Annotated in this window: 49 protein-coding genes (2 of these 49 only partly in view); 37 read left to right on the forward strand and 12 right to left on the reverse strand. The window is 69.5% G+C overall.

The features are described 5' to 3' along the window. From OV427_RS36485 to OV427_RS36500, 4 genes are all read left to right on the forward strand, one after another. Positions 1-368, forward strand: the 3' portion of a protein-coding gene (locus tag OV427_RS36485) for an SOS response-associated peptidase (protein WP_267860841.1). The gene continues 307 nt to the left of window position 1, outside the view; 368 of the gene's 675 nt are visible here — the last part of the coding sequence; its start codon lies off the left edge, out of view; its stop codon occupies positions 366-368. Between the two features lie 137 nt (positions 369-505). Next, entirely contained in the window at positions 506-1,912 is a 1,407-nt protein-coding gene (locus OV427_RS36490; protein WP_267860842.1) for a neprosin family prolyl endopeptidase, read from the forward strand. 220 nt (positions 1,913-2,132) lie between these two features. Further along, positions 2,133-3,062 (forward strand): zinc metalloprotease, encoded by a 930-nt coding sequence (locus OV427_RS36495; RefSeq protein ID WP_267860843.1) that lies wholly within the window; start codon positions 2,133-2,135, stop codon positions 3,060-3,062. Between the two features lie 226 nt (positions 3,063-3,288). Continuing rightward, positions 3,289-4,164, forward strand: coding sequence for a nucleoside hydrolase (locus OV427_RS36500; protein WP_267860844.1), 876 nt, complete (start codon positions 3,289-3,291; stop codon positions 4,162-4,164). Positions 4,165-4,174: 10 nt separating this feature from the next. Here OV427_RS36500 and OV427_RS36505 read toward each other — a convergent pair whose 3' ends face one another. Further along, entirely contained in the window at positions 4,175-5,209 is a 1,035-nt protein-coding gene (locus tag OV427_RS36505; RefSeq protein ID WP_267860845.1) for an AraC family transcriptional regulator, read from the reverse strand. Positions 5,210-5,344: 135 nt separating this feature from the next. On the opposite strand from OV427_RS36505, the gene OV427_RS36510 reads away from it, so the two are divergent. Further along, complete coding sequence (locus OV427_RS36510; protein WP_267860846.1) at positions 5,345-6,733, forward strand: cytochrome P450; 1,389 nt, start codon at positions 5,345-5,347, stop codon at positions 6,731-6,733. A 17-nt stretch (positions 6,734-6,750) separates the two neighbouring features. On the opposite strand, the gene OV427_RS36515 is transcribed toward OV427_RS36510, so the two are convergent. Together OV427_RS36515 and OV427_RS36520 are read right to left on the reverse strand one after the other, a co-directional pair. Continuing rightward, positions 6,751-7,992 carry an extracellular solute-binding protein gene (locus OV427_RS36515; RefSeq protein WP_267860847.1) on the reverse strand — a complete coding sequence of 414 codons (1,242 nt, stop codon included), beginning with the start codon at positions 7,990-7,992 and terminating at the stop codon, positions 6,751-6,753. 134 nt (positions 7,993-8,126) lie between these two features. Beyond that, on the reverse strand, positions 8,127-9,644 hold the full coding sequence (locus OV427_RS36520; protein WP_267860848.1) for an Hsp70 family protein: 1,518 nt from the start codon (positions 9,642-9,644) through the stop codon (positions 8,127-8,129). A gap of 233 nt (positions 9,645-9,877) precedes the next feature. Here OV427_RS36520 and OV427_RS36525 point away from each other — a divergent pair, with 233 nt between their 5' ends. Both OV427_RS36525 and OV427_RS36530 read left to right on the forward strand, forming a co-directional pair. Further along, positions 9,878-10,561, forward strand: a complete 684-nt coding sequence (locus OV427_RS36525) for an AzlC family ABC transporter permease (protein WP_267860849.1) — start codon at positions 9,878-9,880, stop codon at positions 10,559-10,561. Beyond that, the gene (locus OV427_RS36530) at positions 10,558-10,866 is read left to right on the forward strand and encodes an AzlD domain-containing protein (protein WP_267860850.1); all 309 of its coding nucleotides are present in this window, start codon (positions 10,558-10,560) and stop codon (positions 10,864-10,866) included. Before OV427_RS36525 ends, OV427_RS36530 begins: the two co-directional genes overlap by 4 nt. A gap of 52 nt (positions 10,867-10,918) precedes the next feature. On the opposite strand, the gene OV427_RS36535 is transcribed toward OV427_RS36530, so the two are convergent. Continuing rightward, a complete protein-coding gene (locus OV427_RS36535; protein ID WP_267860851.1) occupies positions 10,919-12,424 on the reverse strand; it encodes a sigma-54-dependent transcriptional regulator in 1,506 nt (501 codons plus the stop codon). A 218-nt stretch (positions 12,425-12,642) separates the two neighbouring features. On the opposite strand from OV427_RS36535, the gene OV427_RS36540 reads away from it, so the two are divergent. From OV427_RS36540 to OV427_RS36600, 13 genes are all read left to right on the forward strand, one after another. Further along, positions 12,643-13,392, forward strand: a complete 750-nt coding sequence (locus tag OV427_RS36540; protein WP_324290075.1) for an OmpA family protein — start codon at positions 12,643-12,645, stop codon at positions 13,390-13,392. Positions 13,393-13,416: 24 nt separating this feature from the next. Further along, positions 13,417-13,851 (forward strand): chemotaxis protein CheW, encoded by a 435-nt coding sequence (locus tag OV427_RS36545; protein ID WP_163998732.1) that lies wholly within the window; start codon positions 13,417-13,419, stop codon positions 13,849-13,851. 3 nt (positions 13,852-13,854) lie between these two features. After that, positions 13,855-14,220, forward strand: coding sequence for a protein CrdC (locus OV427_RS36550; protein ID WP_267860853.1), 366 nt, complete (start codon positions 13,855-13,857; stop codon positions 14,218-14,220). After that, entirely contained in the window at positions 14,217-16,007 is a 1,791-nt protein-coding gene (locus OV427_RS36555; RefSeq protein ID WP_267860854.1) for a methyl-accepting chemotaxis protein, read from the forward strand. The genes OV427_RS36550 and OV427_RS36555 overlap by 4 nt, the downstream gene beginning before the upstream one ends. Before the next feature lie 7 nt (positions 16,008-16,014). Next, positions 16,015-17,832: a methyl-accepting chemotaxis protein gene (locus OV427_RS36560; RefSeq protein ID WP_267860855.1), complete on the forward strand. Its 1,818-nt coding sequence runs from the start codon at positions 16,015-16,017 to the stop codon at positions 17,830-17,832. Further along, the gene (locus OV427_RS36565; protein ID WP_267860856.1) at positions 17,829-20,231 is read left to right on the forward strand and encodes a hybrid sensor histidine kinase/response regulator; all 2,403 of its coding nucleotides are present in this window, start codon (positions 17,829-17,831) and stop codon (positions 20,229-20,231) included. Before OV427_RS36560 ends, OV427_RS36565 begins: the two co-directional genes overlap by 4 nt. Positions 20,232-20,313: 82 nt before the next feature. Continuing rightward, positions 20,314-21,372: a chemotaxis-specific protein-glutamate methyltransferase CheB gene (gene cheB / locus OV427_RS36570; RefSeq protein WP_267860857.1), complete on the forward strand. Its 1,059-nt coding sequence runs from the start codon at positions 20,314-20,316 to the stop codon at positions 21,370-21,372. Between the two features lie 67 nt (positions 21,373-21,439). Beyond that, on the forward strand, positions 21,440-22,702 hold the full coding sequence (locus OV427_RS36575; protein WP_420718379.1) for a CheR family methyltransferase: 1,263 nt from the start codon (positions 21,440-21,442) through the stop codon (positions 22,700-22,702). An 84-nt stretch (positions 22,703-22,786) separates the two neighbouring features. Then, positions 22,787-23,632, forward strand: coding sequence for a tetratricopeptide repeat protein (locus OV427_RS36580; RefSeq protein ID WP_267860859.1), 846 nt, complete (start codon positions 22,787-22,789; stop codon positions 23,630-23,632). After that, positions 23,629-23,763 carry a hypothetical protein gene (locus OV427_RS36585; RefSeq protein WP_267860860.1) on the forward strand — a complete coding sequence of 45 codons (135 nt, stop codon included), beginning with the start codon at positions 23,629-23,631 and terminating at the stop codon, positions 23,761-23,763. Before OV427_RS36580 ends, OV427_RS36585 begins: the two co-directional genes overlap by 4 nt. Positions 23,764-23,835: 72 nt before the next feature. Further along, positions 23,836-24,774, forward strand: coding sequence for a 5'-nucleotidase (locus OV427_RS36590; protein ID WP_267863527.1), 939 nt, complete (start codon positions 23,836-23,838; stop codon positions 24,772-24,774). A gap of 111 nt (positions 24,775-24,885) precedes the next feature. Beyond that, positions 24,886-25,185, forward strand: a complete 300-nt coding sequence (gene rpmE / locus OV427_RS36595; RefSeq protein ID WP_163998739.1) for a 50S ribosomal protein L31 — start codon at positions 24,886-24,888, stop codon at positions 25,183-25,185. A gap of 216 nt (positions 25,186-25,401) precedes the next feature. Beyond that, a complete protein-coding gene (locus OV427_RS36600; RefSeq protein WP_267860861.1) occupies positions 25,402-26,286 on the forward strand; it encodes a DNA-methyltransferase in 885 nt (294 codons plus the stop codon). An 82-nt stretch (positions 26,287-26,368) separates the two neighbouring features. Here OV427_RS36600 and OV427_RS36605 read toward each other — a convergent pair whose 3' ends face one another. After that, the gene (locus OV427_RS36605; RefSeq protein WP_267860862.1) at positions 26,369-28,123 is read right to left on the reverse strand and encodes a M1 family metallopeptidase; all 1,755 of its coding nucleotides are present in this window, start codon (positions 28,121-28,123) and stop codon (positions 26,369-26,371) included. A 137-nt stretch (positions 28,124-28,260) separates the two neighbouring features. Here OV427_RS36605 and OV427_RS36610 point away from each other — a divergent pair, with 137 nt between their 5' ends. From OV427_RS36610 to OV427_RS36630, 5 genes are all read left to right on the forward strand, one after another. Next, positions 28,261-30,639 carry a 3-hydroxyacyl-CoA dehydrogenase/enoyl-CoA hydratase family protein gene (locus OV427_RS36610; protein ID WP_267860863.1) on the forward strand — a complete coding sequence of 793 codons (2,379 nt, stop codon included), beginning with the start codon at positions 28,261-28,263 and terminating at the stop codon, positions 30,637-30,639. Positions 30,640-30,718: 79 nt separating this feature from the next. After that, on the forward strand, positions 30,719-31,891 hold the full coding sequence (locus OV427_RS36615; protein WP_267860864.1) for a thiolase family protein: 1,173 nt from the start codon (positions 30,719-30,721) through the stop codon (positions 31,889-31,891). 188 nt (positions 31,892-32,079) lie between these two features. Next, positions 32,080-33,375, forward strand: coding sequence for an aminotransferase class I/II-fold pyridoxal phosphate-dependent enzyme (locus OV427_RS36620; RefSeq protein ID WP_267860865.1), 1,296 nt, complete (start codon positions 32,080-32,082; stop codon positions 33,373-33,375). A gap of 54 nt (positions 33,376-33,429) precedes the next feature. Continuing rightward, positions 33,430-35,871 carry a sterol desaturase family protein gene (locus OV427_RS36625; RefSeq protein WP_267860866.1) on the forward strand — a complete coding sequence of 814 codons (2,442 nt, stop codon included), beginning with the start codon at positions 33,430-33,432 and terminating at the stop codon, positions 35,869-35,871. 8 nt (positions 35,872-35,879) lie between these two features. Continuing rightward, positions 35,880-37,121, forward strand: a complete 1,242-nt coding sequence (locus OV427_RS36630) for a GNAT family N-acetyltransferase (protein ID WP_267860867.1) — start codon at positions 35,880-35,882, stop codon at positions 37,119-37,121. On the opposite strand, the gene OV427_RS36635 is transcribed toward OV427_RS36630, so the two are convergent. After that, a complete protein-coding gene (locus OV427_RS36635) occupies positions 37,034-38,872 on the reverse strand; it encodes a MutS-related protein (protein WP_267860868.1) in 1,839 nt (612 codons plus the stop codon). The genes OV427_RS36630 and OV427_RS36635 overlap by 88 nt on opposite strands. Before the next feature lie 245 nt (positions 38,873-39,117). On the opposite strand from OV427_RS36635, the gene OV427_RS36640 reads away from it, so the two are divergent. Further along, positions 39,118-41,319, forward strand: coding sequence for a M4 family metallopeptidase (locus OV427_RS36640; protein ID WP_267860869.1), 2,202 nt, complete (start codon positions 39,118-39,120; stop codon positions 41,317-41,319). Between the two features lie 76 nt (positions 41,320-41,395). Here the strand turns inward: OV427_RS36640 and OV427_RS36645 are convergent, their stop codons facing one another. Together OV427_RS36645 and OV427_RS36650 are read right to left on the reverse strand one after the other, a co-directional pair. Continuing rightward, positions 41,396-42,031, reverse strand: a complete 636-nt coding sequence (locus OV427_RS36645; protein ID WP_267860870.1) for a hypothetical protein — start codon at positions 42,029-42,031, stop codon at positions 41,396-41,398. A 201-nt stretch (positions 42,032-42,232) separates the two neighbouring features. Continuing rightward, on the reverse strand, positions 42,233-43,072 hold the full coding sequence (locus tag OV427_RS36650) for an SAM-dependent methyltransferase (RefSeq protein WP_267860871.1): 840 nt from the start codon (positions 43,070-43,072) through the stop codon (positions 42,233-42,235). A gap of 88 nt (positions 43,073-43,160) precedes the next feature. Here OV427_RS36650 and OV427_RS36655 point away from each other — a divergent pair, with 88 nt between their 5' ends. The 3 genes from OV427_RS36655 to OV427_RS36665 are packed head-to-tail and all read left to right on the forward strand — an operon-like array spanning position 43,161 to position 45,119. After that, positions 43,161-44,132 carry a hypothetical protein gene (locus OV427_RS36655; protein WP_267860872.1) on the forward strand — a complete coding sequence of 324 codons (972 nt, stop codon included), beginning with the start codon at positions 43,161-43,163 and terminating at the stop codon, positions 44,130-44,132. Beyond that, entirely contained in the window at positions 44,129-44,845 is a 717-nt protein-coding gene (locus OV427_RS36660; RefSeq protein WP_267860873.1) for a class I SAM-dependent methyltransferase, read from the forward strand. The genes OV427_RS36655 and OV427_RS36660 overlap by 4 nt, the downstream gene beginning before the upstream one ends. Positions 44,846-44,879: 34 nt before the next feature. Beyond that, the gene (locus OV427_RS36665) at positions 44,880-45,119 is read left to right on the forward strand and encodes an Os1348 family NHLP clan protein (protein WP_267860874.1); all 240 of its coding nucleotides are present in this window, start codon (positions 44,880-44,882) and stop codon (positions 45,117-45,119) included. 11 nt (positions 45,120-45,130) lie between these two features. Here OV427_RS36665 and OV427_RS36670 read toward each other — a convergent pair whose 3' ends face one another. Beyond that, complete coding sequence (locus OV427_RS36670) at positions 45,131-46,351, reverse strand: cytochrome P450 (protein ID WP_267860875.1); 1,221 nt, start codon at positions 46,349-46,351, stop codon at positions 45,131-45,133. Between the two features lie 104 nt (positions 46,352-46,455). On the opposite strand from OV427_RS36670, the gene OV427_RS36675 reads away from it, so the two are divergent. Further along, complete coding sequence (locus OV427_RS36675) at positions 46,456-48,042, forward strand: S41 family peptidase (protein WP_267860876.1); 1,587 nt, start codon at positions 46,456-46,458, stop codon at positions 48,040-48,042. A gap of 188 nt (positions 48,043-48,230) precedes the next feature. Here OV427_RS36675 and OV427_RS36680 read toward each other — a convergent pair whose 3' ends face one another. From OV427_RS36680 to OV427_RS36690, 3 genes are all read right to left on the reverse strand, one after another. Further along, a complete protein-coding gene (locus OV427_RS36680) occupies positions 48,231-48,554 on the reverse strand; it encodes a Mu transposase domain-containing protein (protein WP_267860877.1) in 324 nt (107 codons plus the stop codon). Positions 48,555-48,596: 42 nt separating this feature from the next. Next, complete coding sequence (locus OV427_RS36685; protein ID WP_267860878.1) at positions 48,597-48,911, reverse strand: DDE-type integrase/transposase/recombinase; 315 nt, start codon at positions 48,909-48,911, stop codon at positions 48,597-48,599. 69 nt (positions 48,912-48,980) lie between these two features. Further along, a complete protein-coding gene (locus tag OV427_RS36690; RefSeq protein ID WP_267860879.1) occupies positions 48,981-49,268 on the reverse strand; it encodes a hypothetical protein in 288 nt (95 codons plus the stop codon). Between the two features lie 468 nt (positions 49,269-49,736). Here OV427_RS36690 and OV427_RS36695 point away from each other — a divergent pair, with 468 nt between their 5' ends. The 7 genes from OV427_RS36695 to OV427_RS36725 all read left to right on the forward strand — a co-directional run. Further along, positions 49,737-52,145 carry a hypothetical protein gene (locus tag OV427_RS36695; protein ID WP_267860880.1) on the forward strand — a complete coding sequence of 803 codons (2,409 nt, stop codon included), beginning with the start codon at positions 49,737-49,739 and terminating at the stop codon, positions 52,143-52,145. A gap of 22 nt (positions 52,146-52,167) precedes the next feature. Beyond that, entirely contained in the window at positions 52,168-53,349 is a 1,182-nt protein-coding gene (locus OV427_RS36700; RefSeq protein WP_267860881.1) for a caspase family protein, read from the forward strand. Further along, on the forward strand, positions 53,346-54,563 hold the full coding sequence (locus tag OV427_RS36705) for a caspase family protein (RefSeq protein WP_267860882.1): 1,218 nt from the start codon (positions 53,346-53,348) through the stop codon (positions 54,561-54,563). The genes OV427_RS36700 and OV427_RS36705 overlap by 4 nt, the downstream gene beginning before the upstream one ends. A gap of 211 nt (positions 54,564-54,774) precedes the next feature. After that, on the forward strand, positions 54,775-55,005 hold the full coding sequence (locus OV427_RS36710) for a hypothetical protein (protein ID WP_267860883.1): 231 nt from the start codon (positions 54,775-54,777) through the stop codon (positions 55,003-55,005). A 320-nt stretch (positions 55,006-55,325) separates the two neighbouring features. After that, on the forward strand, positions 55,326-55,481 hold the full coding sequence (locus tag OV427_RS36715) for a hypothetical protein (RefSeq protein WP_267860884.1): 156 nt from the start codon (positions 55,326-55,328) through the stop codon (positions 55,479-55,481). Beyond that, a complete protein-coding gene (locus OV427_RS36720) occupies positions 55,478-55,960 on the forward strand; it encodes a hypothetical protein (RefSeq protein ID WP_267860885.1) in 483 nt (160 codons plus the stop codon). Before OV427_RS36715 ends, OV427_RS36720 begins: the two co-directional genes overlap by 4 nt. A gap of 75 nt (positions 55,961-56,035) precedes the next feature. Beyond that, on the forward strand, positions 56,036-57,089 hold the 5' portion of the coding sequence (locus OV427_RS36725) for a hypothetical protein (RefSeq protein ID WP_267860886.1). 74 nt of this gene lie beyond the right edge of the window; only the first 1,054 of its 1,128 coding nucleotides appear in the window; the start codon lies at positions 56,036-56,038; its stop codon lies beyond the right edge, outside the window.

Raw genomic sequence — 57,089 nt, forward strand, 5'->3', positions numbered from 1 at the left:
TCGAGTGGAAGCAATCCACCAAACCGAAGACGCCGTTCCACTTCCACCGCAAGGACGGCAGGGCCCTGGCCCTGGCCGGCCTGTGGGAGGAGTGGACGGCGCCCGACACCGGCGAGGTGCTCAACACCTGCACCATCATCACCACCGGCCCCAATGCGCTGATGGCGCCCATCCATGACCGGATGCCTGTCATCCTCTCGCCCCAATCGCAGGAGGTGTGGCTGCGCCCGGAGCCGCAGGACGCCGCCGTGCTGCTGCCCCTGCTGGTGCCCTTCTCCGAGGACACCCTGGACGTGTACGAGGTGGACCGCGTGGTCAACTCGCCCGCCAACGACACGCCCGCATGTGTGGAGCGCGTCGCCGCCTGAGTCGCACCTCAGGCGCTGTCGCCTCCTGAACGCTCTCGGAAGTCTTTGTCAGACCTTCAGGCTAAGTCGGCTTTGGCGCGATATTCAGACATCGCGTCGATGGCAGATTCAACCCGTTGTCTGTCGAGAGGCATTCCATGAAGAAGGCGAAGCAGACCCGTCGTCCCGAGCAGCGCTGGCTGGTGCGGCTCGGAATCGTCTCGGTGGTGGGGCTGGGCCTCGTGGGCTGCGCCGGGGAAGAGGCGGAGGCCGCGGCTGCTCCGGAGTCCTCGTCCGCGAGCTTCGGGCTGGTGGAGCGCGTGCGCGACGGCAAGGAGCTGGCGCGGATGGAGAAGTACCTCGAGTCGCTCTACGACGCGAAGGACGTGGTGCACCACTTCCGGAGCCGGGGGGGCGACGACATCGACTGCGTCCCGTTGCACCTGCAGCCCGCGCTGCGGCAGCCCGGCATGGAGAACCACCGCATCCAGCTGGCGCCGAGCACCCTGCCGTCGCCGGACCCGACGGCCATCGCCGCGGACCCGGCGTCGCCCGGGCGCGACACGCGGCCCACGACGCTCGAGGCGGGCCTCTCCGGCCCCGGTGACGTGGACGCGGCGGGCAACATGCGCCGCTGCCCCGAGGGCACCGTGCCCATCGTCAAGCTCAAGCTGGAGACGCTGAAGCGCTTCGAGACACTGGACGAGTTCCGCCGCAAGGTGCCCAACCACCTCGCTGGCCGGCTCCCCGAGGACACCGGCAAGCCCCGCGGCTTCGAGGGCATCGAGCCGCCGCGCAACGGCCCCACCGCGCAGCACCAGTACGCCCACGCGCACCAGTGGGTGGACAACATGGGCGCCGAGAGCATCTTCAACGTCTGGAACCCGTACACCGAGCTGACCAGCGAGTTCAGCCTGTCTCAGATGTGGGTCGTCCGCGGCTCGGGCGCCTCGCTGGAGACGGTGGAGGCCGGCTGGCAGAAGTACCGGGACTTGTACGGCGACGACAACTCGCGCCTGTTCATCTACTTCACGCCGGACAACTACGGCAGCGGCGGTTGCTACAACCTGAGCTGCGGCGCGTTCGTCCAGGTCAACAACACCGTCCCCATCGGCGGGGCCTTCAGCAACTACAGCACCTCCGGCGGCACGCAGTACGAGTTCAAGCTGCTCTGGTACAAGGACGGCACCGCGGGCGCATGGTGGCTGAAGTACGGCGACATCTGGGTGGGCTACTACCCGCGCACCCGCTTCGACACCAACGGCCTGGCGAACAACGCCTGGTCCATCGACTTCGGTGGCGAAATCATCGACAACCGGAACCTCAACCTGCACACGTCCACGGACATGGGCAGCGGCGCGTATCCCGCCTCGTGGTTCCAGTACGCGGCCTACCAGAAGAACCTGCTCTACGTGAACACGAGCAACGTCTACTCGGACCCGTCCGGGCTCACCGCGTACCGCGACGACGCGTACTGCTACGACATCTCGCTGGGCAATGACCCGGGCAACTGGGGCCGCTACTTCTTCTTCGGCGGCACTGGCTACAACGCCAACTGCATGTAGCCACCCCTCGCGGTGGGAAGCGGGTGGGCGCTGCGAGCCCACCCGCTTCACCCGCACGGCCGGGACTCGCGGTGCGGCAGCCCCGGAATCTCGGAAAGATGTTCAGTGGGTTGGGAAAAAAGACGTGCGGGTGGAAACCTCGGAGCCCCAATAACCGATAATCTCCTCCAGCGGTGGGCCGCGGTCGGCGCTCCGTCTTTTCCGCCTTGGAGGCGTATCAATGAAGGGTCTCTCCCGATTCGGTGTGCTGAGTGCATGTTTCCTCGCGACGGCTTGTGTTTCCAAGGAGGAGCCGACGCCGGCACCCGAGAGCGCGGAGTCCACCGAGCAGCAGGGCCTGTCGCACCGCGCCAGTGCCGACGGCTCCCGCTGCGGCACGCGCCCGCTGACGGACGCGGAGGCGCAGCAGGTCAAGCAGCACCTGGCGAAGTTCTCCGGGAGCGCGGAGAAGAAGCCGGGTGGCGGCGGCGGCGCCTCGGTGACGGGTGGCACCATCAACGTCTACTGGCACGTCATCAACCAGGGTACCGGCGTCAACAACGGTGACCTGACGGCGCAGATGATCAACGACCAGATCACGGTGCTCAACAACGCGTACAGCGCCTGGGGCTGGCAGTTCAACCTGGTCGCGACGACGCGCACGACCAACAGCAGCTGGTTCAACACCTGCGACGTCGTCTCGGTGGAGACGGCGATGAAGACGGCGCTCCGCCAGGGCACCGCGGACGACCTGAACCTCTACACCTGCAACCCGGGCGGCGGCCTGCTGGGCTGGGCGACCTTCCCCAACTGGTACGCCGGCGCGCCGAAGGATGACGGCGTGGTGATGCTGCACTCGTCGGTGCCGGGCGGCTCGGCGGCGCCCTACAACCTGGGCGACACGGCGACGCACGAGATTGGCCACTGGATGGGCCTGTGGCACACGTTCCAGGGTGGCTGCGCCAAGACGGGCGACGAGGTCTCCGACACGCCGGCCGAGCGCAGCGCCGCGTACGGCTGCCCCGCCGGCCGCGACACGTGCAACGGCACGGGCGTGGACCCCATCAACAACTTCATGGACTACACGGACGACTCCTGCATGGACCGCTTCACGACGGGCCAGGACACGCGCATGGACCAGATGTTCAGCGCGTACCGCTACAACAAGTAGTCGCGGGCTGAGCCGAGCCACACCTGACGCCACCGGGGCCCTCGAGTCCCGGTGGCGTCTGTCTTTACGCGGGGCGGGCACGGGCGGCAGGCCCGGTCCCGTCAGGAGGAGGGGGCCCGCGCGTCTGGGACGCTCGAACGCCCTGGCGAGACTCTCGGGGAGGCGCCACGCTGGTGCCCTCGCGAGGGACTCCGCGCCCCGGGCCCTGCCTGGTGACGGAATCAAGATGCTGGACCTTCTCTTCGACATGGAGACGAGCGACCCGGACGACGCGCTCACGCTCTGCCTGCTGGCCACGCATCCGGACGTGGCGCTGCGCGCGGTGACGGTGACGCCCGGCTCGCGGGCCCAGGTGGGGCTGGTGCGCCACCTGCTCTCCCGCGCGGGCCGGGGCGACGTGCCGGTGGGCGCGCGCAACCCGGGCGCGGAGCGCGACAGCGTCTCCGGCTTCCACGGGGCGTGGCTCGGGCAGGTGGCCTCCGCGGAGCCGGATGCGCTGGCGCACGAGGTGCTGGCCCTCACGTTGGCGAAGCATCCGGACGCGGCGCTGCTCACGGGGGCGCCGCTGCAGAACCTGCGGCTGCTGCTCAACGAGCATCCCGAAGCGCGGCTGGTGCGCTGGGTGGCCCAGGGCGGCTTCGCGGGGGACAATGTGGTGCCGCCGGAGCACCGGCTCCCGAAGTTCGCCGGCCTGCGCACCTGCCCCACCTTCAACTTCAACGGAGACCCGAAGGGGGCGCTGCTCGCGCTGTCCTCGGAGCGCATCGGCTCGAGGGACCTCGTGTCGAAGAACGTCACCCACGGCGTGGCGTACGACGTCGCCTTCCACGAACGGATGCGCCCCCACCGGGACGCGACGGCGGGCCTGGCGCTCGTGTTCGAGGCGATGGAGCACTACCTGCGCGAGCGGCCGGCGGGGAAGCTGCTGCATGACCCCATCGCGGCGTGCGCGGCCATCGACCGGGACATCGTCACCTGGGCCCCGGTGGAGGTGGTGCGCGAGCGCGGCGAGTGGGGCTCGGAGCCCGCGCCTGGCTCGAAGACGTCCATCTCGGTGGCCGTGGACCGGGAGCGCTTCTTCCAGACCTTCGTGCGCGCCTGAGGCCGGGCTTTCAGGACACCGGCCGGGCCACATGGGCCTTCTGCCAGGCCAGCGGCGTCTCACCGCTCCAGCGCCGGAACGCGCGGGTGAAGGCGCTGGCGTCACTGAAGCCGAGCAGGAAGGCAATCTCGAACTGGGCCAGTTGTCCGTCGCGCAGGAGCTGGAAGGCGCGCTCCCTACGCACGGCGTCCTCGAGGCTGGCGAAGGAGGCGCCCTCTTCCCGCAGGCGGCGCTGGAGGGTGCGCTCGCTCACCGCGAGGCGGGTGGCCACCTCCGCCGGGCCCTGCTCTCCCGTGCGGGGCTGGGCGGCGAGCACCTCGCTGACGCGCTCCGTCCACGTGCGGCGCTCGGCGGCGTGGGCGTCGGCCAGCGCGGCCTCGGCGCGAGCATGGAGGAGGTTGCCCAGGTCGATGTCGGCGTGCCGGATGGGCAGCGAGGGGATGGGCTCATCCGCCTCCATGACGTAGGCGCTCGCGTCGTACTCGACGGGGACACCGAGGAAGTCCTCCACCGCCGGAGAGGCGCCATGGCGCGGGTGCGCGAAGCGGACCCGGCGGGGACTCCAGTGCGTTCCCGTGAGGGCGCGGCCGGTGGCCACCAGGCTCAGCAGCAGCCCTTCGGGCGGGTGCCGCAGCTTCACCGCCCAGGCGTCTTCGGGGTGCAGCCGCAGCTCCGCGCGCATTCCCGAGGGCGTGGCCGTGGTGGACCACCCGGTGCGCGGGTCCAGCAGGGTGTTGACGCGGCAGTAGCGCACCATGGCCGTGCGCAGGTCCGGGCTGTTGACGAGCACGTAGCCCACGAGGCCGAAGTGGGTGGGCTCCAGGGACTCCGCCAGCCGCACGCCGAGCGGCCAGGCACCTCCCACGGAGACGAGCAACTCCCAGACGCGGCGCAGGGCCTCGTAGGAGACGCGGGTGTCCGGGGCAGCCAGCCGCTCCTCCGTCTCGCCGGTGGCCTCGAGCAGGCGCGCGCGCGGAATGTCGAGCGACTCCCCGACGCGAAACAGGGTGCGGAAGATGGAGGACTGGAGCGTCTGCGGACGCATCGGGTGGGGGAGCATGGCCCAGCGGGGGAGGGGCCGCAATGTGCCCTGGCGGTGGGAGACAACGGGTTGGCGGCGGCGGACAATGCACCGGTCGCCCGTTCGCGCCATGTCTTGGAGCGCAAGGAGAGACCCGACATGACGACCACCGCCGTGCGCTCACCGGACACCACCGTTCCCCGTATCGCCCCGGGCCCCCGGGGACACCTGCTGCTGGGCGTGCTGCCCGAGGCGCGCCGTGACGTGCTCGGCCTGTTGCTGGGCACGGCGCGCCAGTACGGGGACGTGGCCCGCTACCGGGTGGGCCCCATGACGTCGCACCTCATCAGTCACCCGGACGGGGTGCGCCGCGTGCTGCAGGACCACGTGGAGAACTACACGAAGGACCACCTTTCGTACCGGCTGGTGAGCCGCGTCGCGGGCAACGGGCTGTTGACGAGTCAGGGCTCCTTCTGGCTGCGGCAGCGGCGGCTGGCCCAGCCCGCCTTCCACCGGCAGCGCATCTCCGCCATGGCCGAGGGAATGACGCGGGCGACGGCCGCCATGCTGGAGCGCTGGGCCGCGCCCGCCGCGCGCGGTGAGCCGGTGACGATGGTGGAAGAGATGATGCGGCTGACGCTGACCATCGTCGGCGAGGCGCTCTTCGGGGCCTCGGTGGGGGACAAGGTGGCGGTGGTGGGGGGCGCGTTCAACGTGCTGAGCGAGCAGACGACGACGCGCTTCCGCACGATGCGCCTGCTGCCGCCGGTGCTGCCCACCCGGTATGACCGCGAGTTCCGCGCCGCGAGCCGGGCGCTACGGGGCACGGTGATGGAGCTCATCACCGAGCGGCGCCAGCGCGACGAGGACCGGGGCGACCTGCTCTCCATGCTCATGCTGGCGCGGGACGAGGAGACCGGGGAGGCGATGACCGACGAGCAGCTCCGCGACGAGGTGCTCACGATGCTGGTGGCCGGCCACGAGACGACGGCCACGACGATGAGCTGGATATGGGCGCTGCTCGAGCAGCACCCGCACGTGGAGGCGAAGCTGCACGCCGAGCTGGACGCGGTGCTGGGCGGGCGCCTGCCCACGGCCGGGGACGTGCCCCGGCTGGGCTACACGCGCATGGTGGTGGAGGAGGCGATGCGGCTCTACCCACCCGCGTACGTCTACAGCCGGGCCGTGAAGGAGGACGACGTCATCGGCGGCTTCCGGATTCCGGGCGGCACCCTGGTGGATGTCAGTCCCTACGTCACGCATCGCCACCCGGACTTCTGGGAGCGCCCCGACGAGTTCCTCCCGGAGCGCTTCTCGCCGGAGGCCTCCGCGCAGCGGCCGCGCTACGCGTACTTCCCCTTCAGCGGCGGGCCGCGCCAGTGCATCGGCAACGGCTTCGCGATGATGGAGGCCCAGCTCATCCTCGCCACCGTGGCCCAGCGCTACCGGCCGAGGTGCGTCCCCGGCCACGTGCTGACGCCCGAGCCGCTCATCACCCTGCGACCCAAGGGCGGCCTGCCCATGAGTCTGGAGTTGCGCACGGCCTGAGCCCGGGCGCCATCGGCTCACTGTGCGCTGGGAGGTGGCGTGGGCCCCGGCTGCAATTCCTTGATGAGGGCCTGCTGAAGCGCCTTCCGCACCGCCGGGAAGCCCTGGTTGGGATAGGGCCTGGCGGTGTCCAGGAACAGGATGAATTGCTGATACATCGGGTCGGAGGCGGCGGCTGTCTTCTTGTAGAAGGGCTGACTGGCCTGGAGCAGGTAGCGCGGCGATGCACCCGGCGGGGCATCCTGACTGAAGGCGATGAGCGCGCGCACTTCTGGAGTGCTCATGTAGGTCGCGAAGGCTTGAGCCGCCTGGAGACATTCCCCGGAGCACTTCGCGTTGAAGACCAGCCCATCCACGAACAGGGTCGGATGGGTTCCACCGCCGAGTGGCCCTGAGATGGCTCGGGGCAGGGGCATCGCGGGGTTGCTCTTCCGGATGAAGAACAGACGCTCGGTGAAGCCCATGAAGCCGTTGGCCTTCCCCTGGGCAAAGGCTTCTTCGGCCCGGGTATTTTCGTCGTAGCTGCCATCGAGACAGGGGTTCGTGGCCCCGTCCGGAGCGCAGGTGCCCACGACCTCATCGAGCACGCTCATCGTCTTGGCGTCGAGCGGAAGCGCGAGGGCCTGCTCGAGGCCATCCGCCGAGTGGGTGTCCGCCCAGGCATCCAGGTAGATGGACGGGAGGTTCCAGCTCCCCTTGTAGTTGCTCACCAGGGGCGTCCGGCCGGGCTGCATGCTGGAGAGGATTCGGGTGAGGGATTGGCCATCCGTGGCCGACGCGATGTCTGGATTGCCGGTGTAGACGACATGCGAGCAGAGATACGTGGGCACGGCATAGCTGGTGCCCTGGATGGCCGTTGCCTGTCGTGCGCTCGGAAGGACATCCGCGCTGGCGAGCCGCACGGGTTGAATCCATCCCCTGGAGACCAGGTCACCGAGCAGCAGCATGTCGACCTCGACGACCTGGGCGGCCTCGGTGCCTTCTCCGAGGAGGCGATTCAGGGCGCCGCCGTCGTCCAGGTCATACAGGTCGACGTCTTTGTCGATGACGACGGTCAGGTCGATGTCCGGATGCTTCTGCTCGAAGCCCTTCTCGAGGGCCTGCTTGAGAGAGGAGAACCCGTCCCCCGCAGAGTCCGGGATGTAGGGGAAGAGAACGGCCTTGAGTGGCCGCGGTTGCGCTGGCGGAGGTTTCTGCTGGCCCGCACACGCGCATACGGTGAGCAGGACGATGCAGCCCAGGGCTCTGTGCCTCATCATGATGCAGCCTCTTTGGAGGGAGTGGGAGGCAGGTAGACTGGCAAGGCCCCGTGCGAGGCATTCCGCCGGCGGTACGGAAGTGGTGCGCGAGTGTCAGGTGGAGCACGTTCCAGGCGCGCGAGCGCCCGGAGGCGCTACGTGCCGGCGCGCTTGGGCGCGCGCAGGTCGGTGATGGGCAGCGGGTGGCGGGCGCCCTGGGGCGAGACGAGCGCGGCGTTGAGGACGAAGTCCTGGCCCATGCGCAGCTCCAGGGTGGTGGGCCCCTTGTGGGTGGTGCGCCAGTCCAGGTCGATGCGGACGGTGCCCAGCAGCTCGCGCTCCACGGTGGTGGTGTCGAGCGACTCGAAGAGGGCCACGGAGATGGGGCCCGGAATCATGGGCAGCTCCAGGGAGATGGACTTCGTGGCGGGCACGGGGGTGTTGGCGGGGATGACCTCGTGCTGGGCGCCGCCGGGCACCATGATGCCGATGGGCATGGGCACCACGTCCGCCAGGCCGGAGATGCCGCGCGCCAGGTTGCGCCCGAGGATGGCCGCGCCCACCGCCACGCCCAGCTCCGGGTGGACCTCCTTCTCCGACGACAGCCGCTTGAAGTGCCCGAAGCGCTGGCGGATGACGGGCATGCGCGTCTGGCCGCCCACCATGACGAGCTCGTCAATCTGGTCCGCCTTCAGCTTCGCGCGCTCCAGCACGTCGTCGCACGCGGACGCGCTGCGCTCGACGAGCTGGAACACCATCTCCTCCAGCTGCTTGCGGGTGAGGGTGTAGTCGAAGTCGATGAAGCCGCCGTCCTTCTGGGCGATGCAGGGCACGCGCAGCACCGTGGCGTCGCGCTGGCTGAGGGACATCTTCGCGGACTCGGCGGCGAAGACGAGCCGCTGCATGACGACCTTGTTGCCGCGCAGGTCGATGCCGTGCTTCTTCTGGAAGTCGGCCACGAGCATCTCGACGATGCGCTCGTCGAAGTTGGCGCCGCCGAGGAAGGCGTCACCGCCGGTGGCGAGCACCTTGACGACCTTGTTCTGCACGGCGAGCAGGGTGGCGTCGAAGGTGCCGCCGCCCAGGTCGAACACCATGACGGTCTGCTCGGGGTTGCGCAGGTTGGCGTAGTAGAGCGCGGCGGCGGTGGGCTCGTTGATGATGGCGCGCACCTGGAGGCCGGCCTGTTCGGCGGCCTGCCGCACCGCTTCGCGCTGGCGGATGCTGGCGTGGGCGGGCACGGTGAGCACGCACTCGCGGAAGGGCTCGCCGGCGGCGTGGTTCGCCAGGGTGAGCATCTGCCGGATGATGAGGTAGGCGACCTCGGTGAGCGAGGTCATCTTCCCGTACATCTTCACGGCGGTGTATCCGTCCGGGGCCTCCATCAGCTCGAAGGCGTACTTGTCCTTGTGCTGGGTGACGTACTCGGACTGGAAGCGGCGCCCGAGGAAGCGCTTCGCGCCGAAGACGGTATGGCTCGGGTCGTCGATGATCTGCCGCCGCGCCGCGTGCCCGACGATGGACTTGTCCGCCGCGTGGAACCACACCACCGAGGGCAGGGTGAAGCTCTTGTCCGTCACGGGCACGACGCGAAGCTTGCCCGTCTTGTCGAAGAAGGCCGCCGAGGTGTTGGTGGTCCCGAAGTCGATGCCGAGGATGGAGGCCGTGCTCATACGCGCGGAAGTCTCCCACGTCCGGAGGTCCGCTTCAGCCACCGAAGTGCCCCGCCCGTGTGAATGGCGGGGCCCTGTGCGCCTGGCTGCCCGCTGCTCCCACTCCAGGTCTCTGCCCGGTGCTCCAGGCTTACGGGTTGCCGGACCTGCTGGGTGACGCGGCCCGGGACTCCGCCGCGACGTGGTGGGATTCCACGCGGGAAGGTGTGGAGCGGCGTGTAGCATGCGCCGCCATGTCGAACGTTGACCGCGCACTGGTCCGTGATGTCGCCGCCATCGCCGCGGCGGCGGGCGTGGTGGGCGTGTCCTTTGGCGCCATCGCGGTGGCGGCGGGCGTGTCCGTCTGGCTCGCTTCGGCCATGTCGATGCTGGTCTTCGCGGGCGGCTCACAGTTCATGGTGGTGGGCGTGGTGGCCGGTGGTGGAAGCCCCGTGGCCGCGGTGCTCGCCGGGCTGCTGCTGAATGCGAGGCACCTGCCTTTCGGCATGGTGGTCTCCGACGTGCTCGGCCGGAGCTGGCCCATGCGGCTGATTGGCACGCACCTGATGGTGGACGAGTCGGTGGCCTTCGCGCTCGCGCAGCAGGACCCCGCGAAGCGGCGCGCCGCGTACTGGCTCTGCGGTGGGACGCTGTTCGTGTCGTGGAACATCGGCGTGCTCGTGGGCGCGCTGGCGGGCCGGGCCCTGGGGAACCCGGATGCGCTGGGCCTGGATGCCGCATTCCCCGCCGCGATGTTCGCGTTGCTGCTGCCGTCTCTGCGAGCCTCGGCCGATACGGTGGAGTCGAAGCGCGCGGCGGCGGTGGCGCGCAACGTGGCGTTGGTGGGCGCCGCCATCGCGCTCGTCACCACGCCCTTTCTTCCCGCGGGCCTGCCGGTGCTGCTGGCGCTTTTCGGTCTGGCGGTGGCCCTGCGATGACGTTGCTCCCCATCCTGCTCCTCGCCGCCGGCACGTACGCGTTCCGGCTCGCCGGCCCGCTGCTCAGCCAGCGCATCCAGGTGTCCGCGCACGTCCAGCGCCTGCTGACGCTGTCAGCGATTGCGCTGCTCTCCGCGCTGGTGGCCACGGCAACGCTCACGTCGAATGGCGGCTTCGGGGGCGTGGCCCGTCCGGCCGGTGTGGCCGTGGGCGCGGTGCTGGCCTGGTTCCGGCTGCCCTTCGTGGTGGTGGTGGTCGCCGCGGCGGGGACGGCCGCGGTGTTGCGGATGCTCGGCGTTGCGTAGGCTGCCCGGCCGAAAGAGGAGTTCCTGGTGACAAAGGACGAGCTGGGACGGTCTACGACTCCGACTGTCCGCGCCGCAGGCCCAGCGCCTTCATTTTTTTATAAAAATGCCCGCGCTCGAGGTCGAGGATGCGCGCGGCCTCGGTGACGTTGTCGTGCGTGTGCGCGAGCACGTGCTGGATGATGTCCCGCTCCGCGTCCTCCACCTGCTCGCGGAAGGTGCGGTCCGCTCGGGGGCGGAAGCCCGCCTGCACCGGAGGCATGGTTGCGGGCAGCGGCGTGGGCACGCCGAGCGCCGGAGCGGGCTGGGCTGCGGCCGCCGCGAGCGCGGCCTCCGAGCCGGGAGAGGGCAGGGCGTTGGCAGGCGCCGGTGCGCTCTCGGGCGGCATCAGCGTTCGGCCCCGGGGCAGCAACTCCAGCGCATCCGTCCGGGTGACGAGCGGTCCTTCACAGAGAATCGCCAGCCGCTCCACCAGGTTGCGCAATTCGCGCACGTTGCCGGGGTAGTCGTATGCGCTCATCACCGCGAGCGCATCGGGTGACAGCGTCAGCGGCCGGCGCCCATTCTTGGCGCAGGCCTCGCTCAGGAAGGTGTTGATGAGGTCCGGCAAATCCTCACGCCGCTCGCGCAGGGGCGGCGAGTGAATCTGGACGACGTTGATGCGGTAGTAGAGGTCCTCGCGGAAGCGCCCGGCGGCAATCTCCTTCTCGAGGTTCTTGTTCGTCGCCGCGATGACGCGCACGTCCACCTTGAGCGTCTCCGCGCCGCCCACGCGCTCCAGCTCGCCCTCCTGCAACACGCGCAGCAGCTTGGCCTGCATCGCCGGCGGCATGTCGCCAATCTCGTCCAGGAAGAGGGTGCCCTCGTGCGCCAGCTCGAACTTGCCCCGGCGCACGCTCACCGCGCCGGTGAAGGCGCCCTTCTCGTGGCCGAACAGCTCGCTCTCGATGAGCTCGTGCGGCACCGCCGCGCAGTTGAGCTTCACGAAGGGCTGGCCCTTACGCCGCGAGTGCTGGTGCAGCGCCCGGGCGATGAGCTCCTTGCCCGTGCCGTTCTCCCCCGTGATCAGCACCCGCCCCTCCGAGGGCGCCGTGCGCTGGATGAGGGAGAAGATGCGCTGCATGGCCGGGCCGCTGCCCACCATGTCGTAGCGCCCGAGCTGCGCCCGCAGCTCCTGCAACTCTTCCATCGCCGCCTGGTGCTTGAGCACGTTGCGCAGCGCCACCAGCATCCGCTCGCGGGCGATGGGCTTCTCCAGGAAGTCTCGCGCCCCCAGCTGCGTGGCCTTCACCGCCGTGTCAATCGTGCCGTGGCCAGACATCATGATGACGGGCAGCTCCGGCCGCAGCTCGGTCAGCCGCGCCAGCGCCGTCAGGCCGTCCATGTCCGGCATCTTCACGTCCATCAGCACCGCGTCCACCGGGCGCGCGCTCACCACGTCCAGCGCCACCTGCCCGCTGCTGGCCAGGTGCGTCTGGTACCCCGCCAGCTGCAGCGACTGACTCAGGGTGAGAAGGATGTTCTTTTCGTCATCGACGATGAGGACGGAGGCGGGCATGGCGGGCCTTCCCGGCGGCGGGCCACGGGGCGCGGCCCCACGCGGGCGGATGACACAATTTCACGGAAAATATTTGGAGATTCAAGGGTTTCCGGGCTCGCGCCCGGTGTCACGGATGGGACAAATGCTTTGACTCGCCTGCCCTACTGCGACTAGACGCGTCGCACCTGCCCGCGCGAGCGGGCGTGTATTCGTTTTTCACGAATTCGGGAGGAATGATGCGTCGGATTACCCTTTGGGCGGGGCTCTCCCTCGCCATGGCCGTGCTCACCGGCTGCCCCCCTTCGTACCCCAACTGCAAGGACGACTCGACCTGCACCGAGAAGGGCGAGGTCTGTGTCCAGGGGACGTGCCAGGAGTGCGCCACCGACGCGAACTGCAAGGAGGGCTTCGCCTGCCAGGCCAACAAGTGCGCCCCCAAGCCGCCGGAGTGCACCACGGACGCGGCCTGCGGCAGCGGCCGCATCTGCGAGGCCGGCAAGTGCGCCGAGGCGCAGTGCAAGGATGACTCGGCGTGCGGTGGTGGCAAGTGCCAGGCCGGCCGCTGCCAGGCGCCGGCGGACACCTGCTCCGCCAACACCGACTGCGGTGAGGGCCAGGAGTGCAAGGCCGGCAAGTGCGTGACGGCCTCCGCGGACAAGTGCGACTGGAGCCCCATCCGCTTCGGCTTCAACGAGTCCTCGCTGTCCTCCGAGGCCCAGCAGCGCCTGTCGGACCTGGCCACCTGCATGAAGTCGGGCCAGCAGGGCGCCCTCACGCTCGCCGGGCATGCGGACGAGCGCGGCACCGAGGAGTACAACCTCCAGCTGTCCAACCGCCGCGCGGCCTCCGTGAAGCGGTACCTGACGGACCTGGGCGTGAAGAACAACCAGCTGAAGACGGTGGGTTATGGTGAGACCCGCCCCGTGGCCAACGCCTCCAGCGAGGAGTCGTGGTCCGAGAACCGGCGCGTCGAGTTCCAGCGCTAGTTCTGGGGTAGGCTGACGCGCGTCATGGCCGTCCACGAGCCGGAAGCGCGTCAGTCGTATCTCGTCTTTGCCTGCGGTAGCAGCTGGTACGCGGTCCCCGCGGAGACAGCGGCGGAGGTCGTCACCTTCCCCGAGCTCACGCGGGTGCCGGGCGCTCCAGCCCACCTGCTAGGCGTGTTCGCCCACCGGGGAGAGGTCATCCCGGTGGTGGACATGGGCCTGCTGGTGGGCGGCGCCAGTCAGTCGTCGCGCCGGGCGGTGCTGGTGCGCCTGCCCCGCGGCACCCTCGCCCTCACGGCCAGCACGGTGGCTGGCGTCTCCCCGGTGACGGGCACGCTGGATCCGCTCGGCCCCACGGGCGTCCACGTCCACCTGCGCGGCCCCGCCAAGAGCGGACCCCGGGACGTGGCCGTCATCGACCCCGAAGGCCTTTTCGACCACCTCAGCCAGGGCGCCTGAGTCATGGGCCCCCCTGACGTGTGCGGCATGCTCCTGTGTCACGCGGGGCCGCACCGGCTCGCCTTCCACGCGCACGAGGTGGCCGCCATCGCCTCGCCGGAGGGCCGGGACGCGGCCTCCGCCCGCAGGGCCTTCCATGCCCCGGACGGCGCCGCCCGCGTGCTGGTGACCGCGTCGGGTGGGGCGGTGGGGGTGGACACGCTGGAGATTGAAGCCGAGCCGCACCGGCTGCTGCCCGCGCCGCCGGTGGCGGTGGCCGCGTCGGGTGGGAGTCTGCGAGGCTTCGTCCTGGTGCAGGGCCGGTTGTGGCCGCTGGTGGGGCTGGTGGACTTCGAGCGCTTCCTGCGCGGACTCGTGGAGGGGGAATGAAGGCGCCGGAAGGCTTGAGGGGGCTGGCCCGGTGGACGGCGCGTCCGGCGCTGCTGGGCACCGCCGTGGGTGCGGGGCTGGGGCTGTTGCAGGCGTTCTCCACGGACGCGCTTCCGGAGGGTTCCTGGGGCCTGATGCTCGGGCAGTTGGGGCTGATGCTGGCGCTGTCGCTCTGGCTCATCGGCGTGCACAGCCGTCGCTCGCTGCGCGTGCTGTACGCCCTGGGCGAGGCGCGGCTGCCGCCGACGCCGGAGCATCTGCGCGACGCGCTGCTGGAGGCCCGCGTCTTCCCCGAGCGGTGCTTCGCCTTCGTCCTCCAGAACTGGGTGGTCGGCTCGCTGCTGCTGGCGGCGCTCTTCGTCCCCTGGTCGGGCGCGGAGTGGACGCTGGGGCTGCGCATCGTCCTGGGCGGCTTGTCCCTGGGGCCGCTGAGCGCGCTCTTCATCTACCTGCTGGTGGCGCGCCGCGGGCGCAAGGCCGTGGAGTGGGTCGCCGCGCAGGGGCTGTCGCCGCTGGAGGTGGTGGCCACGGTGCCGCCCCGGCGCATGCACATCCGCCGGCGCATGGTGCTCTTCACCGCCATCGCCGTGCTCAGCCCGTCCCTCTTCATCCTCGACGCCTCCGTTTCCCGCACCCTTCGCGCGGTGGACCAGGTGGTGGCGACGGCCTCGCCCGAGGACAAGGTGGCCGCGAAGGAGGGGGTCCGCGACAGCACCGGGATGGCGGTGTCGGGACTCGTGGCCCTGCTGGTGATGCTCACCGCGTACCTGGGCGGCACCGTCATCGCGGAGCCGCTGCGCTCCATCACCGAGGACGCCACGCGCATCGCCCAGGGAGACCTGCGTCCGCCGCGCGTCATCGCCGCGGAGGACGAGGTGTGGGCCACGTCAGCCGCCTTCGCCCAGATGCAGGCGCAACTGGGGCAGGCCCTCACCCAGTTGCGGCGCGCGGGCCTGCAGATTTCGACCACCACCGAGCAGCTGGTGGCCACCTCCGGAGAGCAGGAATCCGGCGCGGACGAGCAGGCCGGCTCGCTCAACGTGACGAGCGCCACCACGGAGGAGCTGGCGCGCTCGGCGACGCAGATAGCGGGCAACGCCGAGTCCGTGTCCACCATCGCCGAGACGACCTTCGCCGCCGCGCAGACGGGCCAGCGCGGCGCGGCCGCCTTCCTCGGCGCCATGCAGCGCATGAAGGAGGACAACCAGGCCATCGCCGACGCCGTGGTGCGCCTCAACAAGCGCGTGCAGCAGATTGGCAAGGTGGTGGAGTTCATCAACGAGATTGCCGACAAGTCGGACCTGCTGGCGCTCAACGCGGAGCTGGAGGGCACCAAGGCGGGCGAGGTGGGCCGGGGCTTCTCGCTGGTGGCCGCGGAGATGCGCAGGCTCGCGGAGAACGTCATCCGCTCCACCAAGGCGATTGAGCAGCTCATCGAGGAGATTCGCGACGCGACGCACGCGGCGGTGATGGCCACCGAGGCGGGGCTGAAGACGACGGACGCGGGCACGGTGCTGGCGGCCCAGGTGGACGAGAGCCTGAGCCTCATCCTCGAGCTGGCGCGGCAGACGTCGCACGCGGTGCGCAGCATCCACCTGGCCACGCAGCAGCAGCAGACGGGCACGGACCAGCTCGCCGCGGCCATGGGCGACATCCTGCGCGTCACGGAGCAGAACTCGGCGGCCACCAAGCAGATGGCGGCGGCCAACGCGGACCTGGCCTCGCTCTCCCGGGACTTGAAGCGGGTGGTGGAGCGCTTCCACGTGGGCGCCGGGGAGAGGGTGTGAGGGGGCCATGACGACGCGCACCGGCCCCCGGCGGGCCTCGTTCAGCCGGCACCTGATGATTCCCATCCCCCTGGCCAACCTGGTGGGGGCGGTGCTCAGCCTGCACTTCGCCTCCCTCACCCTGGCCGAGAAGCTGGCGCCGGTGATGGACCTCTTCGGGTGGATGGGGGCGGGGCTGACGGCCGTGACGCTGCTGACGGGCGCGGCGATTTCCCTGGGCCGGCTGCGCACCCTGCGCGGGCTGGAGCGCGGGGACGAGCCCGCCACGCCGGAGAAGCTGGCGGCAGCGGTGGCCGAGGTGACGCGCGCCCCGGACGACGCCTTCCTCGGCTCGCTGGGGCTGTGGCTGCTCACCACCGTCTCCCTGGGCGGCGTCATGTGGGGCGTGGGCGAGGTTGAGCCCTGGGTGGCGGGGCGCATCGCGGGGCTGGGGCTGCTCTTCGGACCGCTCACCGCGCTGATGGTCCACTGCCTCGTCATCCTCCGCTCGCGCAAGGTGGTGCTGTGGCTGGCGGAGCTGGGGATGTCGCACTCGCAGCTCATCGCCGCCATGCCCCGCCGGGGTGAGATTCGCGCGCGACTGGTGGCCTTCACGTTCATCTGCGTGGTGACGCCCGCGGTGCTCTCCGCCCGGCTCGCCTCGGCGCTGGGGGATCGGCTCCTGAAGCAGTTGATGGCGGAGTCCAGCCCCGACGCGTCCCTCGCGCTGGCGGAGACGCTGCGCATGGAGGCGCTCACCTCGGGCGGCCTGCTGGTGACGCTCGTCTTCGGGCTGGCGCTGACCACCGCGTGGCTGGGCGGCACGCTGCTGGGCCGGCCCCTGCGCGAGCTGTCCGGCGAGGCGCGGCGCATCGCCGAGGGTGACCTGGCCAGCCCGCGCGTGGTGCCCGCCGAGGACGAGGTCTGGGACGTGTCCGCCGCCTTCACCACCATGCGCGCGCACCTGGCGGACGTCATGTCCCAGCTCCAGCGCGCCGGCGCGCAGATTTCCGCGACGACGGAGGAAATCCTCTCCACCTCCGGGCGCTACGAGGCGGGCGCGGCGGAGCAGGCCAGCTCTCTGGACGAGACGAGCGCCACCACGGAGGAATTGGCGCGCTCGGCGCGGCAGATTGCCGAGAATGCGGGCTCGGTGGCGGAAATCGCCCACCGCACGCTGGGCGCGGCGGAGCAGGGGCAGGGCAGCGCGGAGGCCTTCCTCGGCTCCATGGCCCGCATGCGCCAGGACAACGGCGCGATTGCCTCCGCGGTGGTGCGACTCAACAAGCGCGTGCAGCAGATTGGCAAGATTGTCGAGTTCATCAACGGCGTGGCCGACAAGTCGGACCTGCTGGCGCTCAACGCGGAGCTGGAGGGCACGAAGGCGGGCGAGGTGGGGCGGGGCTTCTCGCTGGTGGCCGCGGAGATGCGGCGCCTGGCGGAGAACGTGCTGGAGTCCACCAAGGAGATTGAAGGGCTCATCGAGGAGGTGCGCGAGGCGTCCGCCGCGGCCGTGTCCGCGACGGAGGGCGGCGTGCGCGCGGTGGAGACGGGCACCACGCTGGCGCAGCAGGTGTCCGAGTCGCTGCGGCAAATCGTGGACCTGGCCGGCCAGACGTCGGACGCGGTGCGCAGCATCTCCCTGGCCACGCAGCAGCAGCAGACGGGTACGGACCAGCTCGCGGACACGATGGCGGACATCCTCCGCATCACCCAGCAGAGCCTCAACGCCACCAAGCAGGTGAGCACCGCCAACACGGACCTGCTGGTGCTGGCGAGGGATTTGCGCGGCGTGGTGGAGCGCTTCCAGATTGGCAGGGACACGCTCCGGGAGGATGGCGGGTGAACCCGAGCGACCGCCTGCTCAAGCAGTTCCGGGACCTGGTGACGGTGCGGCTGGAGCGCATCAACCGGGCCCTGATGGAGCTGGAGGCCGGAGCGAATGCCGAGGCCGGGCGGGGTGTGCTGCGCGAGCTGCATGGGCTCAAGGGCGAGGCCCGGATGATGGGCTTCGACGACATCAACGCGCTCGTCCACGAGATGGAGGAACTGGTCCGCTGCACCGAGGCGCAGCGCTACAGCCTCGCGCCCCCGTCCGCCGACGCGCTGCTCCTGGCCGCCGACGCCGTACTCGTGCTGTCCGGCGCGCTGCCCTCCGCGGACCCGCCGCCGCGCGTGGACACGCTCGTCGCGTCGCTCCAGGCCTGCATCCGCTCCGAGGCGGACCGCGTGGCCCTCCTCGTCGTCCCCACGCCGGAGTCCTCGTCCGCATCCGGGGCGGGCGCCGCGGAAGTCGTGCCCCAGGGGGGGCCCGAGGTCAGGGGCGCTGGGGCCGGGACTTCCTCGCGCACGGGAGCCACGCCGGGGGCAGCGCCTCCGCACAAGGGCGTGCCTGGCCCGCACCGGCATGTGGCGCTTCCGCGCGTCGCGGTGGTGTCGACCCCCGCCACCGCCGCGGCCATCGCCGCCTCGACGCTGTCCGGCCTGCCGGCACCCACTGTCGCGCCGACGCGTGGGCCCGCCGGTGGCGCGACGGCGGCCCGCCAGCCCGAGGCGCGCTCGGACACGGCGGTGCGCATCGGCGTGGCGAGCCTGGACGTGCTCACCAGCGCCGTCACCAATCTCGCGCAGGTGGCGCGGCGGCGCGAGCTGGCCAACGCCCGACGCCTGGCCCTGGCGCGCGAGCTGAGCCAGTTGGCCCGCGAGGCGGAGGACCTGGGGCCCGTAGGCGCGGCGCTGGCCGCGCGGCTGGGGACGGCCAAGGAGCTGGCCGCCGCGCTCCACCGCGAGTCCAAGCTGCTGTCCAACGCGGAGCTGCGCGACCTGGGCATGGTGGTGGAGGAGGTGCAGACGCTGCGGATGCTCCCGCTGTCCGTCCTCTTCGAGCCCTATCCGCGCATGGTGAGAGACCTCTCTCGCGCACTGGGCAAGGAGGTGGAGCTCGTCGTCGACGGCGAGGACACCCGCGCGGACCGGGCGGTGGTGGAGGCCCTGCGCGAGCCCCTCATGCACCTGGTGCGCAACGCGCTGGACCACGGGCTGGAGACGCGGGTGGAGCGGGTGGCCTCGGACAAGAAGCCCCGGGGCTGTCTCACGCTGCGCGCCGCGCGGGAGGGCAGCCGCATCGTCCTGCGCGTGGAGGACGACGGCATGGGGGTGGACCCGGTCCAGCTCCGCCGGGTGGCCGTGCGCAAGGGCTTCCTGGACGAAAGCGCCGCCAACGCCCTGTCGGACGCCGCGGCCCGCGAGCTCATCTTCCTCCCCGGCTTCACGTCGCGCGAGGTGGTGACCGACCTGTCAGGTCGCGGAGTGGGGCTGGATGCCGTCCGCACCTCCATCCAGGGCCTGGGCGGCGACGTGGGCGTGGAGTCCGCGCCCGGCTGGGGCACCATCTTCGAGGTGCGGGTGCCCGTGTCCCTCACGGTGGCGCCGCTGCTCTTCATCCAGGTGGGGGAGGAGACGCTGGCCCTGAGCGCCACCCACGTCTCGCGCGCCCTCAAGGTGGAGTCGTCGAACCTGTGCGAGGTGGCCGCGCGTCCCTCCCTGCTGGTGGAGGGCCGGGTGCTGCCGCTCGCCCCGATGGCCTCGCTGCTGGGCCTGGCGCCCGAGCGCCCCGTCCGGGAAGGAGAGCTGGCGCTGGTGGTGCGCAGCCAGGGCGGGGCCGCCGCGCTGGTGGTGGACCGGGTGCTGGAGGAGCGCGTCCAGGCCATCCTCCCCGTGCGGGGCGTGCTCGCCCGCTTCGCCCACCTCACCGGTGCCACGTCCCTGGCGGACGGGCGGCTGGCCATGGTGCTGTCGGCCGCCTACCTCACCTCCAGCGCCCACGGCACGGCCCCCCTGCGGCTGCCCCGCTCGGCGCCTCCGGGCGTCCAGTCGCGCAAGCGGCGCATCCTGGTGGTGGACGACTCGCCCCTCACCCGGGAGCTCATCTCCAACCTCCTGGAGGCGGTGGGGTACGACACCGTCATGGCCGGCGACGGCGCCGAGGCCCTGGAGCAGGTGGAGGTCCATGCCCTGGACCTGGTCGTCACGGACCTGGAGATGCCGGGCGTGGACGGCCTGGAGCTCACCCGGCTCCTCAAGGGACACCCCACCCACTCCCGCCTGCCCGTCGTCATCCTCACCACGCGTGGTGGAGAGGCGGACCGGCGGCGTGGGCTGGCGGCCGGGGCGGACGGCTACATCACCAAGGGCGACCTGGTGCGACAGGACCTGGTGGATGTGGTGGGGCGCCTGTTGGGCTGACAGGCTCCACCCCTCAACGTCCTGAGGACAGTCCCGCGCATTGGCTATACTCCCCGCTTCGCGCACGGGGTATGGACAGGGCATGGGCAAGAAAGTGTCGGTGCTGGTGGTCGATGACTCACTCATCTGCCGACAGCTCATCTGCGACGCACTGACGAAGGACCCGGACATCGAAGTCGTCGGGTCCTGCGCGGACGGCAAGCAGGCCGTCGAGATGACGAAGGAGCTGCGTCCCCACGTCATCACCATGGACGTGGACATGCCCGTCATGGACGGGCTGACGGCCACCGAGCACATCATGGCCGAGTGCCCCACGCCCATCCTGGTGCTCACCGCGGACCCCCGCTCGCAGGCCCCGGAGCTGACCTACCGCGCGCTGGAGCTGGGCGCGCTCGCCCTGCAAATCAAGCCCGCCATCGACGCGGGGCCGGACGCGTGGAACCTCGTCCGCGAAATCAAGCTGCTGTCCTCGGTGCGCGTCATCCGCCACCTGCGCCGGCCCCAGAAGGGCAACATCACCCCGCCCCGGGTGGCCACCTCGGTGCTGCCGGCGGTGTCCATGGGCGTGGTGGCGGTGGCCGCCAGCACGGGCGGGCCGCAGGTGCTCTTCCGGATGCTGTCGGAGCTGCCGGCGGACTTCCCGGCGCCCATCGTCATCGTCCAGCACATCAACGCGGCCTTCGCCGAATCGCTGGCCGGGTGGCTGGGCAACACCAGCCGGCTGAAGGTGCGCCTCGCCCAGGACGGCGAGCCGCTGATGCCGGGGCACGTGCTCATCGCCCCGCCGGGGCAGCACCTCGTCATCCCCTTCCGGGGACGCGTGGGGCTCAAGCCGGGCGTGGAGCGCGACGGGCACATGCCGTCCGGCACGGTGCTGCTGGAGAGCGCGGCGCGCACGTACGGCCGGCGCGCGGTGGGACTGGTGCTGACGGGCATGGGCGCGGACGGCGCGGACGGGCTCCTGTCCATCAAGCAGGCCGGAGGGCTGACGCTGGCGCAGAACGAGGAGTCGTGCGTGGTGTTCGGCATGCCGGGCGCGGCGGTGGAGCGCAAGGCGGTGGACCACCTCATCCACGGGGACGACGTCGCGAGCACGCTGGCGCGGCTGGCTCGGGGCGAGTCCCTCGCCGTGGGACGCTGAGCTGACGGTGGAGACCTCCGGGGCGCAATGGGCGGGCGTACGCGCCTTCCTCACGGCGCGCACCGGCATGTCGCTGAGCGGCCCGCAGGTCCGCCGGCTGGATGAGCGGCTGGGGGCGCGCAGCCGGGACCTCACCCCGCAGCAGTACCTCAACTTCCTCAAGTCCCCCTCCGGCGCCCTGGAGCTGGAGGAGCTCATCAACGCGGTGGTGGTCCACAAGACGGACCTCTTCCGGGACGAGGTGCAGCTGGCGGCGTTCCGCTTCCAGGTGCTGACGCCACTGGTGGAGCGGGCGCGGCGGCCGCTGCGCGTCTGGAGCGCGGGCTGCGCCACGGGCGAGGAGGTGGCCACGCTGCTGGTGCTGCTGGCGGAGGCGGGCGCGGACCCGGGCAGCACGGTGCTGGGCACGGACATCTCCGCGCACGCGCTGCGGCGGGCCCAGGGGCTGGGCTTCACCGACGAGCAGCTGCGCCGGGTGCCCCCCGGCTCGCGCGAGCGCTACTTCGTCCCGGCGGGGCCTCGCATGGCGCTGGTGCCGGCCCTGCGCGAGCGCGCGAGCTTCCAGCTCCACAACCTGATGGACACGCCGTACCCGGCCCCGGCGGGAGGCGGCGGCTTCGACGTCATCTTCTGCCGCAACGTGCTCATCTACTTCACGGGGGAGGCCTTCCAGCGGACGGTGGAGGTGCTCGCCGGGAGCCTCCTGCCGGGCGGCACGCTGGTGCTGTCCTCCTCGGAGCCGCTGCTCCAGCTGCCCCCGTCGCTGCGGGTGCTGCGCGGCGAGCAGGCGTTCTTCTACGTGCGCGCGGAGGAGTCCTCCGGAGCCTCCGGAGGGGAGGGGCTCCCGGCCTTCCCGGTGCCGAAACGGCCGTCCGGAAGCGTCGCCGTGGTGGGGACTCCCGCCTCCCCTCCAGTCTCTGGAGACGAGGCGCGAAGGCGGGCCGCGACGGCGGCGTCTGCCCTGGACGTCACGCCGCGAAAGGGCCCCGCCTCCAGCCCGACAGCAGCCGATGTCACCGAGGCGGACCGCCTCTTCGCGGGCGTCCTCGACGGCACCTCCTCGGGCGGCACGGAGGACGCGGCGGAGAAGGACCTGCGCCGCTGCCTCGCGCTGGACCCGGACCACTCCGCCGCGCGCTACCTGCTGGCGCTGCTCCTGGAGCAGGGCAGTCGGCCCCTCGAGGCCGGCATCGAGTACCTCCGCGCGCTCCAGTCGCTGGAGGCCGGCCGCGCGCGCCCCGTGCCCTTCTTCCTCAACCCCGCGCGGCTCCAGGTGGCCTGCGCGCACGCCGTGGAGCGCCTGGAGGCGGCCACCCGCGGGGGGCGCTGAAGGAGCGGCCGGGCGGGCCTCACCGTCCCGGTGGGTGCGAGAAGTCCGGACGGGCGGGGGATTTGGCCGTAAGATGCCCGCCCCATGCGAAGGCTCGTCCTGCTCGCCCTGCTGGCACTCCCTGGTTGTTTCTACCCTGCTGACCGTGGCCGCGCCCTCGAGGCGAAGGTGGACCGGCTCGGCGCCGAGTCCGCCCAGATGCAGGCGGAACTGAAGGAGGCGCGCGCGCAGCTCGCCGCCACGCTGCCGAAAATCGACGAGAAGGTCGCCGAGGTGACCAAGGCCCTCGAGGGACTGGACACCGCCTCGCGCCGCAAGGACGCGGACATCGGCATCCAGTTCCAGAAGACGGTGGAGGACCTCGCCCAGCTGCGCGGCCAGGTGGAGACGTACCTCCACAAAATCACCGAGCTGGAGACGGCCCTGGGTGAGCAGGACAAAAAGCTGCTCGCCCTCCAGGGCACCGAGGCGGTGAAGGAGGCCGAGGCGAAGAAGAAGGCCGAGGAGCTCCAGCGCCCCACGGACAAGAAGGAGTTCCTCGCGCTCGCGCAGGAGAAGGCCAAGGCCGGCGAAGTGCTCGTGGCGCGCCAGCTCTACACCGAGTTCCTGAAGAAGTGGGCCAAGGACGCGCTGGTGGCCGACGCGCACTACGGCCTCGGCGAGACGTACTACTCCGAGCAGCGCTGCCGCGAGGCCCTCTTCGAGTACGGCAAGGTGGTGCAGGAGTACCCGAAGTCGGCCACCGCGCCGGACGCGTACCTGCGCTCCTCGGAGTGCTTCTCCAAGCTGAAGATGAAGGACGAGTCGCGGCTGGCCCTGGAGGAGCTGGTGAAGGGCTACCCGAAGTCCGCCGCGGCCAAGACGGCGAAGGAGCGCCTCGCCGAGCTGGACAAGGCGGCGAAGACGCCCGCGAAGAAGGGGAAGAAATGAACCTGCGTTCGCCGCGGCTCGCCGCGCTCGCGCTGCTGCTGCTGCTGCCCCTGGTGGCGGGGGCGGCGCCGAAGCAGCTCACGCTGCTCTTCACCGGAGACAACGGGGGCGAAATCGCCCCCTGTGGTTGAAGGCACAACCCTTCTGGCGGTCTGGCCAGACGAAAAGTGACGATTGAGAAGGAGCGCGCGAAGGGCGTGCCGGTGCTCGTGCTGGATGCGGGCAATGCGCTCTTCAAGAGCCGCGACAGCGGCGAGGCGCCGGATGCGAAGGCGCGCGCGGAGCTGCTCCTGTCGCAGATGGACGCGCAGGGCACCGCGGCCATGGCCGTGGGCACCAGAGACCTCGTGCTCGGCGTGGACTTCCTCAAGAAGGGGACGAAGAAGGCGAAGCTGAAGCTTTTGTCCGCCAACCTCGTGGATGCCCAGGGCAAGCCGTACTTCCCCGGCTCCATGGTGGCGGACGTGGGCGGGGTGAAGGTCGGCGTGGTGGGGGTGTCTCCCGCCACCACCGGGCCGGAGTCCGCGGCGCCCTTCGTGAAGGGCAAGCCCACGCCCATGCTCAAGGGCCTGCCGGTGGAGCCCGCGGTCGCGGCCGAGGTGAAGCGCCTGCGCGCCCAGGAGAAGGTGGACGTCGTCGTCGTGCTGGCGGCGGTCCCCTACGACGACGCCCTGCGCGTGGCCGAGCGGGTGGAGGGCGTGGACTTCGTGGTGCAGTCCCACGAGGGGCGCGGTCAGGGCATGGCCCAGCGCGGGGCGCTGGCCACCGTGATTCCGCCCGGAGACCGGGGCCGGCAGATGGCGAAGCTGGAGCTGGGCCTGGACGGGCCCGGCCGCTTCGTGGACGTCTCCGAGCAGGAGCGGATGCGCCAGAGCCTGGGCATCGTCGAGAGCAACCTCGCCAAGGCGAAGGAGCGGCTCGCGGCCGCGACGGACCCCACCACGAAGCAGTCGCTCGAGCAGGCGGTTTCCAGCCTGGAGGCCCGGCGGACGGCCCTGAAGAAAGGCGTCGACGGGGGCGCAACGCGCTCCGGCCGGACGCATCTACTGTCGTACATCCAGCTCGGGAGCGACGTGCCGGGGGATCCGGCCGTCCAGAAGTTGGTGGAACGCGTCGAGCCCCCTGGCTCGGCGGCCCACTGACCCGAGCCGGCTTGTGAACCGGCCGGCGCGCCGTTATAAGCGCCGGCCACCCTCAGTGCCGAACCTCCTACCCGTTGGCGGGTGGGGGAAAGGCACACTGGAGAGAGCGTCATGAAGCCCGAGATTCATCCGGTTTATCCCGCTGCCCGAGTGACCTGTGCCTGCGGCAACTCGGTGGAGACGAAGTCCACCCGTGGGTCGTTCTCGGTGGAAATCTGCTCGAACTGCCACCCCTTCTTCACGGGCAAGTACAAGCTCGTGGACACGGCCGGCCGTATCGACCGCTTCCGCAAGAAGTACGCGAACAACCCGGTCAAGGTCGAGGGCGCTGCCGCCGCCGAGGGCGCCGAGGCTGCCCCCGCCGCCGAGAAGCCCGCCGCCGCGAAGAAGGGCAAGAAGGCCGAGGCCTGAGTCACGGCCGCACGGCTTTCTTCACAGCCTGAGTCGTAACCCGTCGAGCAGGGTGTCGGAGCGCCTCCACGAGAGGCCCTCCCGCCCTGCTCGCGGTGCTTCTACGGCCTGCTACACCCGTCAAGTTTCAGGGTGCTACAGACCAGAAATTAGACGTAGCACTGAAGTCACCGCACATTCCGCCGCGTCCACGACGAAGAGTCCGACGGAGGCGAGATGTCCGCGCACGCTGCAGCCCCTTCCCTGAAGGTTGTCCGCCGCTCCCTGAGCGAGAGCGTCTACGCGAAAGGGGAGGACTACACGCTGCTGCACGGTGACAGCCTGGAGCTGATGGAGCAGTTCGAGCCCCAGACCTTCGACATGATTTTCGCGGACCCGCCGTACTTCCTCTCCAACGGCGGCACCACCTGCAAGGGTGGCAAGCGCGTGTCCGTGGCGAAGGGCAAGTGGGACGAGTCGCGCGGCGTGGAGGAGGACCACCAGTTCACCACCGCGTGGCTGGCGGCCTGCCAGCGGCTGCTCAAGCCCACCGGCACGCTCTGGGTGAGCGGCACCCAGCACGTCATCTTCAACGTCGGCTTCGCGATGCAGAAGCTCGGCTACAAGCTCCTCAACACCGTCACCTGGTTCAAGCCCAACGCCAGCCCCAACCTGGCGTGCCGCTACTTCACGCACTCCACGGAGCTGCTCATCTGGGCCTCCCCGAAGTCGGGCGGCAAGCTGCAGCACACGTTCAACTACTCGCGCATGAAGGCGGAGAACGGCGGCAAGCAGATGCGCGACGCGTGGGTGCTGCCGCCCTCCGGCGACGCGGAGCTGACCGCGGACGGCGAGGGCCGGCTGTGGACGCTCACCGTCCCGCGCGGCGGCGAGGAGAAGGCCCACGGCAGCCACCCCACGCAGAAGCCGGTGGCGCTCTTGGAGCGCATCCTCGAGGCGAGCTGCCCGCCGGACGCGCTGGTGCTGGACCCCTTCAACGGCAGCGGCACCTCCGGCGTGGCGGCCCTCAAGCTGGGCCACCGCTACGTGGGCATCGACATGGACGAGCAGTACCTCTCCCTGTCGCAGAAGCGCCTGCAGGCCATGTCGTCGAAGAAGTAGTCCACCGCCGTAAGGCGGTGGCGTTTCCGGGAGTCCACCGCCGCGGGGCGGTGGCGTGTCGAGCAGTCCCCTCCGTCCCGCATCAGGAGCGGGACAGGATGAGCTCCACGCCCTGTCTCGCAATCGGGTGGTAGCGCTCCCCGTGCTTCTTGAAGAGCGAGCGCGCCAGCCCGCGGTGCTCGCGCGACGACGCGAGCACGCCATACAGCGGCTTGAGGTACTTCATACGGCCCACCTCGCCGAGGAAGACCTCCGCGCGCGCGACGGCCGGCTCCCAGCCCGCGCGCAGCGCCGCCACCAGCCAGGACACCAGCACCTCCGAGTTACGGCTCCTGGTGAGGCTGAAGCGCTCGTCGAGCTGGCGGAAGGTGTCGCGCGGCGTGTCCGACGGCAGCCACTCCAGGTAGAGCTGCCACTCGGTGGGCGTCCAGTCCTTCACCGCGTCCGCGGAGGGCACCGTGCCGCGCGTGCGCACCAGCGCCTCCAGCCTCCCTGAGCGTGGGGACGGCGCTCCCGGCGGCACTCCCGGTTTGTTGAGGTACGCGTCCGCGTCCACCTTCGCCAGCACCCCGGGCAGCTCGCGTTCCGCGAAGGCGACGAACTCCTCGGTGGTGAGCGCGCGGAAGCGGTACGTGGCGAGGTAGCGCCGGAGGAACTCGTCGAATGCCGGCCGCCCCGCCGCGTCCTCCATGGCGCGCAGGAGCAGGTAGCCCTTCTCGTACGGAATCTGGGAGAAGGCCTCGTCCGGGTCCACGCCCGCCAGGTGCGTGCGCAGCGCGGTGAGGCCGGGGTGCGCGCGGAAGTGGTGCAGCGCCTCCTCCAGCGCGCGCCTCCCCAGCGCCGCGTGCAGCGTCGCCACTTCCGGCCCGGCCAGCGCCTCCAGGATTCTGCGCTCGGCGAAGACGGTGAAGCCCTCGTTGAGCCAGAAGTGTTCCGCCGACGCGTTCGTCACGAGATTTCCCGTCCACGAGTGCGCCAGCTCATGCGCCACCACGTTGACGAGGCTCTTGTCGCCCGCGATGAGCGTGGGCGTCAGGAAGGTGAGGCGCGGGTTCTCCATGCCGCCGTACGGGAAGGACGGGGGCATGGTGAGCAAATCGAAGCGCTCCCAGTCATACGGCCCGAAGAGGGACTCCGCGGCGCGGAGCATGTCGTCCACGCCGGCGAACTCCTCCGCCGCCTCCTCCAGCAACTCCGGCTCCGCCCACACGCGTGAGCGCGGGCCCAGTTCCTTCGGCGCGAGGCTGCCTACCGCGAAGGCCAGCAGGTACGGAGGTACCGGCTGCGGCATCTCGTAGTGCTCCTCGGCCTCCACGCCGTGCTCCTCGCGGCGCACGAAGCTGGCCGCCATGACGGCCTTGAGCGCCTTGGGCACCCGCAGCGACGCGCGGTAGCGGATGCGGATGCGCGGCGTGTCCTGCAGCGGCACCACGCTGCGCGCGTGGATGGCCTGGCACTGGCTGTACAGGAAGGGGTGCTGTCCCCCGGCCGTCTGCGAGGGCGTCAGCCACTGGAGCGCGCTGGCGCCCGGAGCCGTCCGGTAGCGCACGGTGAGCTGCTTCAGCCCGGGCGGCAGCTCCACCCGCAGCCGGCTGCCCAGAATCGGCTCGGGCGGAGACAGCATGTAGGGCAAGGGGCGACCATTCGGGTCCACCACCCCGCGAATCTCAAGGTCTCGGGTATCGAGATCCAAGGGACCGGCGGAAGCCTCCTTCAGCGTCAGCGTGGCCTCCGCGTGCAGGCGGTGCGTCCGGAAATCGACGCGTGCCTTCCAGTCCAGGGTTTCCGTCTCAGGCTGCGTGCTGTCGTTGTAGGAGTGTGGGTCGAGGCGCGCCATGGAGGTCCGGTTTGTAGTCGGTGTCACGACCCCATGGCGAGCCATCCGGCCATCTGATTCGGTTGACTTTCGAGTCAATCGCCTACATTTGTGCAGTCCTCTCCTTCCCATCCATCCCACATAGGGAGCCTTTCAAGATGACGACGCGGATCCGCAAAGTGGCTGTGCTGGGCGCCGGAGTCATGGGCAGCGGCATCGCCGCGCACCTGGCGAACTCGGGCGTTCGCGCGCTCCTCCTGGACATCGTCCCCCCCAAGGCCAACCCGGGCGAGGACACCTCGTCCAAGGCCTTCCGCAACAAGTTCGCGGCGGGCGCGCTGGCCAACATGCGCAAGCAGAAGCCCAGCCCCATCGTCTCCGAGCAGGTCTTCTCCAACATCGAGGTGGGCAACTTCGATGACGACCTGGCCCGCATCGCCGAGTGCGACTGGGTGGTGGAGGTGGTGAAGGAGGACCTCGCCGTCAAGCAGTCCCTCTTCGAGCGCGTGGAGAAGCACGCGCGCAAGGGCACCATCATCTCCTCCAACACCTCCGGCATGTCCATTGTCGGGATGACCGAGGGCCGCGGCGCGGACTTCAAGAAGAACTTCCTCGTCACGCACTTCTTCAACCCCGTGCGCTACATGAAGCTCCTGGAGCTCGTGGCCGGCAAGGACACGGACCCGGAGGTGCTCAAGACGCTGCACCGCTTCGGTGAGGAGGTGCTCGGCAAGGGCATCGTCTACGGCAAGGACACCACCAACTTCATCGCCAACCGCATCGGCACGTACGGGATGATGAAGACCATCGCCGGCATGGGCCCCGCGGAGATGACGATTGAAGAGGTGGACAAGCTCTTCGGTCCGCCCATGGGCCGTCCCAAGTCCGCCGTCTTCCGCACCACCGACATCGTCGGCCTGGACACCTTCGTCCACGTGGCGAAGAACTGCTACGACACCCTCACCCAGGACGAGGAGCGCGAGGCGTTCCGCATGCCCGACTTCATCCTCGACATGGTGAAGAAGGGCATCCTGGGCGACAAGAGCGGCGGCGGCTTCTACAAGAAGCAGGGCAAGGACATCCAGGTCCTCGACCTCAAGACGATGGAGTACCGCGCCCAGAACAAGGTGCGCTTCGAGTCGCTGGGCGCCGCGAAGGACGTGGAGGATGTGCGCGAGCGCGTCGCCGTGGTGCTCAACGGCCAGGACAAGGCCGCGAAGTTCGCCGAGCGCATCACCCTGGACGTGATGGCCTACACCAGCCGCCGCATCCCGGAGATTGCCGACGACGTCGTCAACGTGGACCGCGCCATGCGCTGGGGCTACGCGTGGGACCTCGGGCCCTTCGAGTCGTGGGACGCCTACGGCGTGAAGAAGGGCGTGGAGCGGATGAAGGAGCTGGGCCTCAAGCCCGCGAAGTGGGTGGAGGACATGCTGGCCGCGGGCCGCACGTCCTTCTACGGCGTGGAGGGCGGCAAGGACACGTACTGGGACATCCCCACGAAGTCCGTGAAGGTGGTGCCGGAGAACGCGCGCACGCAGCGCGTGGAATACCTCAAGCGCGGCAACAAGAAGGTCGCCGGCAACGACTCCGCCACCCTGTGGGACATGGGCGACGGCGCCACGCTGCTGGAGTTCCACAGCAAGATGAACTCCATCGATGACCAGATCATCGAGATGATGAACACGGCGCTGGACGAGACGGAGAAGAACTTCAAGGGCCTGGTCATCGGCAACGACGGGGCGAACTTCTCCGCGGGCGCCAACATCGTCGCGCTGCTGTGGGCGGCCAAGAGCGGCGAGTTCGACTCCATCAAGAAGATGGTGAAGGACTTCCAGAGCGCCAACCAGCGCATGCGCTACAGCCCGGTGCCGGTGGTGACGGCGCCCTTCAACCTCACCCTGGGCGGCGGCTCCGAGGTGACGATGGGCGGCAACGCCATCCAGGCCAGCGCCGAGCTGTACATGGGCCTGGTGGAAGTGGGCGTGGGCCTCATCCCCGGCGGCGGCGGCAACATGCAGCTGCTGCGCAACGTGTTCGGCCCGTACGCGGCGGAGAAGGACTTCGACGCGCTGCCCTTCCTGAAGAAGGTGTTCCTGGCCATCGGCATGGCCAAGGTCGCCACCAGCGCCGAGGAGGCCCGGGAGATTGGCTTCCTGTCGCCGCAGGACGGAATCACGTCCAACCGCGACTTCCTCCTGTCGGATGCGAAGGCGCGCGTGCTGGGCATGGCCAACGCGGGCTTCAAGGCGCCGCGGCCCACCCGCTTCCGCCTGCCGGGCGCCAGCGGCGCGGCCACCATCGACATGATGCTCTACGACATGGAGCTCAACGGCCAGGTGAGCGCCCATGACCGCAAGATTGCCCAGAAGCTGGCGCGCGTGCTGACGGGCGGCGACACCAGCCCGTCCGTCCTCGTCACCGAGGAGCGGCTGCTGGAGCTGGAGGCGGAGGCCTTCCTGAGCCTGTGCGGCGAGGAGAAGACCCAGGACCGCCTGCAGCACATGATTGAGAAGGGCAAGCCGCTGCGGAACTGACGGCCGGCCGGTATCCATTGACCACTGAATCCAATTTTTCTGACTGCCCGGGTGCCCCCCGGGCAAGGAGACACTCAAGATGCCTGGTCGAGTCGTGATTGCCAGCGCGGTGCGCACGCCCTTCACCCGCGCGCACAAGGGAGAGTTCAAGGACACGCGGCCGGACACCCTGGCCGCCATCGCCATCAAGGAGGCCGTTGCCCAGGTCCCCGGCCTGAAGCCGGCGGACGTGGAGGACGTCATCCTGGGCTGTGCCATGCCGGAGGCGGAGCAGGGGATGAACGTGGCGCGCATCGCCACCCTGCTCGCCGGCCTGCCGGACACGGTGCCGGGGATGACCATCAACCGCTTCTGTTCGTCGGGCTCGCAGGCCATCGCCCAGGTGGCGCAGGCCATCCTGGCGGGGTCGATTGAGGTCGGCATCGGCGGCGGTACCGAGTCGATGACGATGGTCCCGATGGGTGGCAACAAGACGAGCGCCAACCCGGACGTCATGGCGAAGCTGCCGGAGGTCTACACCTCCATGGGCGCCACCGCGGAGAACATCGCCACGCGCTACAGCGTCACGCGCGAGGACGCGGACAAGTTCGCCTACGAGAGCCAGCGCCGTGCCGCCACCGCGCGCGAGCAGGGCAAGTTCAAGGACGAGATCGTCCCCGTGACGACGACGTTCTTCGACGAGGACGGCGCGGCGAAGACGGTGACGGTGACGGTGGACACCATCCTCCGTCCGGACACCACGCTGGAGGGCCTGGCGAAGCTGCGTCCGGCCTTCAACGCCAAGGGCGTGGTGACGGCGGGCAACGCGTCGCCGCTGACGGACGGCGCGGCGGCGGCGGTGGTGATGAGCGAGGCGAAGGCGAAGGAGCTCGGCGTGAAGCCGCTGGGCTACTACGTCGACTCCGTGGTGGCGGGCGTGCCCCCGGAAATCATGGGCGTGGGCCCGGTGCCGGCGGTGCGCAAGCTGCTGGCGCGCAACAAGCTCGAGGTGAAGGACATCGACGTCTTCGAGCTGAACGAGGCCTTCGCGGCGCAGGCGCTGTACTGCATCCGCGAGCTGGGCATCCCCCTGGACAAGGTGAACCCGAACGGCGGCGCCACCGCCCTGGGCCACCCGCTGGGCGTGTCCGGCGCGCGCATGGTGGCCACGATTCTGCGCGAGCTGAAGCGCCGCGGCGGCCGCTACGGCGTCGTCAGCATGTGCATCGGCGGCGGCATGGGCTTCGCCATGCTCGTCGAGTCGGCGAAGTAATCCGCGCCGCACCGTGAAGTGACAGCGGGCCTCGGGGGCAACCCCGGGGCCCGTGTCGTTTGCGGCGCGAGCGCGGCCGCCCTCTCCGTGGAGCCACGCCCGCCCCCGCTCGTCCGGCCCCTCGGAACCGCCGCATCCGTTTCGAAAATCACCGCGTACCTCCTTGTGAAACCCAGGGGGTACACGACATGGACTCGCAGCTCGCAGGACTTCCTCTCATCCCGGAGAGGAACCGGGACATTTGCGCCGACTCGCCCAGGCTCCTGGAGGTCCGGCGGCAATACCGGGCGCTCGCCCACGGCCAGTGCCTCGACATGGTCAGCCGCGTCTTCCACGGCACGCCAGGTCGGAAGGCGCAGGTCAGCTCCGGGCTGGCTGGCGAATCGGGCGGCCCCTCGTCAGCCCGGTCGCGCGAGGTCCTCCACTTCGGCTCGTACAACTACTCGGGCCTGAATGGTCACCCCCGCGTGCTGGCCGCCGCGGAGGCCGCGTTGAAGCGCTACGGCACCACCACCAGCGGCGTCCGGCTGCTCAATGGAACGTGCGAGCTGCACGTGGAATTGGAGCGGAGCCTCGCCGACTTCCTCGGCGTCGAGGACTGCATCACCTACAGCAGCGGGTACATGGCCAACGTGTCCGTGCTCTCCGCGGTCTGCTGCGAGGGGGACGCGGTCCTGTCCGACGTGCTCAACCACCGCTCGCTCGCGGACGGGCTGCGGCTGTCGGGCGCGCGGCTGCACGCCTTCCAGCACCGGGACTCGCGAAGCCTGGAGGCCGTCCTCGCGGAGCTGCCCGGGAGCCAGCGCAAGTTCATCGTCACGGACGGCATCTTCAGCATGGACGGAGACATCGCGGACCTGCCGGACATCGTGCGGCTGGCCCGTGAGTACAACGCCTTCATCATCCTGGACGACGCGCACGCGACGGCCGCGCTGGGGCCGCTGGGACGCGGCACCCCGGCGTACTTCGCGATGGAGGACGAGGTGGACATCCTGACGGGCAGCCTCAGCAAGGGACTGCCCGGCATCGGTGGCTTCGCCGCGGGCCCGAAGGCCACCATCGACCTGCTGCGCTTCGGCTCCTGCGGCTACATCTTCTCCGCCTCCCTGCCTCCGCCCGTGGTCGCCGGTCTCATCGAGGCCCTCCGCATCTTGCAGGAGGAGCCGGAGCGGCAGGTGCGGCTGCACCGCAATGAGCGTTTCCTGCGCGACGGCATCCGGGGGCTCGGCCTGGACTGCATGGACAGCGCGTCGCCCGTCATCCCCATCCGCATGCCGTCGCTTCCGACGACGGTGGAGATGGCCCGCCTGCTCCAGGAGGAGGGCATCTACATCAACCCCATCGGCTACCCGGCCGTGAGCAGGAACAAGCCACGGCTGCGGCTCAACGTCAGCGCCAACCTGGAGCAGGAGGACCTGGAGCGCTGCCTCGAGGCCCTGGAGCGCTGCGCCCGCCGGCTGGGAGTCCTGGCGCAGGACGCGTGAGGCGCCTGGCCTCGCACAATCGGGAGACGAGACACCTCGAGTCTGGAGTCTGTCGTGGATACGAAAACGTATGTCCTCTATGCCCTGCCCATCTTCTTCGCACCGGTGGCCATCGACCTGGCCTCCGCCCGGCTCAAGGGCGTGTCGCGCTACCGGCTGAACGATTTGCTCGCCAACCTGATGCTGGCCATCCTCGGCATCCTCGTCGGCCTGGTCCTCACCGGCGCCACGCTGTGGGTCTATACCGCCGTCCAGCGGTACGCCCCGTTCCAGCTCGCGCCGGGAGACGTGACGACGTGGCTGCTCGCCTTCATCGTCTACGACTGCCTCTACTACTGGGGCCACCGCGCACACCACGAGGTGGCCCTGCTGTGGGCCTTCCACTCCGTGCACCACTCGGGAGAGGACATGAACTTCGGGCTCGCGCTGCGGCAGAGCATCCTCGGCGAGGCCACGTCGTGGCCCTTCTTCATCCCCATGGCGCTGCTCGGCATCGCGCCCGAGGTGTACCTGGGCGTGGCGGGCCTCCAGCTCGCGTACCAGTACACCCTGCACAACACCTGGGTGCCCGCGCTCGGAAGGGTGGAGCGGCTGCTGGTGACGCCCTCGCAGCACCGGGTGCACCACAGCCGCAATCGGCCGTACATCGACAAGAACTACGGCAACATCCTGGTGCTCTGGGACCGCCTCTTCGGGAGCTATCAGCCCGAGCTGGCCGACCATCCGCCCGTCTACGGCGTGCGGCATGGCATCCGGAGCTGGAGCCCGCTCACCATCAACTTCCTCCCGTTCGCCGAGCTGTTCCGCAAGGCGAGGGCCTGCCGAGGTCTCGTGGACGGGCTCCTCTGCCTGGTGAAGGGCCCTGCCTGGCAGCCGGCCTCGCTCCGTTCGGAGCGATTCATGGAGGCGGATGACGGGCCCTCGGCCTCCTTCCGCAAGTACGACCCGCCGCTCTCCCCGCGCGTGGCGGTGTATTGCGCCGCCCAGTGCGCCGCGCTCGTCGGCCTGTCCGCCTGGGTGCTGTGGAACCTGGGGGCGCTGAGCGGCGGCGTGCTATTGGCGGCCGGCGTCCTCGTCGCCGCGAACGCCCTCACCCTGGGAGGCCTGCTGGAGGGCCGGCGTGGCTGCTGGCACATGGAGCTGTTCCGGCTCGCGGGTGTCGTCCTGGCGGCACTCCTCGTGGCCGGGACGTCCGCGAGGACGGAGGCCCTGACGCTCGTTTCCTACGCGGCGCTCAGCGCGGCGTGGCTGACCGGGTTCCGGAACGACTTCCTGTCGGGCCCTCCCGGAGAAGAGCCCCTCGAGCTCCAGTGGCTCTCGTCGCTGGAAGCACTGGGCCAGGAGATGTGGGACGCCTGCTTCCCCCGGGAGGACGTGCTGCAATCCTTCGCGCTGCATCGGGCCGTCGAAGCGGCGCGGCTGCCGGGCATCGAGTTCCACCACCTGCTGGCCCGGCGCGAGGGCAGGGCGCTGGCCGTCATTCCCTGCTTCCGCATCAATCTCTCGCTCACCACCGTCGCGCCCGAGGCCATCAAGAAGGCCGCGGCCGCGGTGCGCAGGGTGTTTCCCGGATTCCTCTGCACCCGCGCGTTCATCGTGGGGACTCCCGTGGCCATCTGCAGGGACCTGCTCGGGGTGCGGCCGGGGCCGGAGGGGCAGCTCCCCGCCGACGTGTTGAGGGCCGTCACCCGCGAAGTCCTCGCCCGGGCCCGGCGGCTGCGCCTGGGGCTGGTCGTCATCAAGGAGCTGACGAGCCGGCTCCTGCCCCAGGTTCGCGACGTGCTCTCCGAGTCCTTCACGCTCGTGGAGAGTCCCGCCACCACCTGGCTCTACGTTGGAGAGCCGGGGGCCGGCGACTACCGGGAGCGGCTGCGCAAGAAGTACCGCTCCCTCATGACACACCGCCAGCGCCAGCTCGTGGAGGGCGGAATGCGCTGGGAGCTGCGCCACGACTTCGCCCCGTACGCGGAGCGGATGGAGGCGCTGTACCTCCAGGTGCTCGGTCGCTCGAAGGTCCGCTTCGAGACGCTCAACCGCGACTTCTTCGTGGAGTTGTCGCGTCGGCTCGGGGAGCGCGCCTTCGCGCTGCTGTGCTTCCAGGGAGAAGCGCTGGTCGCCTTCGAGCTGTTCCTGGAGGACGCGGGCGAGGTGCATCCCCTCTACCTGGGCCTGGACTACCAGCACCGGGACGAGGGCGCGCTGTACTTCAATTGCATCTACAAGATTGTCGAGATGTCCGAGGCGCGAGGAAAGGCCGTCGTGGAGCTGGGCCAGACGAGCTACCCCGCCAAGGCGAGCATCGGCGCCGTCGTCGACCGCCTCTACCTCGCCGTTCGCCACCTGAACCCCTTCATCCAGCTCGTGCTGCGAGTCCTCCGCCGGGTGCTGTTCCCACCCACGCCGGTGCCCAGGAGGCAGCGGGTGTTCAGGGACATGCGGGCCAATGACGAGGCCCTCCTCCGGCACGGCGTCCACTTCGAGGATGCCCTGTCATGAGCCGGTGCATGGAGCCGTTGGACATTCGGATGGTCACCTCCATCCGGGACGTACCGGGGACGCACTGGGACGACATGGTCGCCCGGGGCCATCCCTTCAAGAGCAGCGCGTTCCTGTCCTGCCTGGAGGACTCCTTCCCTGAGCGGCGCTTCACGTATGTGCTCCTGTCGCGAGCACGGAGCCTGGTGGGGCTGGCCCTGGTGACGGAGGAGCGGTTCGACCTGGGCTTGCGCCTTCCGGAGCGGGTGGGACGGATGGCCTCGCGAGTGCGCCGGCTGCTACCGGGCTTCCTCACGGTGCGCCTCGCGATGGTGGGCACTCTCGAGACGGCCCAGCGCCACTGGTGGGTGGACCGCCGGCTGCTGTCCGTCGATGAATTCGCCGACGCGCTCCTCGTGGCCTGCGAGGAGGCCTGCCCCCGTGCGGACCTGCTGGTCGTCCGCGACTTCATGGAGGGGGACGAGGCGGACGCGAGGTTGGAGGCGCGGTTCCTGGCGAGGGGCTTCCGACCGGCGCGAAACCTCCCGCTCGCCGTCGTCGAGCTCGAAGGACGTGACTTCGAAGCGCATCTCCAGCGGCTCAAGCGGAAGCCCAGGGCCAGCGTGAGCAAGCAGCTCGCGGCCGCTGCGCGACTCGGGTTGAAGCTGGAGCGCGTCCAGGACTTCCGGCACCTGCTCCCCGAGTGCTACCCGCTCTATCTCCAGGTCCACCACCAGGCCTCCGAGTTCAAGCGGGTCCCCATTCCCATGAGCTTCTTCGAGCAGGTGGCGGAGCGGCTGCCAGGGGAGAGCAGCCTGCTGACGCTGCGGACCTCGGAGGGCCGGCTCGTCGGGTTCGTGCTCTCGGGCACGTCCCGTTGCGTCCACAATCCCTTCGTCCTGGGGATGGACTACACGCGCTCCCGCGAGCTGCCCATCTACTACAGCCTGCTGGGCGGTGAGCTCGCGTACGCGGCCGAGCGTGGGTGCGAGCAGGTCGACCTCGGAGTGACGAGCTACTTCGTCAAGCAGACCCTGGGCGCCACGCTGGAAGGCATGTCCATGGTCGCGAGACTCCGGTCTCCCTGGTTGCGGCCCTTCCTCCATCCGCTGCTGCCCGCCCTGTTGGGCGAGAAGCAGCCGGAGCAGAGGCGGACCCTGCGGGACACCGCGGCTCCAGGCGCTCAGGGCGCAGGAGCCTCCGGGTCGTCCACGGGCACGCCGGCCAGGCGCAGCACCCGCAGCGCGTTGGTTGTGTCCACCACGCCCTGACGCAGCTTGTAGTCGAACACCATCTTCCCTTCCTCGAGGTGGTCCCGGAAGTGGACGTTGACCACGTGGGCCCCGGGCTCGTCCGCGAGCACGGCCAGGGACAGGTCATGCGTCGTCACCGCGCCGCACGCTCCCGTGCCCAGCAGCAGCCGCAGCACCTCGCGCGAGGCAATCTGCCGCTCGCGCGTATTGGTGCCGAGCAGGATTTCGTCGAGCAGGAACAGCGCCTGCCCCCGAGCCTCCTGGGCAGCGTCCAGCACCGCCTTGATGCGCAGCACCTCCGCGTGGAAGTACGACACGCCGCGCTCCAGCGAGTCCTTCACCCGCATGCTGGTGAGCACCTGGAGTGGTGACAGGCGGAACGCCTTCGCGCACACCGGCGCGCCCGCGAGCGCGAGCACCACGTTGGCGCCCAGCGCGCGCATCAGCGTCGTCTTGCCGCTCATGTTGGAGCCGGTGATGAGCAGCGCGTGCCGCGGGCCCGGCAGGGACACGTCGTTGGGCACCGGCGCGTCCAGCAGGGGATGCCCCAGCATCGTCGCCTCCACGCGCGGGCCCTGTGCCTCCATCACCGGCCAGGTGAACTCCGGCCTGTCAAACGCGAGCCCCGCCACGCACGACAGGGCCTCCAGCTCCGCGAGCGCCTCGAACCAGTGCCGCACCTGCGCCCCGTGCGCCGCGCGCCAGCGCTCCAGGGCGAACAGCGCATGGATGTCCCACAGCGTGAGCCAGTGCACCAGCGGGTGGAACTGGTGCCGCTTGAACTCGATGAACGAGAACAGTCGGCTGAAGCGCGCGAAGTGCGCGGACACGGGCTTCTCACCCGGCCGCTGCAGGCCGGACTGGAGCTGGCGCAGCTTGGGGTGCTCGAAGCGCTGGCTCTCCACGCGCTCGAAGAGGGGGGCGTAGCGCACGAAGCCGCGCTCTCCTACCTCCACGCTCTGGTCCATGGCCTGCAACGTGCGGCGGGTGATGAGCGCCACCGCGAGCTGCGCGCCCAGTCCCAGCCACACCGTGGCTTCCGGCAGCACGCCGAACTTGCCCAGGACGTAGACAGTCAGCGTCACCAGCGGCAGCACCACAGCCACCGGCTGTGCCCAGCGGATGGCGTCCAGCGACGGCCCCGCTTCGGCCCAGCGGATGAACAGGTTCGGCTCCGCCTTCTCGCGCGCCGCCACCCGCGAGTCCACGCAGAGGTCCTGCCGGAAGTCCACGCGAGGGGCCAGCTCCCGCGCCGCGCCCTGTCGTGCCTCCACCTCGGCCGCCGGAGCGGGGCCGGACAGCCACGCCGCCAGCCGCTCCTCGCCCGCGCGTGTCGCCGTCTCGTTCATCAACTGGAAGAGGCTGCCCTGGCCGAACACGTCCAGGTCCGGCGTGTACAGGTGGCTGGCGGAGAGGAAGCGCTCCCCGCGCTCGGTGAACTCGTGCCAGCCCCGGCCGAGCCGCGCCAGGCCGCGCTCGTTGAGCAGCACGTACAGCTTCGCCCGCGCCTCGCGGCGAAAGATTTGGTGGTGCAGCACGGCGAGCAGGCCGTAGACGACGACGGCGCCCGCCGCGCCCCACCACCAGACCTTGGGAAGCCGCCCCGCGAGGATGAAACCCCCGATGCCGACCGCGGCCAGGAAGGCGAGGGTGCGCAGGTTGGCGTAGCGCGCGCTCACGCGGTCCAGCGCGGTCAGGTCCGCCTGCGCGGCGGCGCGGCGCTCGGTGTACGTGCGGTGCGGGGAGGGGCTCTCGGGAATGGCGGACACGGCCGCGCATGCTGTGCGCCCACAGGGCCCAGGGCAAGCGGCGGATTCAGCTCCGTGGTGCGGAGCGGACGAAGTGGAGCGCCCCGGTGACGGTGACGGTGCTTCGAGCAGACAGAACTTCGACTTGAGAGGGATTGCCTGCCGTCTGCGCTGCCGGTGGGGCGACGCGCGGGAAGCGCTGTGCGCCATGGACACAGATAGGCGTTTTGCGTACAAATCATCGGTTCCTTGAATCGGGGGCTGATATGAAGAAGCCGCTGTTGAGGAGTGTCTGCGCTGTCTGGGTTGGCTTCCTGCTCTCCGCGTGCGGTGGGGCGGGTGAGGGGAAGGCCACCGCTCCCGTCGAGAAGGACGCGAGCGACCTCCAGGCGTCACTGAGCGCGCTGCCGAATGCCGAGGTCCTGGGGATGGAGGGAGAGATTCCCTTCTTCATCCGGGGCCAGTTGGGGCGGGTCGGCACGGGTGCGAAGGCGCAGGGGCTGCGGGATGACCTCCCGCTGCGCGAGTCGCTGCGTGGCATTGCTCCCGTCTTCCGCCTGCGAGGCGAAGACCTGGTGTTGTCGCGGGTGAACCGGGACGAGCGGGGCCACCAGCACCTGCGCTTCCAGCAGCTCAAGAACGGGATGAAGGTGGTGGGCGGCGAGCTGATTCTGCACGCGGACGCCGAGGGCCTCATCTACGCGGCGAACGGCTCGGCGCGGGATGGGGTGAAGGCGGCGGTGGCCCCGACGGTGTCGGAAGCGGCGGCGGCGAGCGCCGCGGTTCGCGGCTCGGAGGTCAGCGGTGCGGTGGTCGAGGGCGCCGCGCAGTTGGTGTACCTCCTGGGGGAGGGCGAGCGTCAGACGGCGTTGGCCTATGAGGTGCGCGTGAAGGGCCGCCGCGGCGAGCTGCCAGCGGACGACCGGGTGTATGTGGACGCGGAGCGCGGCGGCGTGCTGGCCGTGCATCCGAAGGTTCACTCGGTCAGTCTCCGCGTCTACAGCGCCAACAACGGCACCAGCCTGCCGGGCACTCCGAAGCGCATCGACGATGTCCCCTCAGGCGACGCCCATGTGGACGCGGTCTACGACGCCTTCGGGTCCACGTACAATTGCTACCGCGCGCTGTTCGGCCGCGACTCGTATGACAACGCGGGTCACGCCCTCATCGGCACGGTGCACTACTCCACCAACTACGTGAACGCCTACTGGGACGGCACCCAGATGGTGTACGGCGACGGCGATGGCGTGAACTCCATCGAGCTGGGCAAGGATCCGGACGTCACCGTCCACGAGCTGACCCACGCCGTGACGGAAACCGAGTCGGACCTCATCTACGCGGGCGAGTCTGGCGGCCTCAATGAGTCCATGTCCGACGTCTTCTCCGGCGTGTGTGAGAGCTGGTCGCGCGGCTGGGCCACGGACCCGGACGTCTTCAAGATTGGTGAGGACGTCTGGACGCCGGCAATCACCGGGGATGCGCTGCGCTACATGGACAACCCGACCCTGGACGGTAGCTCGCTGGACTACTACGGGGACTACTCATCCGGCGTGGACGTGCATTACAGCTCCGGCATCAGCAACCTGGTGTTCGCGCTGCTGTCCAAGGGCGGCACGCACCCGCGCGGCAAGACGAGCATCAACGTGACGGCGATTGGCCCGGAGAAGGCCGGCCGCATCTTCTACAAGGCCAACACGGACTACTTCGTCCCTACCACCACCTTCGAGCAGGCCAAGGTGGCCATGGTGCAGGCCGCGCAGGCGCTGGGTTACGACGCGGCCACGGTGCAGGCGGTGTCGGATGCGTGGCTGGCCGTGGGCGTGCCACCGATGGCGGTGTCGCTGCCGCTCAGGAACAACGTGCCGGTGCCGGGCCTGGGGGGGCCCAAGGATGAGATGAAGAACTACTTCTTCGAGGTGCCCGCAGCGGGGACCTGTGGACAGCCCATGCAGGGGACCCTCACCTTCAGCATCAGCGGTGGAACGGGTGACGCAGACCTGTATGTGAAGTTGGGCTCGCCGCCGACGCTCACCAGCTTTGATTGCCGCCCGTACCTGAGTGGCAACAACGAGACCTGCGTCTTCAACAACCCGGCGCCCGGGAGCAAGTGGTACGTCATGGTGCGCGGGTACGCTGCCTACTCTGGCGTGGAGCTGAAGGTGACCTACACGCGCACGGACACGAAGAGTGGCAGTGTCATCACGGGGCAGGAGGTCCAATACGGCCCCTATTGCGCCGGGCCCGGGACGAAGCTCAAGGTGCTGATGACGGGCACGGGTGACCCGGACCTGTATGTCCGCTGGAACGCGGCGCCCGCGGTCAACGCATATAACTGTCGTCCGTACATCACGGGCGCCGCCGAGACCTGCGAGCTGACGTATTCGCCAGTCGAGCCGGCTGCCTACCTCATGGTGCGAGGCTACGCCGCGGGCACATACACCCTGAGCATCACCCAGACTCCTCCGTAGTCCTGGCGTTCAGCAGGTCCTCCACGGTGGGCGGCCCTTCTCGGGGGGCCGCTCGCCGTGGGTTCACGGGTGGGTTTCAGTTCTCCAGGAAGACGGTATTGGGGCCGCGAGGGCTCCCTGGAATCTGGGCCGTGCTGATGTCGTTGAGCTGCTGCCATGCGCCAAAAGGCACCCAGGGCGCATTCGAGTAGCAGGCCATGATCACCGTGTCGCAGGTGGCCATGTTGCCGGCATCCTCTCCCGACCACAGACTCCTAACGGACGCGGTCCAGAAAACAAACATGGGATAGGGATAGGTCGGGGTGATGTATCTCACCACCTTCCCCAGGTCGATAAAGGCATACGCCTCTGCTGGATTCTTGTAGAGGCACAGCTGCCTCCCCTGGCGGTTCGGCTGGTCGAAGAGCCAGAGACTGGAGCCAGCGCACCCACTATCGATGACGAGGTTCGCCATGAACTGCTGGGGCTCACCACTCTTCAGGCGACGGACATACTCCTCACGTGCCTCAATCTGAGCCAACTGCTCCGCCCGGGTGATGTACGTCGTCTCCTGAGTGAGTTCTCCTCCCGGAAGCTGGCGAATGATGGTCTGGGAGATGAGCTCTTCCGATTCACCCACGGGGTCCTCCGCCGATACGTCTTCGGGCGGCCCTCCGCATCCGAACAACAGACCGACTGCACTCACCAGCGTCCACGTCCATGAGCGCTTCATGCGGGTCCTCCTGTCTTGAGCGGTGGTCGAACAACAGGACAACCCGGTAACTCTGCGCAACCCGCCATTCAATTGCAAATGCTTCAGAGAGAGGAAGACGGCCGACCCCGTCGCTGTGGACGTCCAATGACTGCACGGAGCGTGCTGTGATGTGCGCATCCAGCAGACATGGCGGTGGCGGGGGTTCGCCGTGCCCTGACGTCACGTCTCGAGGGAGCGGCGCTTCGCGGTGAGCACGACGTAGCCCATGCAGCGCGACGCGCTCTCGCTGATGCGTGCCCACTGCGCTTTGACGCCCGCGAGGAACTCGGCGCCGTACGCCCGTAGCACCTCCGCCTCCTTCTCCTGGATGGCGGCGGCCACCGCGTCGAACGTCGCCATGACGTGTGCACTCACGTCCAGGACCTGCTCGACCTCGAAGCCCGCTTCGCCAACGAGCTCCGGGTAGGCCTCGGCGGTGATGAAGGTCCGGGCGACGAATGCATGCTGGAGGAAGGCGCGTTCCCGTGGCGTCGCATCGGCCGAGAGAACGATGTCGGCCACGAGCAGCCGTCCGTTGGGGCGAAGGACGCGCGCGAGCTCCCGCAGGACCGTGGCGTGGTCGGGCATGTGGAAGAGCGACTCGACGGCCCACGCGGCATCGAAGGACCCGACCGGAAAGGGCAGCGCCATGGCGTCGGCGCAGCGGAACGTCGTCTGGCCGCTCGGCTCATGGCGGCGCGCCCACTGCTCGGCCTGTGCGGCCTGCTTCGAACTGATGGTGATTCCCTCCACCACACAGCCGGTGCTCCGCGCGAGCTGTATCGCCGGCTCCCCCAGGCCACACCCGACGTCGAGCACGCGTTGACCCTGTTGGCTCCCGAGCTGGCCAATCAGCAGGTCGGTGAAGCGATGCTGGGCCTCGCCAAAGGAACCGCCGACCTCACCTCGGGGCCAGTAGCCAAAGTGCAGACTCCTGCTACCGATGATCTCGTAGAACGGCGTGATTGCGTCGTAATGCCGCGCTACGGTTTCCGGTGTCGCTGGGAGTTCCGCGGTCATCACCCGCAACATATGCGCTCTGCCCCCGGGCTCGAGCTCTCGTTGCATCAGAACCGCGCGCACCCCTATTCTCGCCGTTGGAGCATCGTTGCGAAGCTATCAAGCCCATCAACCCATCCTCGACGCCGCCTGGGACATCCTGGAAGAGCGGCTCAGCACGCTGGCTCCCCCGCTCGATGCGCTGGCGCGCCGCTTCCTCGCTCGAATCGCCAATGGAGAGAAGGGCCACCGCGGCTACTTCTCCAGCCGGCTCGCGCCCCCGCTCGTCTTCCTCCCGCTGTGGCTGCGCGAGCGCTTCCGGCGCGAGCAGCCCGCCTCCGTGCCCTCGGAAGAGGTGACGGTGCGCCTCGTGGCCGCCGCCATGTGGGGCTACCTGTACATCCGCATCCAGGATGACCTCCTCGACGAGGCGCACCCGGAGCGCTCGCAGACGTTGCTCGGCAACGTGTGCGGGTGGGAGATGGCGCGCCTGTTGGAGTCGCTCGTTGGGGACTCGGCCGCCTTCCGCTCGTCCTTCGAGCGCTCCTGGTTCGACTTCACCCGGTGGACGCTCGCGGAGCACGAGCAGCTCCTGTCCGACGCTCCGTACAACGCCGCGCACTTCGAGCAACATGCGCGCAAGGTGGCCTTCGCCCGCGTGCCCGCGCTCGCCATGTGCATCCTCGCTGGCCGCGGTGAGTTCGAGCCCACCGTCGAGACATTGGTGGACCAGCTCGGAGTCGCCTACGGGTTGACCAACGATGTGGTCGGCTGGAGGAGGGACCTCGCCAATGGCCACCGCACGTTCCTGCTCGCGCGGGCCGGCTTCACTCGCGGTGAGCCCCTGGAGCGCTCGCTGCGGACGGTGCGTGAAGCCCTCTATGGCCGCGGTCTCCTCGTTGAGACCCTGGAGGCCTCGGCGGAGTGGCAGCGCCGTGCCGCCAGGAGCGCGGAGACACTCGGCCTCGCGGAGTTCTCGGAGTACACGCACGAGCGGCTGGAGCTGGTGGACGAGCTGGCGCGTGAGGCGAAGGTGTTTCAGCTCCGCTGGGTTCTTGCCGGAGAGAAGGCCTGTCCATGACGCCCGACCAGGTACGTGCCACCTACGACGAGGCCTACGCGCGCCGCTATGACGCCGCGTTCCTGCACGCGCCCGAGTACGGCTTCCGCGACAAGACGCGCCTCGAGCTGTTCTTCCTCCGGATGCTCACGCTGCAGGCGGACTCGTGGCTGGATGTGGCCTGTGGCACCGGCTTCTTCCTCCGCCACGGACGCGGTAATCCGAACATCTCCTGCACGGGGCTGGACCTCTCACCCGCGATGCTCGCGCTCGCACGCGAGGCGAACCCCGAGGCCCGCTTCATCGAGGGCGACTTCCTCGCGCCGCACCCGGAGATCGAGGGACGCTTCGCCTTCACCTCGTGCATGTGGGGCGCCTATGGGTTGCAGGAGTCGGTGTCGCATGTCGAGCGGCTCGTGGAGCGGCTGAGCTGCTGGACGCGCCCGGGTGGCACCGTCTTCATGCCCGTGTTCGATCCGGCGCGCTTCGTCTCCCTCCAGGCCCACGGGAGGCTCATGGAGCCGGTGACGCTGCGCTCGCCCGACGGGACACGCTGGTCCTTCGTGGAGCCCGACGGGAAGCTGCACGAGGACGTGCTCGCGCCGCCCCTGGAGGTGATGCGCGCGATGTTCGAGCCCGCCTTCGACAGCGTGGAGCTCAACCCCTATCCCGATTCACCGGGCATTCCGATGGCCGCCCTCATCGCGCGGGGCCGCCGCGAGCAGGCCCGGTAGCCGCAGGCTTCATCCGCAACCTGGAATCGACACCATGGAAAAGAAGCTCATCGATGAAATCACCACTCGCGCCATCTCCGATGCGGAGTTTCGCAAGCAACTGAGCGCCGACCCCGAGCGTGCCCTGCGGGAGGCGGGGTATCCCATCGAGGGACAGGAGGCGTTCCTGAAGAGCGTCAAGGCCGCCCTCGGACAATCCCCGGAGGCGCTCGCGAGCGAGTACGAAGCGGGCTTCCCGGGCGGCGGCACGGGGGGCGGTGGCCCGATGGGCTGACGCCGCCGCACTCACGCTCGCGGAGGCACCGCCACGCGCAGCGAGCGCAGGCTCCGGTTCAGGGGCGGCAGCGGCTTCCAGTCCGGTGTCTCGAATGCCGGGCGGAGGCCGGGCAGGCGCCGCAGCAGCGTCTGGAAGCAGACCTCCGCCTCCATGCGTGTCAGCGCAGTGCCCAGACAGGCGAAGGGGCCCATCCCGAAGGCCAGGTGCCGGTTCGGCTGGCGGGTGATGTCGAACCGGTCCGGCTCGGCGAACACCTCGGGGTCGCGGTTGGCGGCCTTGTACACGAGCACGAAGGATTCGCCAGCGGAGAACCGCTGGCCCGCCAGCTCCACCGGCTCCCGGCTCACGCGGATCATCGCGACGGTGGGCCCCGCGCAGCGCAGCATCTCCTCGATGGCCGAAGGCATCAGCTCGGGCCTGTCGCGCAGCAAGGCCTGCTGCTCGGGGTTCTCCAGCAGCAGCAACAGACCGCTGGAGATGAGACGGCTGGTGGTCTCGTGCCCGCTGAAGAGCAACGTCACGCAGTTGGCGACGACCGCCTCCGGCTCACGGGCGAAGAAGCCTTCTTCCTGCGACACCAGGACGCTGACGAGGTCCTCGCGCGGCGCGCGGCGGCGCTCGTCGACCAGGGGGCGCATGTAGTCCTGCATCTCCAGCAGGCTGCGCTGGCCGCGATGCAGACTCTCCAGGTCGGCATGCTGGAAGAAGCTCTGGAGGTCGGTGGACCAGCGCAGCAGCAGCTCGCGGTCCGCGACGGGGAGCCCGAGCAGCTCGCCGATGACGCTGGCGGACAGGGGACGGGCCAGCTCCCCGACCACTTCCAGCTCACCGGGAGTCCGCGCGGCCTCGAGCAGCTCGTCGGTGAAGCGCTGCACGCGCGGGCGCAGCCGGTCCACCTGGGCGGGGGTGAAGTACTTCTTCAGGGCTCGCTGGAAGTCGAGATGGTCCTGCTCGCTGCTCAGTCCCGCCCACAGCCGGAGGGCGTCTCGCGCTGGCTGGAAGCGCGGCTTGAGCTCCGCAGGCAGGCGGTCCAACCAGCCCGTCCCTGGGGGAGAGACCAGCCGGCGCTCCCTGGAGGCCGCGAGCACGTCCGCGTAGCGCGTCAGGACCCATCCGTGGAACTGGGGGCTCCAGTACACGGGGCTCTGGGCGCGCACCCGGTGGAGGAAGGAGTCCGAATTCCACACCGCCTCCGGGGCGAAGAAATCGTAGGTCTCCTCGGACGACATGTTTCCGTATCCGCCCCGTCTCTCGCGCCAACGTGGGCTCGCCTCCCGAGTATAGGGCTCCGTGCTTCCCCGCGAAGGGGTTCACTGTCACCCTGACGGGAGTCATGAGTTCAACGCGCGTTGCTCCGCTCGACCCGGGGATTCCGCTGGAATCCGTTCGCCGCCTCCGCCTCTTCGAGTCCCGTGACGAGAAGCTGCTGCTGGCGCAGCAGTGGGAGGTGGTGCTCGAACAGTTCTACGTCCACCTGCCGCTCAAGGAGCGCATGCTCGGAGTGAGGCCCGTCCAGCAGGCCCGGCTGCTCCAGGAGGACGTCGGGCGCTACCCGGACGACCATTCCTTCATGGAGGCCCTGCTGCGGTTGTGCACCGGGTTGCGTGACTTCCACACGATGATCGACCTGCCGGAGCCCTGGTCGAGGCTCACGGCATTCCTGCCCTTCCAGCTCCACGAGTACTTCGACGACGCGGGAGTGGCGCATTACGTCGTGGGGGCGCTCGCGCCGGGGACGGACCTGGGCGGGGATTTCGTCAGGGGCGTGGAGGTGACGCACTGGAATGGCGAGCTCCTGGAGCACAAGGTCGTTCGCCTCGGGCTGTCGACGGCGGGCGCGAACCCCGCGGCACGGAGGCGCCGTGCCCTGGAGTCGCTGACGTGGCGTGTCCTGAAGTACGGCCTCCCGCCGGACGAGGACTTCGTGTTCCTCACGTACCTCGGGAAGAAGGGCCCGGCCGACCTCAAGCTCCCCTGGCTCGTCCGTGAGGCGGGCCCGCGGAGCAGGCCGGAGGCAGGGTGGGATTCCAGCAGGGCCATGGCCAACGGCCTCAACGAGCACGCCATTCAAGCGCAGCGGCTGCGCGAGGAGCAGTTCACGTCTGGCGAGGAGCGGGGTGGGGACTGCCGCTTTCCAGAGTGTCTGTCCTTCCGGCGCGTGGAGACCTCCAGCGGGACGTTTGGCTATCTCCGGATCGCCCACTTCGTGGTCGACGACGTGGATGGGTTCGTCCGAGAGGTGGAGCGGATTGTCCGGCTGATCCCCGAGACGGGGCTCATCATCGACGTGCGCGGCAACCCCGGTGGTGCCATCCCCGCGGGTGAGCGACTTCTCCAGCTCTTCACCTCGAGCCGTATCGAACCGGAGCCCTTCTCCTTTCGGTGTACGGACTTCACGCGCAAGCTGAGCGAGTCCGGCGAGGAGTGGTCACCGTGGAGGCCTTCGCTCCGGGCGGGCGTCGTCGCGGGCGAGTTGTTCTCCGAGGGCTTTCCGTTGACCCCGGTGGAGCAGGCGAACGATGTCGGGCGCATCTACAAGGGCCCGGTCGTCCTCGTGTGCGATGCGCTGAGCTACAGCGCCACCGACGTGTTCATCGCGGGTTTCATGGACCACCACATCGGGAAGGTCATCGGCGTCGACACGCATACCGGCGCGGGCGGTTCGAGCATGTACTGGCATCAGCGACTCGTTCAGTCCCAGGGCCGTGAGCCGGGCGGCCTGTTGAAGCCGCTGGCACGAGGGGCCGAGCTTCGCGTGGCGCTGCTTCGGTCCACCCGGGTCGGGGCGAAGCGCGGCATCCCCGTGGAGGGGTTGGGCGTGGAGGTCGACGTCTCATACCGATACACCCGGGACGATGTCCTCCACGGCGACGTCGACCTGCTGAACCGGGCCGGCCAGGTGCTCACGGCGCCTGCGTAGGCTGCGAATCATCCGGAGCGAAGCCGCGGTGAGGGATGTTCAGCGGGCGCTCGTAGAGGCAGGTGACTGGCTCTGGGATTTGGAAGTGCCAGCAGATGAGGGCGGCATCACTACGCCCGTGATTAAAGCCGCCAGCGCGGACGAGCTTTCGACACAGACCGAACCAACCGATAGCGCGCAGACGATGGTCACTTCGCCGCGCCACTCGGAGGAGATGACGACTGTGCCGGTGGTGGGCCACGCAGAGCGAGCAAGCGGCAGCCAGCCTGAGCACTGCCGACGAGACGCCAGGGCACCGAGTAGAAGCGCTTGTCGAAGAGGACGTGGCTGTCCTGGTGGACGCGTGCGGACTTCCAGACGACGGGTGTGAAGCACCTGGCGGGTAGCGGTCCGAGGGCGGGCAACTCCTCCTCGCGGAAGACGTCCGCGGGGCGCCGGCCCGTTTTTCCGTGCTGCCGGACGTTGGCCACCTCGGCCAGCCACTTCTTCAAGTCCGCGCGCACGACGTCCACGTCCTGTCCCTCGTGGCCCTTGACGAAGTTGGACTGGGCGTATTAGACGCCCGCCTCCACCTTGCCCTTCTTCTGGGGCGCGTACGGCGGCGTCGGGTCGACTTTGAATCCATAGTGCCGGGCCACCTCGCGGTAGCTGCGGTTGAGGGCGGACGGCTTGCCCGGGGTGAAGGCCTCGCGCAGCACGGCGGTCTTCAAGTTGTCCGGCACCACCGTCTCCGCCACGCCGCCCAGTGCCTCGAAGGACTCCACGTGCAGCCGCAGCCACGTCGGCAGCGACTGCTCGAAGACGACGTCGGCCACCAGGTGGCGGCTGTGCGCCAGCACCAGCACGAAGACCCGCGCCTTGCGCAGCACCTTCTCCCGCAGGCGCAGCAGTTTTGCCCACGTAGCCGAAGTCCACCTGGGCCACCTCGCCGGCCGCTGTCACCACGGGATGGCGACCTCCTCGGCCCGCACGCCCCGAGCCTTGCGCACCTGCTGCACCATGCGCTTCGCTGCGGAGTAGCTCGCCGAGAAATCCTCTACTTCCAACTGCAGCCTCTCGTGGATGGCGCGCGGCCCCAGTCCCTGTGTCAGCCACGCATCCACGCGTTGCTGCCACAGCACCAGCGACGAGGTTTGCTGGGGCGGCAGCCTCGACGGCAGGTGCGCCTGTATCTGCTCCTTGAGTGCCTCCAACTCGGGCACCTCGTCCTCCGGGCCTTCGAGCACTCCGGCAGCCGAGAGCGCCGCTCGGTACGTCCTCTAAGTATTCGGGCCCATGCCCAACAGTCGCGCCACCTCGTGCGCCCCCGTCCCCATGCGGTGCAGCCGCACCAATTCTCTCAACCTGTCCATGTCGACTCTCCGCTGGCTCATCCGCGCGCGTCCCTGGCCGCACCGCTTTGGCGGTGCTCGTGGACGCGCGCGAATGCACGGGATGACTGGCCGGGTAGGCGACTGCCTCACCTACTGGCCGCGTTTCTTCCATCCACCTCTGGGATGAACGGACCGCCGGCCCAGTCGCTTCGGCTCGCGATCCGTTTGGCCGACTCTGGGGCGATCCGTTTGGCCGCCCCCGCTACGAACAGCTTGGGTGACCCGGCTGCGATCCTTTACCCCGGCCCGTCACACTGCCCGGATGCTTGGGGTAGACTCCACCGCCATTGCCGGGACGCGCTCAGCAACGCGAGGGGAACCATGCGCACCGACCACCGGAGCGTTCGCATTGGCGTGATGACGATGTTGGCTACCTGTACGGCTCTCTGGGCTTCCGCCGCGCTGGGTCAAGCTCCGGCAGCGCCCACGCCCATCCAGGTGGTCACTGCGCTGCCCGTGGTGCTGGGCGTCCGGGACCCGCGGCAGCCCTCGGAGCTACGGACCCTCGAACTGCGCGTGAACGACGGCGCGGTCCCCACGGCCTTCCAGGTCATCGAGGCGCGTCTGCCGGAGCGGCCGGATGACTTCTCGGCGGCCTTCACTCCCGGCCCCGTCGACGTGAAGGCCCCGCTCCCGAAGCTGCCCATCACCGTCCACCCCCCAGCCATGCCCTTCACGGGCACGTACACGGTGCGGTTGCGCCCCGTGCGCGACGGGAAGCCCGAGCCGGCACGGGACATCCAGCTCACCTTCCAGCGGCCTGCGGCCCGGCTCCGGGTCCAGGGGCCCTGGCAGTTGGAGCACACCCTGGGTTCGGACAGCCTCGCCCCCACGACGCTCCTCATTGAGGAGGCCTCGGCGCTCGCCCATGTGAACCTTCCCCTGCCGGTGGCGGGCCGGCTGCGCGGCCCCGGAGGAGAAACGCTGTCTGCGGAAATCCGTTTCACGGCGAGCCTCGCGCCGGATGCAGGCAGCGGTGAGCTAGGCGCCGGCCAGAAGCTGGAGCTGGTGCCCAGGCTGGAGGGCAGCGTCCCGCTGGGGGTCTCCACGGGCACCGTGAGGCTGGAGTCGCCCCAGCTCGCCGCGCCCGTCGACGTCGACTTGAGGCTCGTCAGCCGGGCTCCGCTGTGCTGGCTGCCCATCACCATCATCGGCGGCATCCTCCTGGGGCTCATTTACCGCCAGTGTCTTGAGGAGTGGCAGAAGTCCGACGAGGCCCTCCTCGAGGCCAGCAAGGTCCATGCGCGCCTCGAACAGCTCGCGGCGTCGGAAGCCGACGAGGGGGTCCGCAACAAGGTTCGCGCGGCGCTCCAGCCCCTCACCTCGGCCATCCAGTCGAAGGCGGGCGCGGACGGGCTGACAGCGGCCGCGACGAAGGCGGGTGAGGCCGTGGATGCCGTACTGGCCGAGGCCGAGGAGCGCCGCAAAGCAGTGCGGACCTCCCTCGCCACGCTGGCGAGTGACCTCAGCCATCCGGCCGGCCACTCCCCGGCCATCGCCAAGCTGCTGGGCGAGGCCCGGCGGGAGCGCGAGGCCCTCCTCGAACAGCTCGACAGGGGGCATGTCGAGGGCCCGGAGAAGCGGGCCGGTGACCTGCGGCCGGAACTACGGGAGAAACTGGGACGCGCGCTTGGAGACCTCATCACCTCACTCTCGCGGGACGTGGACTCGCTCGGGCCGTGGCCGGACACGGCGATTCCCGACGGTATCCCGACCCTGAAGGGAGTGCTGGCCGAGGCGAACACCACGCGGGACAGCGCGGACCTCGCGGCCCTCATGCAGTCTGCTCTGAAGGTCGCCCGGAGTGCCCATTCGCTCTTCGTACAGACCGCCCGTCCGGAGGTCGTCCGCGTCACCGAGCGGGCGGTGGACGCCCTTGGGCTCAAGCCAGACGACGCGAGCCTCGCTCCGGTGCAGGAGGCCTTGCAGGCGGTCCTGGCTCCGGCCGCCGCCGAGGAGGGTCCGCCCTATCCCGCCCTCACCAGCGCCTTGGCGACGCTCTCAGCGAGGCTCGTGGAACTCATCGGCGCGAAGACCGCCGCTGCCACCAAGGCCACCGTCGAGGCCGCGTTGAAGACGCACGACTACGTCAAGGCGGCGAAGTCTGCGAGGCCGGTGCTTGAGTCCTACGGCCCCACGGCGAAGCCACCCACGGGGCAGCTCGCGCGGCTCGCGGTGGCCAATCTCATCGCGGGCGGAACGCAGCCCCTGGGGGCGGTGCACATCTTCCAGCTCATCGGGCCGCTGGAAGCTGCCGTCGGGCAGACCATCGAGCTGAGGCCCCTGGTGGAGCCCGCCCCACCCGAGGGCGTCCAGGTGGCCTGGAGGATCCTGGAAGGACACGTCCGCGAAATCGAGCACGATGGTAGCCGCCTTGTCGTCATGGCCCAGGCGCCGGGCCCCCTGCGCGTCATGGCCGAGCTGCGCGACCCACGGACGCAGGCGCCCATCTCTGCGGTGGGGGTGGTTCGTATCCTTCCCTCGGCATCGGAGCTGGCGGCCATGGACATCCGGAAGCGGCTCCTGCGCCGCGAGCTGCTGATGACTGGCCTCGTCGGGCTCTTCATCGCCGCGGGCGGTACCCTCCTCTTCTCCGAGACCTTCCACGGTTCCTGGAAGGACATCCTCATCGCCGCGCTGTGGGGATTCTCGGTCGATATCGGCACGACGCAGTTGCGGCAGTTGGCGCAGCCGCTGACCTCGCAGCAGATTCCGGTTTCCAGAAAATAGCCGCAGGCGGGAGAAGCACGTCATGTCGCTGGTGTTCGACAAGCGGGCGGAGCGGAAGACCGGCGGCACCCATGCGCTGATCGTGGGCATTAGCAGCTACCCACATCTACTGGGCGGCAGAGGCCCTCTTGCCCGGCAGCCTTTCAATCTGGGCCAGCTCTCCTCCGCAGCGCGCTCGGCATTCGACTTCTATCGATGGCTCGTCGAGGAGGCTGTGCTCCCCGAGCCTCTGGTGACCTGCCGGCTGCTGCTCGCGCCCTCTGAAATCGAGCTGGCACAAGTGCCCGAACTCCACGGGCATGCCACCTCCTGCGGGGTGAACGATTTCGTCCAGGCCGCCAGCGACTGGCACCAGGACGCCAGCATGAGCGACGAGGGCAAGACGATCTTCTTCTTCGTCGGGCACGCCTTCCAGTTCGTCCGTGACGATGACCTGTTGCTCTTCCAGGACTTTGGAAACGGCATCGGGCCTCTCTTCCGGAGCGCGGTCAGCTTCTCCAACATCTTCAATGGGCTCGCCGCGGGTGAAGGCCCCATGGCTCGCAACCAGCTCTACTTCGTGGACTGCAGCCGCAACCGCCCTCATGGGGTGCCCGAGAACGTGAGCTTCGGCGCCACGAGCGCGTTCGACGTATTCCTCGAGGGTGCGGGCCATCGGCGCAGCGCGGCGGTGTTCCACTCCGCCCAGCCAGGAGAGATGGCCTACGCCATCCCCGGTGAGGGCACCCTCTTCACGAGCGCCCTGCTGAAGGGCCTGCGCGGTGGCGCCGGCGCACCGGTCATGGAGACGGACGGTGGGCGGACAGAGTACGCGGTCACCGTCAATTCCCTGGCGCAGTGGATGAGCCTGGAGAGCAGCCGGCTCTCGCACGATCTCAACATCCTCCCGGGCTTCACTATGAGCGGCCAGCTCATGAGGGACCCGGTGATTGCGCTTCTGAAGCAGGCTCCGCGCGTCGAGCTCGAGGTCGAGTTCGAGCCTCCCGAGGCTGCGCCCCTGGCCAGGATCCGCATTGACGACGCGGAGGGAGCTCCCGTGGTGGAGACTCCCGCCGCGCTAGGGCCCCGCCGCTTCCACCTTCCCGCCGGGCTGTACATCGTTTCAGCGCACTTCGAGCCAGGGGCGCCTTTCAAGGGCGCGCGGTTGGTCACCGCGCTCGTGCCACCTCGCCTCTGGCGGCTGAAGCTGAAGGTGCACAAGTGAGCACGGGCAAGGTCATCCGGTTCTCCAACGCCGTGCCAGGGGTTCACGCGCTGATTGTCGGGGTGAGTGAATACCCGTACCTGGTCGGCGATGATGCCGAGCCGCTCCCGCATCACTTCGGGCTGCGGAAGCTGACCTCAGCGGCCTCGACCGCCTTCCGCATCTACCAATGGCTCGTTTCGTGCGGGAACCGGCTGCCCCTGCCACTCGCGAGCTGCCGGCTGCTGCTGTCCCCGTCGGCGACCGAGCTGGCGAAGACGCCCGACATGGCGAAGGATGCCGAGCGCGCGACCCTTGCCAACATCCAGCGGGCCGCAGAGGCTTGGCGTGAGGAGGCGAAGCAGCATCGAAGCAACATGACGCTGTTCTACTTCGCCGGGCATGGGCTCCAGCGAACCCGGGGCGACCATGTCCTCCTCCTCGATGAGTTCGGCGAGAGCCCGGCCCGGCGGCTCGGGCACGGCCTCATCAGCTCCGACCTCGTGGATGGCATGGCCCCCATTCCCGGCCGCGCCGACATCGCCAGGACACAGCTCTACTTCTTCGATGCTTGCCGCACGGCCACATCCGAGATGCGGCACTATGACAAGCTGCCGGCAGGGCACCTCTGGGACGTCGAGGGGCTTGGCTCTGAGGCGGAGTTCGACGACGACAGGCTCTCGCCCGTCTTCTTCACCTGCGTACCCGGGAGCCTAGCCTACGCCATCCCCGGCCAAGAGACCGTCTTCGGCAAGGCGCTCCTCGAATGCCTCGAGGGCGGCGCCGGTGTCTTCAACCCCGACGAGCAGAAATGGGCCGTCACCACCGGTTCTATCAGCCGGTCGCTGGCGAAGCACCTCGTGCGCATCAATCAGTATTACGGCGTGAATCAGATGTTCCGGGTCAGCAACCTGGGCCCGGACGCCGTCATCCACTATCTCGACGCGCCCCCCAAGGTCCCGGTCGACATCACCCTCACGCCTCCGGAGGCCCGCCCGTACACCCGGATGCGCATCAGCGACGCGGAGGACGAAGAGGTCCTCACACTCGGGGCACCAGTCCCCGAGGCGCACCGCGAGCTGCTGAGCGCGGGCAACTACATCGTGAAGACCGCCGTGGACACGCAGGCCGATGGTGCCCCCGTAGGGCAGTGCCTGTTGCCCAGGAGCAGGATCTACTCCGTGGAGCCCCCGGCGGCATCTATGCCCGTGCAGGTCCGGCTCGCGAAGGGCTGAGCGCCCGTGCGCTGGCCCCACGGCGTTACGGCAGGACGCGCTCGCGTCGCACCGGGAAGCAGCACGTGCCGGCCGCCCCGGCGGCGCTCCTCGGCGGGCCCGGCTGGTACGGGTATTGATGTCATGCATGCTTCCGGGAGGAAGCACGCATGGCTGGAGACAAGATCGACTTCGTGCGCCGGAGGGAAACGCTCCCAACCCTGGGCATGACGTGCTGCGCGACAAGATCGGCCGCATCGTCGAAATGGCGCGCATCGCCAAGCCGGAGGTCAAGCGGTTCCTCAAGGCCAAGAAGGAAATACTGCTTGAGGAACTCAAGCGCAACACGCTGGGCGAGGTGACGCGCATCGAGAAGAGCAAGAAGATCCTCGACATCTATCTACCAAGCGAACGTGAACGCGCTGTCGGGCTGGAGGGGGAGCCAGATCCAGGAGGAGCTTGAGCGGCGGTTGGCGGCGAGGTCATCGTCCGCCCTGCGGGATGTCGCGCAGCTCCTGAACTCCCGTGGGGAGATCCTCCACTACGTCATCATCAACGACGTGCGCTACGTGCCGAAGGAAGACGGCTCCAGCTCGAGGACCCCAACCTCGTGTACACCCGCCTGGGGACGGGAATCAGGAAGGACTACGTGAGGGACGCGCGGGGCATCTTCTCGCGGCGCTTCGTTTCACGTACCTGCAATGTCTGGCAGATGGATGCCCTCGTCACCCATGGCGCCATCGAGCCGCGCAACACGTCCGATGTGTTCGGCCCCAAGCGACGGTGTTCGACCTCCATCGGGCCACCGGCAATGTCCCTGACGGGCGAGGGCCCGGTGCCAGCGTGGGCCCCAGCACGCCGGTGATGCTCCAGGACCGGGACTTCCTCCAGGTGCGGGATGGCAGCGGCCCCAACCAGCGGGCCCTGTCGACCACGTGAGGGCGGAGGACCTCGCGGCGGAGCACTCCGGGCATCGCAAGGCCATCGTCCGGGGGTTGCTGGAGCTGCCCGGCAACTGGAGAGACCTGCAGCGGCTGGCAAGGCGGCTGCTGGCCGCGGGCCTAGTGTCGAGCAACTACGCGACGTTCGTGCTCAAGGACGAAGACGTCCAGCGGAAGCTGCGCTTGCTCCGGGACGAGGAGGGGGAGGCCCGGGCCGGCGGAGGAGGGGAGGGGGCGCCCCGGGACGAGCTGCCGTCGGTGGATCGGTGTCGGGAGACGATCCGAGAGGCGCAGCAGTCCGGCAGGGAGGTGCCCCTGGATGAGCTGACGGATGAATGGGTCTGGCTCCACCTGCAGGCGGCCATCGACGTCGCGGGGAGCGGGAACAAGGCGGCCTCGCTGCTCGGCTTGAGCCCGTCCACGCTGAACTCGCACCGGCGCCAGCTTGAGGTCAGGCGGAAGAGGCGCGGGGGCTGACACCTCGGCGGGGACCAGCCTATACTTCTAGTCGAGCGACGGGGTCCGCTTCCCACGTGGGCGCAGGGTGCTGGCATGAGCGGCAAGACAGAAGGCCAGGACCCGACCGTGCCGAAGCGCGTTCCCATCGAGCGCATGGCCGAGCAGGCCTCCCCACTCGTGCTGAAGCGCGGTCCCGCCGAGCGCATGGCCGAGCAGCTCTATGGACCTACCGGTCTCGTTCGCGCACGCAGGCGCCCGGATCCGCCTAGGCTTGCGAGCGGAAGCAAGCCTTATGGGCAGCAGATCGAGCGGCCGAGTGCTTCCTTGAGAGATGCCCCCTCCGTCAGGGAGGCCCTCCACTCCGAGGATTCACAGGCGGATGCCATCGAGGAGCGCGCCGAGGAACTCGTACGCGCGGGTCACCTGGAGGGAAGACTTGAGCAGAGCCGTGAGGAGGCCGTCGGGAGGCTTGAGGATGCCTATGCGGCCAGGAGTCCCCACCTCGCGCTCTGGCTTGAGGCCTGCGGGCGGCTCAAGGCTGCCGGAGCGGCGCACATCGTGGAGGAGGTGCTCACCGCGAGCGACGGTTCCCTGGATGAGGTGCTCGTCGAGGCCATCGACGCTGCCCCCATGGTCATCCGGTCCTCGGAACACCCTGAGCGGGCGCAGCGGGTGTCCGCGCGGCTGGAGACCCTGGCTGAGCAGTCACTGGGCCCGGAGCCTTTCATCGCGGCCCGCGCGTTGATGGGAGCCGCTCTGCTCGTGGGGCCTGCTTTCTGGCCCCGGCTCCACCCGCGCTTCACCCGCTGGCCGTCCACGCAGCTCGACCTGACCCTGAGGACCGTGTGCCGTCAGCTGGGCGCCGTGCGGCCACTTGGCGCGCGGGGCCAGCTCCCGGAGGCGGCACAGCTTCGTCAGGCGGCACTCAAGTTGGAGGCGCGATTGCGGGCGGAGGACTCCGAGGACGCTCGCTATACGCGCTACGAACTCGTGGTGCTGCTGGGCTGGCTCTGGCCGGCTGCGCCGCTGGAAGAGACCGTGGGGTTGCTGCATGAGGTCTACACCCGGAACGAGCCCATCGTGCGCGTGGGGGCCATCAGCGCCGCGCGGACGCTCTGCATCGAGCAGAGCGTTGCCATCTCCATGC

The organism is Pyxidicoccus sp. MSG2 (assembly GCF_026626705.1).
Lineage (GTDB): Bacteria > Myxococcota > Myxococcia > Myxococcales > Myxococcaceae > Myxococcus.

What these genes read in the sequence shown, in the direction of transcription:
- OV427_RS36490 (WP_267860842.1), top strand. Translation starts at nt 506, where the DNA reads ATGAAGAAGGCGAAGCAGACCCGTCGTCCCGAGCAGCGCTGGCTGGTG.
- OV427_RS36495 (WP_267860843.1), top strand. Translation starts at nt 2,133, where the DNA reads ATGAAGGGTCTCTCCCGATTCGGTGTGCTGAGTGCATGTTTCCTCGCG.
- OV427_RS36500 (WP_267860844.1), top strand. Translation starts at nt 3,289, where the DNA reads ATGCTGGACCTTCTCTTCGACATGGAGACGAGCGACCCGGACGACGCG.
- OV427_RS36505 (WP_267860845.1), bottom strand. Translation starts at nt 5,209, where the DNA reads ATGCGTCCGCAGACGCTCCAGTCCTCCATCTTCCGCACCCTGTTTCGC.
- OV427_RS36510 (WP_267860846.1), top strand. Translation starts at nt 5,345, where the DNA reads ATGACGACCACCGCCGTGCGCTCACCGGACACCACCGTTCCCCGTATC.
- OV427_RS36515 (WP_267860847.1), bottom strand. Translation starts at nt 7,992, where the DNA reads ATGATGAGGCACAGAGCCCTGGGCTGCATCGTCCTGCTCACCGTATGC.
- OV427_RS36520 (WP_267860848.1), bottom strand. Translation starts at nt 9,644, where the DNA reads ATGAGCACGGCCTCCATCCTCGGCATCGACTTCGGGACCACCAACACC.
- OV427_RS36525 (WP_267860849.1), top strand. Translation starts at nt 9,878, where the DNA reads ATGTCGAACGTTGACCGCGCACTGGTCCGTGATGTCGCCGCCATCGCC.
- OV427_RS36530 (WP_267860850.1), top strand. Translation starts at nt 10,558, where the DNA reads ATGACGTTGCTCCCCATCCTGCTCCTCGCCGCCGGCACGTACGCGTTC.
- OV427_RS36535 (WP_267860851.1), bottom strand. Translation starts at nt 12,424, where the DNA reads ATGCCCGCCTCCGTCCTCATCGTCGATGACGAAAAGAACATCCTTCTC.
- OV427_RS36540 (WP_324290075.1), top strand. Translation starts at nt 12,643, where the DNA reads ATGCGTCGGATTACCCTTTGGGCGGGGCTCTCCCTCGCCATGGCCGTG.
- OV427_RS36545 (WP_163998732.1), top strand. Translation starts at nt 13,417, where the DNA reads ATGGCCGTCCACGAGCCGGAAGCGCGTCAGTCGTATCTCGTCTTTGCC.
- OV427_RS36550 (WP_267860853.1), top strand. Translation starts at nt 13,855, where the DNA reads ATGGGCCCCCCTGACGTGTGCGGCATGCTCCTGTGTCACGCGGGGCCG.
- OV427_RS36555 (WP_267860854.1), top strand. Translation starts at nt 14,217, where the DNA reads ATGAAGGCGCCGGAAGGCTTGAGGGGGCTGGCCCGGTGGACGGCGCGT.
- OV427_RS36560 (WP_267860855.1), top strand. Translation starts at nt 16,015, where the DNA reads ATGACGACGCGCACCGGCCCCCGGCGGGCCTCGTTCAGCCGGCACCTG.
- cheB (WP_267860857.1), top strand. Translation starts at nt 20,314, where the DNA reads ATGGGCAAGAAAGTGTCGGTGCTGGTGGTCGATGACTCACTCATCTGC.
- OV427_RS36575 (WP_420718379.1), top strand. Translation starts at nt 21,440, where the DNA reads ATGTCGCTGAGCGGCCCGCAGGTCCGCCGGCTGGATGAGCGGCTGGGG.
- OV427_RS36580 (WP_267860859.1), top strand. Translation starts at nt 22,787, where the DNA reads ATGCGAAGGCTCGTCCTGCTCGCCCTGCTGGCACTCCCTGGTTGTTTC.
- OV427_RS36585 (WP_267860860.1), top strand. Translation starts at nt 23,629, where the DNA reads ATGAACCTGCGTTCGCCGCGGCTCGCCGCGCTCGCGCTGCTGCTGCTG.
- rpmE (WP_163998739.1), top strand. Translation starts at nt 24,886, where the DNA reads ATGAAGCCCGAGATTCATCCGGTTTATCCCGCTGCCCGAGTGACCTGT.
- OV427_RS36600 (WP_267860861.1), top strand. Translation starts at nt 25,402, where the DNA reads ATGTCCGCGCACGCTGCAGCCCCTTCCCTGAAGGTTGTCCGCCGCTCC.
- OV427_RS36605 (WP_267860862.1), bottom strand. Translation starts at nt 28,123, where the DNA reads ATGGCGCGCCTCGACCCACACTCCTACAACGACAGCACGCAGCCTGAG.
- OV427_RS36610 (WP_267860863.1), top strand. Translation starts at nt 28,261, where the DNA reads ATGACGACGCGGATCCGCAAAGTGGCTGTGCTGGGCGCCGGAGTCATG.
- OV427_RS36615 (WP_267860864.1), top strand. Translation starts at nt 30,719, where the DNA reads ATGCCTGGTCGAGTCGTGATTGCCAGCGCGGTGCGCACGCCCTTCACC.
- OV427_RS36620 (WP_267860865.1), top strand. Translation starts at nt 32,080, where the DNA reads ATGGACTCGCAGCTCGCAGGACTTCCTCTCATCCCGGAGAGGAACCGG.
- OV427_RS36630 (WP_267860867.1), top strand. Translation starts at nt 35,880, where the DNA reads ATGGAGCCGTTGGACATTCGGATGGTCACCTCCATCCGGGACGTACCG.
- OV427_RS36640 (WP_267860869.1), top strand. Translation starts at nt 39,118, where the DNA reads ATGAAGAAGCCGCTGTTGAGGAGTGTCTGCGCTGTCTGGGTTGGCTTC.
- OV427_RS36645 (WP_267860870.1), bottom strand. Translation starts at nt 42,031, where the DNA reads ATGAAGCGCTCATGGACGTGGACGCTGGTGAGTGCAGTCGGTCTGTTG.
- OV427_RS36650 (WP_267860871.1), bottom strand. Translation starts at nt 43,072, where the DNA reads ATGACCGCGGAACTCCCAGCGACACCGGAAACCGTAGCGCGGCATTAC.
- OV427_RS36660 (WP_267860873.1), top strand. Translation starts at nt 44,129, where the DNA reads ATGACGCCCGACCAGGTACGTGCCACCTACGACGAGGCCTACGCGCGC.
- OV427_RS36665 (WP_267860874.1), top strand. Translation starts at nt 44,880, where the DNA reads ATGGAAAAGAAGCTCATCGATGAAATCACCACTCGCGCCATCTCCGAT.
- OV427_RS36670 (WP_267860875.1), bottom strand. Translation starts at nt 46,351, where the DNA reads ATGTCGTCCGAGGAGACCTACGATTTCTTCGCCCCGGAGGCGGTGTGG.
- OV427_RS36675 (WP_267860876.1), top strand. Translation starts at nt 46,456, where the DNA reads ATGAGTTCAACGCGCGTTGCTCCGCTCGACCCGGGGATTCCGCTGGAA.
- OV427_RS36695 (WP_267860880.1), top strand. Translation starts at nt 49,737, where the DNA reads ATGCGCACCGACCACCGGAGCGTTCGCATTGGCGTGATGACGATGTTG.
- OV427_RS36700 (WP_267860881.1), top strand. Translation starts at nt 52,168, where the DNA reads ATGTCGCTGGTGTTCGACAAGCGGGCGGAGCGGAAGACCGGCGGCACC.